The 57,671-nt window shown below is 68.6% G+C and carries 54 protein-coding genes, 1 tRNA gene and 2 pseudogenes (1 of these 57 running past the window's edge); 20 read left to right on the top strand and 37 right to left on the bottom strand.

Annotation, left to right across the window (positions count from 1 at the left end; translation table 11 throughout):
- From pfkB to IE97_RS0134990, 3 genes are all read right to left on the bottom strand, one after another.
- Positions 1-89, bottom strand: the beginning of a protein-coding gene (pfkB, locus tag IE97_RS0135000) for a 1-phosphofructokinase (protein ID WP_030250226.1). Its footprint begins 859 nt before the window's first position; only the first 89 of its 948 coding nucleotides appear in the window; its start codon is at positions 87-89; its stop codon lies off the left edge, out of view.
- Positions 86-847: a DeoR/GlpR family DNA-binding transcription regulator gene (locus IE97_RS0134995; RefSeq protein WP_030250221.1), complete on the bottom strand. Its 762-nt coding sequence runs from the start codon at positions 845-847 to the stop codon at positions 86-88. Before IE97_RS0134995 ends, pfkB begins: the two co-directional genes overlap by 4 nt.
- 154 nt (positions 848-1,001) lie before the next feature.
- Positions 1,002-2,504: an MFS transporter gene (locus tag IE97_RS0134990; RefSeq protein WP_030250219.1), complete on the bottom strand. Its 1,503-nt coding sequence runs from the start codon at positions 2,502-2,504 to the stop codon at positions 1,002-1,004.
- A gap of 62 nt (positions 2,505-2,566) precedes the next feature.
- Between IE97_RS0134990 and IE97_RS0134985 the strand changes: the two genes are divergently transcribed.
- The gene (locus IE97_RS0134985; protein ID WP_030250216.1) at positions 2,567-3,538 is read left to right on the top strand and encodes a helix-turn-helix transcriptional regulator; all 972 of its coding nucleotides are present in this window, start codon (positions 2,567-2,569) and stop codon (positions 3,536-3,538) included.
- A 177-nt stretch (positions 3,539-3,715) separates the two neighbouring features.
- On the opposite strand, the gene IE97_RS0134980 is transcribed toward IE97_RS0134985, so the two are convergent.
- Together IE97_RS0134980 and IE97_RS0134975 are read right to left on the bottom strand one after the other, a co-directional pair.
- Entirely contained in the window at positions 3,716-4,399 is a 684-nt protein-coding gene (locus tag IE97_RS0134980) for a TetR/AcrR family transcriptional regulator (RefSeq protein ID WP_030250212.1), read from the bottom strand.
- 328 nt (positions 4,400-4,727) lie between these two features.
- Complete coding sequence (locus IE97_RS0134975) at positions 4,728-5,726, bottom strand: sigma-70 family RNA polymerase sigma factor (RefSeq protein ID WP_030250208.1); 999 nt, start codon at positions 5,724-5,726, stop codon at positions 4,728-4,730.
- Between the two features lie 192 nt (positions 5,727-5,918).
- Between IE97_RS0134975 and IE97_RS0134970 the strand changes: the two genes are divergently transcribed.
- Positions 5,919-6,440, top strand: a complete 522-nt coding sequence (locus IE97_RS0134970; protein ID WP_030250203.1) for a GNAT family N-acetyltransferase — start codon at positions 5,919-5,921, stop codon at positions 6,438-6,440.
- A 10-nt stretch (positions 6,441-6,450) separates the two neighbouring features.
- On the opposite strand, the gene IE97_RS0134965 is transcribed toward IE97_RS0134970, so the two are convergent.
- The gene (locus IE97_RS0134965; RefSeq protein WP_030250200.1) at positions 6,451-7,236 is read right to left on the bottom strand and encodes a dioxygenase; all 786 of its coding nucleotides are present in this window, start codon (positions 7,234-7,236) and stop codon (positions 6,451-6,453) included.
- A gap of 90 nt (positions 7,237-7,326) precedes the next feature.
- Here IE97_RS0134965 and IE97_RS0134960 point away from each other — a divergent pair, with 90 nt between their 5' ends.
- Positions 7,327-7,860, top strand: a complete 534-nt coding sequence (locus IE97_RS0134960) for a MarR family winged helix-turn-helix transcriptional regulator (RefSeq protein WP_030250195.1) — start codon at positions 7,327-7,329, stop codon at positions 7,858-7,860.
- 88 nt (positions 7,861-7,948) lie between these two features.
- Here the strand turns inward: IE97_RS0134960 and IE97_RS0134955 are convergent, their stop codons facing one another.
- A complete protein-coding gene (locus IE97_RS0134955; RefSeq protein WP_030250190.1) occupies positions 7,949-9,484 on the bottom strand; it encodes an MFS transporter in 1,536 nt (511 codons plus the stop codon).
- Positions 9,485-9,694: 210 nt separating this feature from the next.
- Complete coding sequence (locus tag IE97_RS0134950; protein WP_030250185.1) at positions 9,695-10,339, bottom strand: TetR/AcrR family transcriptional regulator; 645 nt, start codon at positions 10,337-10,339, stop codon at positions 9,695-9,697.
- 523 nt (positions 10,340-10,862) lie between these two features.
- Here IE97_RS0134950 and IE97_RS0134945 point away from each other — a divergent pair.
- From IE97_RS0134945 to IE97_RS0134935, 3 genes are all read left to right on the top strand, one after another.
- Complete coding sequence (locus IE97_RS0134945; RefSeq protein WP_234310822.1) at positions 10,863-12,089, top strand: M6 family metalloprotease domain-containing protein; 1,227 nt, start codon at positions 10,863-10,865, stop codon at positions 12,087-12,089.
- A gap of 85 nt (positions 12,090-12,174) precedes the next feature.
- Positions 12,175-13,965, top strand: a complete 1,791-nt coding sequence (locus IE97_RS0134940) for an IclR family transcriptional regulator domain-containing protein (RefSeq protein ID WP_078603502.1) — start codon at positions 12,175-12,177, stop codon at positions 13,963-13,965.
- 89 nt (positions 13,966-14,054) lie between these two features.
- Positions 14,055-14,130 (top strand) — tRNA-Arg (locus IE97_RS0134935).
- 76 nt (positions 14,131-14,206) lie between these two features.
- On the opposite strand, the gene IE97_RS0134930 is transcribed toward IE97_RS0134935, so the two are convergent.
- The 10 genes from IE97_RS0134930 to IE97_RS0134885 form a co-directional block, all read right to left on the bottom strand.
- Positions 14,207-15,358, bottom strand: a complete 1,152-nt coding sequence (locus IE97_RS0134930) for a tyrosine-type recombinase/integrase (protein ID WP_030250174.1) — start codon at positions 15,356-15,358, stop codon at positions 14,207-14,209.
- Entirely contained in the window at positions 15,358-15,540 is a 183-nt protein-coding gene (locus IE97_RS0134925) for a helix-turn-helix domain-containing protein (RefSeq protein ID WP_030250171.1), read from the bottom strand. The genes IE97_RS0134930 and IE97_RS0134925 overlap by 1 nt, the downstream gene beginning before the upstream one ends.
- Complete coding sequence (locus IE97_RS0134920) at positions 15,533-16,828, bottom strand: replication initiator (protein ID WP_030250168.1); 1,296 nt, start codon at positions 16,826-16,828, stop codon at positions 15,533-15,535. The genes IE97_RS0134925 and IE97_RS0134920 overlap by 8 nt, the downstream gene beginning before the upstream one ends.
- A 153-nt stretch (positions 16,829-16,981) precedes the next feature.
- Positions 16,982-17,227, bottom strand: coding sequence for a hypothetical protein (locus IE97_RS0134915; protein ID WP_030250166.1), 246 nt, complete (start codon positions 17,225-17,227; stop codon positions 16,982-16,984).
- A gap of 25 nt (positions 17,228-17,252) precedes the next feature.
- On the bottom strand, positions 17,253-17,447 hold the full coding sequence (locus IE97_RS0134910; protein ID WP_018471713.1) for a hypothetical protein: 195 nt from the start codon (positions 17,445-17,447) through the stop codon (positions 17,253-17,255).
- 15 nt (positions 17,448-17,462) lie between these two features.
- The gene (locus IE97_RS0134905) at positions 17,463-17,654 is read right to left on the bottom strand and encodes a mobile element transfer protein (RefSeq protein WP_004986816.1); all 192 of its coding nucleotides are present in this window, start codon (positions 17,652-17,654) and stop codon (positions 17,463-17,465) included.
- Between the two features lie 12 nt (positions 17,655-17,666).
- Complete coding sequence (locus tag IE97_RS0134900) at positions 17,667-18,326, bottom strand: DUF2637 domain-containing protein (protein WP_030250157.1); 660 nt, start codon at positions 18,324-18,326, stop codon at positions 17,667-17,669.
- A gap of 79 nt (positions 18,327-18,405) precedes the next feature.
- The gene (locus IE97_RS0134895; RefSeq protein ID WP_030250153.1) at positions 18,406-19,782 is read right to left on the bottom strand and encodes an FtsK/SpoIIIE domain-containing protein; all 1,377 of its coding nucleotides are present in this window, start codon (positions 19,780-19,782) and stop codon (positions 18,406-18,408) included.
- A complete protein-coding gene (locus IE97_RS0134890) occupies positions 19,782-20,138 on the bottom strand; it encodes a hypothetical protein (protein ID WP_030250149.1) in 357 nt (118 codons plus the stop codon). Before IE97_RS0134890 ends, IE97_RS0134895 begins: the two co-directional genes overlap by 1 nt.
- 165 nt (positions 20,139-20,303) lie before the next feature.
- Positions 20,304-21,092, bottom strand: a complete 789-nt coding sequence (locus tag IE97_RS0134885; protein WP_030250145.1) for a GntR family transcriptional regulator — start codon at positions 21,090-21,092, stop codon at positions 20,304-20,306.
- 107 nt (positions 21,093-21,199) lie between these two features.
- On the opposite strand from IE97_RS0134885, the gene IE97_RS0134880 reads away from it, so the two are divergent.
- From IE97_RS0134880 to IE97_RS0134870, 3 genes are read left to right on the top strand one after another with little or no spacing between them, the layout of a single operon-like run.
- On the top strand, positions 21,200-21,607 hold the full coding sequence (locus IE97_RS0134880) for an NUDIX hydrolase (RefSeq protein WP_030250141.1): 408 nt from the start codon (positions 21,200-21,202) through the stop codon (positions 21,605-21,607).
- Between the two features lie 46 nt (positions 21,608-21,653).
- On the top strand, positions 21,654-22,079 hold the full coding sequence (locus IE97_RS0134875) for an ATP-binding protein (RefSeq protein ID WP_030250136.1): 426 nt from the start codon (positions 21,654-21,656) through the stop codon (positions 22,077-22,079).
- On the top strand, positions 22,079-22,459 hold the full coding sequence (locus tag IE97_RS0134870) for a hypothetical protein (RefSeq protein WP_030250132.1): 381 nt from the start codon (positions 22,079-22,081) through the stop codon (positions 22,457-22,459). The genes IE97_RS0134875 and IE97_RS0134870 overlap by 1 nt, the downstream gene beginning before the upstream one ends.
- Before the next feature lie 16 nt (positions 22,460-22,475).
- Here the strand turns inward: IE97_RS0134870 and IE97_RS0134865 are convergent, their stop codons facing one another.
- From IE97_RS0134865 to IE97_RS0134840, 8 genes are all read right to left on the bottom strand, one after another.
- Positions 22,476-22,910, bottom strand: coding sequence for a hypothetical protein (locus IE97_RS0134865; protein ID WP_158708386.1), 435 nt, complete (start codon positions 22,908-22,910; stop codon positions 22,476-22,478).
- A gap of 500 nt (positions 22,911-23,410) precedes the next feature.
- Positions 23,411-24,559, bottom strand: a complete 1,149-nt coding sequence (locus IE97_RS42345) for a hypothetical protein (RefSeq protein WP_158708385.1) — start codon at positions 24,557-24,559, stop codon at positions 23,411-23,413.
- Between the two features lie 109 nt (positions 24,560-24,668).
- Entirely contained in the window at positions 24,669-25,532 is an 864-nt protein-coding gene (locus IE97_RS43885; RefSeq protein ID WP_420706165.1) for a DUF6602 domain-containing protein, read from the bottom strand.
- Positions 25,533-25,723: 191 nt separating this feature from the next.
- Positions 25,724-26,671, bottom strand: a complete 948-nt coding sequence (locus IE97_RS0134860; protein WP_051705236.1) for a restriction endonuclease — start codon at positions 26,669-26,671, stop codon at positions 25,724-25,726.
- A gap of 473 nt (positions 26,672-27,144) precedes the next feature.
- Positions 27,145-27,420: a hypothetical protein gene (locus IE97_RS0134855; protein ID WP_030250122.1), complete on the bottom strand. Its 276-nt coding sequence runs from the start codon at positions 27,418-27,420 to the stop codon at positions 27,145-27,147.
- A gap of 985 nt (positions 27,421-28,405) precedes the next feature.
- Positions 28,406-28,657, bottom strand: coding sequence for a hypothetical protein (locus tag IE97_RS0134850; protein ID WP_030250119.1), 252 nt, complete (start codon positions 28,655-28,657; stop codon positions 28,406-28,408).
- 1,432 nt (positions 28,658-30,089) lie between these two features.
- Positions 30,090-31,373: an MFS transporter gene (locus IE97_RS0134845; protein WP_037845277.1), complete on the bottom strand. Its 1,284-nt coding sequence runs from the start codon at positions 31,371-31,373 to the stop codon at positions 30,090-30,092.
- Positions 31,374-31,662: 289 nt separating this feature from the next.
- On the bottom strand, positions 31,663-32,604 hold the full coding sequence (locus IE97_RS0134840) for a LysR family transcriptional regulator (RefSeq protein WP_030250103.1): 942 nt from the start codon (positions 32,602-32,604) through the stop codon (positions 31,663-31,665).
- A 130-nt stretch (positions 32,605-32,734) separates the two neighbouring features.
- Between IE97_RS0134840 and IE97_RS0134835 the strand changes: the two genes are divergently transcribed.
- From IE97_RS0134835 to IE97_RS0134795, 9 genes are all read left to right on the top strand, one after another.
- On the top strand, positions 32,735-33,733 hold the full coding sequence (locus IE97_RS0134835) for a fumarylacetoacetate hydrolase family protein (protein WP_030250098.1): 999 nt from the start codon (positions 32,735-32,737) through the stop codon (positions 33,731-33,733).
- Positions 33,730-34,701 (top strand): cyclase family protein, encoded by a 972-nt coding sequence (locus IE97_RS0134830; protein WP_030250095.1) that lies wholly within the window; start codon positions 33,730-33,732, stop codon positions 34,699-34,701. Before IE97_RS0134835 ends, IE97_RS0134830 begins: the two co-directional genes overlap by 4 nt.
- 23 nt (positions 34,702-34,724) lie before the next feature.
- Positions 34,725-35,846, top strand: coding sequence for an FAD-dependent oxidoreductase (locus tag IE97_RS0134825; RefSeq protein WP_030250091.1), 1,122 nt, complete (start codon positions 34,725-34,727; stop codon positions 35,844-35,846).
- Complete coding sequence (locus tag IE97_RS0134820; protein ID WP_078603499.1) at positions 35,843-36,919, top strand: amidohydrolase family protein; 1,077 nt, start codon at positions 35,843-35,845, stop codon at positions 36,917-36,919. Before IE97_RS0134825 ends, IE97_RS0134820 begins: the two co-directional genes overlap by 4 nt.
- A gap of 24 nt (positions 36,920-36,943) precedes the next feature.
- Entirely contained in the window at positions 36,944-37,882 is a 939-nt protein-coding gene (locus tag IE97_RS0134815) for a VOC family protein (protein WP_030250087.1), read from the top strand.
- A gap of 105 nt (positions 37,883-37,987) precedes the next feature.
- Positions 37,988-38,965, top strand: a complete 978-nt coding sequence (locus IE97_RS0134810; RefSeq protein ID WP_030250084.1) for a fumarylacetoacetate hydrolase family protein — start codon at positions 37,988-37,990, stop codon at positions 38,963-38,965.
- The gene (locus IE97_RS0134805; RefSeq protein ID WP_037834530.1) at positions 38,962-39,744 is read left to right on the top strand and encodes an SDR family NAD(P)-dependent oxidoreductase; all 783 of its coding nucleotides are present in this window, start codon (positions 38,962-38,964) and stop codon (positions 39,742-39,744) included. Before IE97_RS0134810 ends, IE97_RS0134805 begins: the two co-directional genes overlap by 4 nt.
- A 130-nt stretch (positions 39,745-39,874) precedes the next feature.
- Complete coding sequence (locus IE97_RS0134800; RefSeq protein WP_030250075.1) at positions 39,875-40,630, top strand: CoA transferase subunit A; 756 nt, start codon at positions 39,875-39,877, stop codon at positions 40,628-40,630.
- A complete protein-coding gene (locus IE97_RS0134795; protein ID WP_324605821.1) occupies positions 40,627-41,301 on the top strand; it encodes a CoA transferase subunit B in 675 nt (224 codons plus the stop codon). Before IE97_RS0134800 ends, IE97_RS0134795 begins: the two co-directional genes overlap by 4 nt.
- A gap of 78 nt (positions 41,302-41,379) precedes the next feature.
- On the opposite strand, the gene IE97_RS42340 is transcribed toward IE97_RS0134795, so the two are convergent.
- Positions 41,380-41,529: a hypothetical protein gene (locus IE97_RS42340; protein WP_158708384.1), complete on the bottom strand. Its 150-nt coding sequence runs from the start codon at positions 41,527-41,529 to the stop codon at positions 41,380-41,382.
- 141 nt (positions 41,530-41,670) lie between these two features.
- Here IE97_RS42340 and IE97_RS43665 point away from each other — a divergent pair, with 141 nt between their 5' ends.
- Positions 41,671-42,426, top strand: a complete 756-nt coding sequence (locus IE97_RS43665) for an ASCH domain-containing protein (RefSeq protein ID WP_199809851.1) — start codon at positions 41,671-41,673, stop codon at positions 42,424-42,426.
- Between the two features lie 265 nt (positions 42,427-42,691).
- On the opposite strand, the gene IE97_RS43880 is transcribed toward IE97_RS43665, so the two are convergent.
- The 10 genes and pseudogenes from IE97_RS43880 to IE97_RS0134740 form a co-directional block, all read right to left on the bottom strand.
- Positions 42,692-43,171 (bottom strand): transposase, encoded by a 480-nt coding sequence (locus IE97_RS43880; RefSeq protein WP_158708383.1) that lies wholly within the window; start codon positions 43,169-43,171, stop codon positions 42,692-42,694.
- 237 nt (positions 43,172-43,408) lie between these two features.
- On the bottom strand, positions 43,409-44,749 hold the full coding sequence (locus tag IE97_RS0134775; protein ID WP_030250064.1) for a VCBS repeat-containing protein: 1,341 nt from the start codon (positions 44,747-44,749) through the stop codon (positions 43,409-43,411).
- Between the two features lie 170 nt (positions 44,750-44,919).
- Positions 44,920-45,038 (bottom strand): annotated as a pseudogene (locus tag IE97_RS43280) (IS5/IS1182 family transposase); the annotation flags it as partial.
- A gap of 27 nt (positions 45,039-45,065) precedes the next feature.
- Complete coding sequence (locus IE97_RS39535; RefSeq protein WP_051705235.1) at positions 45,066-48,002, bottom strand: discoidin domain-containing protein; 2,937 nt, start codon at positions 48,000-48,002, stop codon at positions 45,066-45,068.
- Between the two features lie 111 nt (positions 48,003-48,113).
- Entirely contained in the window at positions 48,114-49,589 is a 1,476-nt protein-coding gene (locus IE97_RS0134765) for a glycoside hydrolase family 32 protein (protein ID WP_037845274.1), read from the bottom strand.
- A gap of 163 nt (positions 49,590-49,752) precedes the next feature.
- Complete coding sequence (locus tag IE97_RS0134760) at positions 49,753-52,050, bottom strand: glycoside hydrolase family 3 N-terminal domain-containing protein (RefSeq protein ID WP_030250054.1); 2,298 nt, start codon at positions 52,048-52,050, stop codon at positions 49,753-49,755.
- Positions 52,051-52,115: 65 nt separating this feature from the next.
- On the bottom strand, positions 52,116-53,003 hold the full coding sequence (locus tag IE97_RS0134755) for a carbohydrate ABC transporter permease (RefSeq protein WP_037834534.1): 888 nt from the start codon (positions 53,001-53,003) through the stop codon (positions 52,116-52,118).
- A gap of 6 nt (positions 53,004-53,009) precedes the next feature.
- The gene (locus IE97_RS0134750; RefSeq protein ID WP_234331892.1) at positions 53,010-53,993 is read right to left on the bottom strand and encodes a carbohydrate ABC transporter permease; all 984 of its coding nucleotides are present in this window, start codon (positions 53,991-53,993) and stop codon (positions 53,010-53,012) included.
- A 42-nt stretch (positions 53,994-54,035) separates the two neighbouring features.
- Positions 54,036-55,334, bottom strand: a complete 1,299-nt coding sequence (locus IE97_RS0134745; RefSeq protein ID WP_030250044.1) for an extracellular solute-binding protein — start codon at positions 55,332-55,334, stop codon at positions 54,036-54,038.
- A 413-nt stretch (positions 55,335-55,747) separates the two neighbouring features.
- Positions 55,748-56,755 carry a LacI family DNA-binding transcriptional regulator gene (locus IE97_RS0134740; RefSeq protein WP_030250041.1) on the bottom strand — a complete coding sequence of 336 codons (1,008 nt, stop codon included), beginning with the start codon at positions 56,753-56,755 and terminating at the stop codon, positions 55,748-55,750.
- 553 nt (positions 56,756-57,308) lie between these two features.
- On the opposite strand from IE97_RS0134740, the pseudogene IE97_RS38930 reads away from it, so the two are divergent.
- Positions 57,309-57,671, top strand: a pseudogene (locus IE97_RS38930) (glycoside hydrolase family 32 protein); the annotation flags it as partial.

Below are 57,671 nucleotides of genomic sequence, written 5' to 3'. Positions count from 1 at the left end.
CCGGTGGCGCGGATGACCTCGCCGCGGTCGAGGGACGGCACCTCGTAGGTTCGGTCCAGGGACGGGTTGGGGGTGACGGTGAGGATCATGCGCGCACTACTTCCGTGCCGCCGCGCTCGATGGCGACGGTGTCTTCGGGGCTCAGCCCGCTGTCGGTGATCAGCAGGTCCACGTCGCTCAGGTCGCCGAAGCGGGCGAAGTGCTCCTGGCCGTGCTTGGAGGAGTCGGCGAGCAGCACCACGCGGCGGGCGGCGGCCACGGCCGCGCGCTTCACGGCGGCCTCGGCGAGATCGGGAGTGGTCAGACCATGTTCGGCGGAGAAGCCGTTGGCGGCCACGAACAGCACGTCGGCGCGGATCTCGCCGTACGCCCTGAGCGCCCAGGCATCCACGGCGGCGCGCGTACGGTGCCGTACGCGCCCCCCGATGAGGTGGAGCTGGATGCCGGGGTGGTCGGCGAGGCGGGCCGCGATGGGCAGGCTGTGCGTGACGACGGTGAGCGAGGCATCCAGGGGGAGGGCGGCGGCCATGCGGGCCACCGTCGTGCCGGCGTCGAGGATCATCGTGCCCTCGGTGGGCAGTTCCGCGAGGGCCGCCTTGGCGATGCGGTCCTTCTCGTCGGGGGCCGTGGTCTCGCGCTCGGCGAGGTCCGGCTCGAAGTCGAGACGCCCGGCCGGGATGGCGCCGCCGTGCACCCGGCGGACCAGGCCGGCGCGGTCGAGGGCCTTCAGATCCCGGCGGATCGTCTCCGCCGTCACCTGGAACTCCTCGGCCAGCGACACGACATCCACTCGGCCGCCGTCACGGGCGAGCCGGAGGATCTCCTGCTGCCGCTCCGGTGCGTACATGTCTGTTCGCCTCCGACTCATGCCCGAACGTGTGGTTTCAGCGGGAGGCTACGCCGAGATTTCGCCAAAGTAAACAGGTTCGGACCCAATCGGGCATGATCAGAAATCAAGAACGGGCCCGGCACCCTGAGGGTGCCGGGCCCGTCCCCCGCTCTCAGGCCAGCGCCGGTTCGCTCTCCCCGTCCGGCTCCTGACCCTCGACGTGCAGCGCCGGCCGCTTCGGCAGGGCGAACATCAGCAGGAAGATGACGCCCATCACCGCGGCCACCCACCCCAGCGCGTTCTCGAAGGCGTGCCCGAAGGCAGGACCGATCTGGTTCAGGCTCAGGTGATCGCCGATCGTGCCGAAGAACACCACCGAGACCAGGCCGAGCCCCAGCGCGTTGCCCATCTGCTGCACGGTGTTGATCAGACCGGAGGCGGAGCCGGCGTGCTCGCGCGGCACCTCGGAGAGGATCGCGTCGGTCAGCGGCGCGAAGATCAGCCCCATGCCGATCCCCATCACCACGAGGGGCAGCGCCATCTGCCAGGGCGTGATCCCGAGCCCGTAGTGCGCGGACTCCCAGACATAGAGCAGGACCCCGCCCGCCATGACCAGCGCGCCCGCCTGGAGCACCTTGCGCCCGAAGCGCGGGACGAGCATCTGCACCGACAGCCCGGCCGCCGCCGACACGGCGATCGAGAACGGCACCCCGGTCAGTCCGGCCTTCAGCGGGCTCCACCCCAGCCCGATCTGCATGTACAGCGTCCACACCAGGAAGAACACGCCCAGCGCGACCCCGAAGACGGTCTGTACGGCGATCCCGGCCGCGAAGCTCTTGACCCGGAACAGCGACAGCTCGACCAGCGGGGAACCATCCCGACGGGCCTTCCGCATCTCGTACGCCACCAGCACCGCGAGAACGACGAGCGACCCGGCCATCGACACGTACCCCCACAGCGGCCAGCCCAGCTCGCGCCCGCGGGTGAGCGGGTAGATCAGCATCAGCAGACCGAGCGTCACCAGCGCGACCCCCACCAGGTCCAGTTTCAGGGCCCGCGGCGCCCTGGACTCGGTGATGAAGCGGCTGCCGAGGACCAGGCCCGCGACACCCACGGGCAGGTTGATCAGGAAGATCGACCGCCAGCCCCACCCGAACAGGTCCCACTCGGTCAGCAGCGCGCCGAGCAGCGGCCCGGACACGGCTCCCAGGCCCACGACCGCGCCGAACATCCCGAACACCTTGCCGCGTTCGTGTGCCGGGAAGGTGGCGTGCACGATCGACAGCACCTGCGGCACCATCAGCGCGGCCATGCCGCCCTGCAGGATCCGCGAGGCGACCAGCATCTCGGGGTTCACCGCGAGACCGCACAGGGCGGAGGCGACGGTGAAGCCGCCGATGCCGACCAGGAAGACCCGCTTGCGGCCGTGGATGTCGCCGAGCCGTCCCCCGGTGATCAGCCCGGCGGCGAAGGCGAGGGCGTATCCGGCGGTGATCCACTGGATCTGACTGAAGGACGCGCCCGCCTCACGCTGGATCGACGGGATGGCCACGTTGACGATCGTGACGTCGACGAGGTCCATGAAGGCCGCGGTCATCACGATCGCGAGGGCGTACCAACGGCGGCGGTCGGTGCCGCCGCCGTCCGTGCTGGGGATGGTCTCGGTGGAGGTCATGGATCGAAACTAGACCCCCAATAGGTCAGATCGTGTCCTACTGGTGCGGCATCCTCGCCTGTATGACGACGGACACCCCGGCCCGGCTGCTGACGCTCCTCTCCCTCCTCCAGACGCCCCGCGAATGGCCCGGCGGCGAGCTCGCCGACCGGCTCGGGGTGTCCCGCCGCACGGTCCGACGGGACATAGACCGGCTGCGCGAACTGGGCTATCCGGTGCAGGCGACCAAGGGCGCCGACGGCGGCTACCGGCTGGTCGCGGGCAAGGCGATGCCGCCGCTCGTGCTGGACGACGAGGAGGCGGTGGCCATCGCGGTCGGGCTGCGCGCCGGGGCGGGGCACGCGGTGGAGGGCCTGGACGAGGCGTCGGTACGGGCGCTGGCCAAACTGGAGCAGGTGCTGCCCGGCCGGCTGCGCCACCGCGTGACCACGCTCCAGGCCGCGACCACTCCGCTGACCAGCGGCGACGGGCCGAGCATCGCGCCCGAGACACTGACCGTCATGGCCTCGACGGTGGCCGGGCACGAGCGGCTGCGGTTCGCCTACCGGGCAGCGGACGGCACCGAGTCGCGGCGCCTGACGGAGCCGTACCGGCTGGTGTCGACGGGCCGCCGCTGGTACCTGGTGGCCTATGACATCGACCGGGACGACTGGCGTACGTTCCGCGTCGACCGGGTGAGCGAGCCGTTCGCCACCGGGGCGCGGTTCGCGCCGCGCGAGCTGCCGACGGGGAGCGCGGCGGAGTACCTCCGGCAGTCGGTGCAACGGCACCAGGACTCCTACGACTTCGAGGTCACGTTCGCCGCGCCGGCCCGCTTCGTCGCCGCCCGGCTGCCCAAGTGGCTCGGGACGCCCGAGCCGTTGGACGACAGCAGTTGCCGGCTGAGGGGGTCCGTGGGAGACGGGATGCCGTGGGTGGCGTTCCGGCTGGCCATGCTGGAGTGCGACTTCACGGTGCGTCAGCCGGAGGAACTCGTGACGGCCGTCCGGGAGTTGGGGGCACGGTTGAGCAGGGCGGCCGAGGGCGGGACGTGAGCCGTCGTTCCACGGCCCCGACGGGATGGGCCCCCGTCGGCTCGTCCCGACAGGCAAGCTCCCGCCCGTCGGCTCACGTCCTGGCAGGCCCCCCGCCCCGTGGGCTCACGACCCGACAGGCAAGCTCCCGCCCCGTCGGCTCACGACCCGGCAGGAAGGCCCCCACCCCCCGTCATCTCACGACCCCCATGGGAAGTCCCGCAGCGCCGCGAGGTTCCGCAACGCCAGCTCCGCCGGTCCTCCCGGGCCTTCCAGGGGCCCGTCCCCCTCGGCCCAGCTCTCCAGGGCCGTCCGTACGGCGGCGCTCGCGACGGCGGCGGCGAAGCGCGGTTCAGGGGCGTCGGCAACGTCGTCGCCACCGTCCGGCACCGCGTGCCCCCCTGCCGAACGGGCACGTGTCACCCGTTCCAGCAGCACCTCGGCCATCATCCGTTCGGAGGCCTGACAGACCTCCGTCCACACCCTGCGCAGGGAAGGGTTCGCCTCGGCGAGGCGCAGGAGCGTGCGGCCCCACTCCCAGGAGGACGCCGAGACGCCGACGCCCGGGGTGAGGGTGTGGCGGACCCCCTGCTCCAGGGCCTCAAGCACGCCCACCTCGGCGGGAACCGCGCGTACCGCCTCCGCCCAGCGCTGGGCGCCGGCCGCGTAGAGCGGGGCGAGGGCCTCCTCCTTGGTGGCGAAGTACCGGTAGAACGTGCGCGGGGCGATGCCGGCGGCCTGGGCGATGTCCTCCGCGCGGGTGGCGCGCAGACCGTCCCGCACGAAGAGTCCGGCCGCCACCCGGGCGATCTCCATCCGCGTCTCGGCCTTGCGTCGTTCGGTCAGCGAGGGCTGAGGCGGGGTCGGGGTGGTGCTGCTCACGCCCGGCAGGGTATGCCCATGTGACACAATCTGCCATCTGGCGGGCCACCCCGTGGTTCAGGTACGGGGTGCCCCGCTCTCCTGCACGGCCCGTCAGCGCGGACATGAAAAAGCCGGGCCCGGCGCCCGGGGGGAGAGGCGCCGAAGCCCGGCCTTGGGAGAGTCCCGGCGCCGGGGGGATTGCGACGGGACTTGGCTCTGTGGGGCCAGGGACGTGGCCCCCGGCCCGAACTGGTGGACCCGGAAGTCTTGTTCCCTGAGCCCTGCGCGTTAAGCGGCGTTACACCGCCATGTTTGCGCGGTCTTTCGCCACCCGGCGTACGCGGTGTCACGCCGCCGCGTCGAAGCCGGTGCTGCGCGCCAGCTTCTTCAGCTCCAGCAGCGCGTGCTTCTCGATCTGCCGGATGCGCTCGCGGGTCAGGCCGTGCTCCTTTCCGACCTCGGTCAGGGTGCGCTCCCGGCCGTCCTCGATGCCGTAGCGCATCTTGATGATGGAGGCCGTGCGCTGGTCGAGGCGGCCGATCAGGTCGTCGAGCTCCTCGCTGCGCAGCAGCGTCAGCACCGACTGCTCGGGCGACACCGCCGAGGTGTCCTCCAGGAGGTCGCCGAACTGGGTCTCCCCCTCGTCGTCCACCGACATGTTCAGCGAGACCGGATCGCGGGCCCAGTCGAGCACGTCGGTGACGCGCTCCGGCGTCGAGCCGAGCTCGGCGGCGATCTCCGTGGGCTCCGGGTCCCGCCCGTGCTCACGGTTGAACTCGCGCTGCACCCGGCGGATCCGGCCCAGCTCCTCCACCAGGTGGACGGGCAGGCGGATCGTACGGGACTGGTCGGCTATGGAGCGGGTGATGGCCTGGCGGATCCACCACGTCGCGTAGGTGGAGAACTTGAAGCCCTTGCGGTAGTCGAACTTCTCGACCGCGCGCACCAGGCCGGCGTTGCCCTCCTGGATCAGGTCCAGCAGCGGCAGGCCGCTGCGGGGGTAGCGGCGGGCGACGGCGACGACGAGGCGCAGGTTGGAGCGGATGAAGATGTCCTTGGCCCGCTCCGCGTCGGCGACCAGGGCCTCGAGCTCCTCGCGGGTGGCGTCCGCCTTGGTCTCCTCGTATCCGTCGAGGACCTGCTTCGCGAACACACCCGCCTCGATGACCTGGGACAGCTCCACTTCCCTGGCTGCGTCGAGCAGTGGTGTGCGCGCGATCTCGTCGAGGTACATGCCGACCAGGTCGCGGTCGGCGATCTCGCCGCCATGGGCGCGAACACTGCTTGCCGCGGGGGCCGTCTCGCCGTTGGCGGACTGGCGACGGGCGACGGCACGGGTTGCCATGCGAGCTCCCTTGCGTGGTGAGGTCAGCGGGTGGTCCTGCGGACGCTGGACTCCGTCTCCGGGACTCTTCGGACTCTCCTCGGGTGCCCTGCATCCGATGGAAACAACGACTGGAATCAGGACAGAATTCCCAACCGACCCGTCAATTTTTCTGATCATGCAGTACCCTGTCCGGCCACACAGGGAGGCGGGATGTCGACGGAGCGTACAGAGGTGCAGGTCAGGCCGGGAGTCGAGAGCGACCTCACGGACCTCACAGCCCTCTACAACCACTACGTACGTGAGACGGCGATCACATTCGATACCGAAATCTTCACTCCGGAGGCACGCCGCCCCTGGCTCCTCTCCCACCCTGAAGACGGCCCGTACCGCCTGATGGTTGCCGCGGACCCGGACTCACAGGAGATTCTGGGCTACGCCACATCCAGCCCGTTCCGCCCGAAGCCCGCCTACGCGACCTCCGTGGAGACCACGGTGTACGTCGCGCCACAGGCCGGCCGCCGGGGCATCGGCACGCTCCTCTACAAGGCCCTCTTCGAGGCCCTGGCCGGCGAGGACCTGCACCGCGCCTACGCGGGTGTAGCGCTGCCGAACGAGGCGTCCGTCCGGCTGCACGAGCGCTTCGGCTTCCGGTACGTCGGCACGTACCGGGAGGTCGGCCGCAAGTTCGGCCGCTACTGGGACGTGGCCTGGTACGAGAAGCCCCTGCCGTAGGGCGGCGGGATCAGCCGAACTGCACCGACCGCTTCGCCAGCCCCATCCAGAACCCGTCGATCACGGACTTCTGCGCGTCCAGCTCACCGGTCGCGTCGGCCGCGCCCATGGTCACGAACAGCGGGGCGAAGTGCTCGGTGCGCGGGTGGGCGAGCTGTCCCGCCGGCGACTTGCGGGTGAAGTCGAGCAGGGCGTCCACGTCACGCGACTCCAGCGCCCGTCGGCCCCAGTCGTCGAACTCCGCCGACCAGGCGGGGATGCCGCCCTGCCGGAGCGCCGCCAGGTTGTGGGTGAAGAATCCGGAGCCGACGATGAGCACACCCTCGTCCCGCAGGGGCGCGAGCCTGCGGCCGATCTCCATCAGCCGGACCGGGTCGAGCGTCGGCATGGAGACCTGGAGGACCGGGATGTCGGCCTCCGGGTACATCTCGACCAGCGGGACGTACGCGCCGTGGTCGAGACCGCGGTCGGGGACGTCCTGGACGGGAACCCCGGGGGCGCGCAGCAGCTTCCGCACCGACTCGGCGAGTTCCGGTGCGCCCGGAGCGCCGTAGGTGACCCGATAGTAGTGCTCCGGGAAGCCCCAGAAGTCGTAGACGAGCGGGACGGTCTCGGTGGCGCCGATGGCGAGCGGAGCCTCCTCCCAGTGGGCGGAGATCATCAGGATCGCCCTGGGGCGCGGCAGGCCGGCCGACCATGCGGCCAGTTCACCGGGCCAGACCGGGTCGTCCGCCAGTGGCGGGGCGCCGTGACTGAGGTACAGAGCAGGCATGCGCTCCTGGGTGGCGGCGGACATGCTGCGGCTCCTTCCAAAACATGATTCCCTGACAAAACTGTACGGGCCATTTGTTTAAAGTTCAAGGAGGGGCCGCGTAGAGTGGACAGCATGAAGGCACCCGCATCCGCACCGACCCAGGGCCCAGCCGAGGAGGCCCGAGAACCGCGCTGGCTCACCGACGAGGAGCAGCGCGTCTGGCGCTCATTCATGGAGGGCGTCACCCTCCTCGACGACCACCTCGACCGTCAGCTGCAGCGTGACGCGGGCATGCCGCACGTCTACTACGGCCTTCTGGTCAAACTCGCCGAGGCGCCTCGGCGGCGGCTGCGGATGACCGAGCTCGCGATGCTCGCGAAGATCACCCGCTCGCGCCTCTCGCACGCCATCGCACGCCTGGAGAAGAACGGCTGGGTGCGCCGCGAGGACTGCCCCGACGACAAGCGGGGCCAGTTCGCCGTGCTGACCGACCAGGGCTACGAGGTGCTGCGACAGACCGCGCCGGGCCACGTGGAGGCCGTACGCCAAGCGGTCTTCGACCGGCTCACCCCGGAACAGCAGAAGTCCCTCGGCGAGATCATGCGGATCATCGCCGAGGGACTCCAGCCGACCGAAGCGGGGGCGGACCTGCCCTGGCTCCGCTGAGCCGGGGCAGGTCCTGGAATCCGCGGGTACGGGGCGTCCCCTTCCTCGTACCCGCGGGTGGCCCGAAGTGGTTTTCCGGGTACGGCCGTCAGTGGGCGACGACCGGGACCTGCACCTCGTCCGCCACGTCCGTGTCCGAGCCGGAGCCGGTCACCGTGGCGCTGCCGGGCCGGCCGGCGTTGACGAAGGTCAGGGCGATACCGGCGGCCACGACGAGGATGCCGACGGCGAACCAGATGGCACTGGTGTAGCCCTGCACCATGGCCTCCAGCTGGACCAGCTGCTGCTGGGACCGGCTGGTCGCCCCGGCGATGTGGTCGGTGACGTACGCCGTGGTCGCCGAGGCGGCGATGGTGTTCAGCAGGGCCGTGCCGATCGCGCCGCCCACCTGCTGCGAGGTGTTGACCATCGCGGAGGCGACACCGGAGTCCCGCGGCTCGACGCCCTGGGTGGCCAGCGACATGGCCGGCATGAACGCCGTACCCATGCCGAGGCCGAGCAGCAGCATCGCCGGCAGCAGCAGGGCCGCGTACGAGGAGCCGATCTCCAGCTGGGTCAGCAGCAGCATGCCGAGCGCGGCGACCAGGAAGCCGGGGCCCATCAGCAGGCGCGGGGCGACCCGGGTCATCAGGCGGGTGCCGATCTGGGTGGAGCCCGTGATCATGCCCGCGATCATCGGCAGGAAGGCGAACCCGGTCTTGACCGGCGAGTAGCCCTTCACGATCTGCAGGTAGTAGGTCAGGAAGAGGAACAGGCCGAACATCGCGATGATCGCGAGACCGAGGGAGAGGTAGACACCGCCACGGTTGCGCTCGGTGACCACGCGCAGCGGCAGCAGCGGGGCCTTGACCCTGGACTCGACGGCCACGAAGGCCGCGAGCAGCACCGCCGAGGCGACGAACATGCCGACGGTCACGGAGTCGCCCCAGCCGTCGGACTCGGCGCGGGTGAAGCCGTAGACAAGGGCGACCAGGCCGAGCGTGGACAGGATCACGCCGGGGATGTCGAGCGGGGAGCGGTTGCGGCCGCCCTCCGGCTCACGGATGACGAAGTACGCACCGGCCGCGGCGACGACGGCGAACGGGATGTTCACGAAGAACGTCCAGCGCCAGTCCAGGTACTCGGTCAGGAAGCCGCCCAGGATCAGACCGACGGCTCCCCCGCCACCGGCGATCGCGCCGTAGATGCCGAACGCCTTGGCGCGCTCCTTGGCGTCGGTGAACATCACGGCCAGCAGCGAGAGCGCGGCCGGAGCGAGCAGGGCGCCGAAGACGCCCTGGAGGGCGCGGGCACCGAACATCATGGCCTCGTTGGTGGCCGCACCACCGAGCGCGGAGGCCGCGGCAAAGCCGCCGAGCCCGACCACGAAGGCCTTCTTACGGCCCCACAGGTCGGCTATCCGGCCGCCGAACAGGAGCAGACCGCCGAACGCGAGCGCGTAGGCGGTGACGACCCACTGCCGGTTGCCGTCGGAGATGCCCAGGTCCTGCTGGGCGGAGGGCAGGGCGATGTTCACGATGGTGGCGTCCAGGACGACCATCAGCTGGGCGAGCGCGATGAAGACGAGCGCTTTCCAGCGGTTGGCGTCCGGGACGCCGGGGGCCTTTGAGGCTGTTTCAGACATGGAGGTACCCACTTCGGGACTTCGTGACGGAATTCGGGACGTCGTGACGGAAAAAGGGTGTCGAAAGGTCACGGCTCGCCACGTGGACGGCCGCGGGGCCTGTCACCTGCGCTACTGACGCGTGGGACAGGTGGAACTACTAGTCGGTCAGATGGAACTACTAGTCGGTCAGGCGGAACCACCAGTCGGTCAGGCGGAACTACCAGTCGGTCAGGGCCGGCGCAGATCCTCCAGAGTCACGGCCGTGCCCGGCAGGACGGAGCGAGCGGGAGCCCGCAGTCCGTCCAGGAACAGCTGAAGATGGCGGTGGACGAAGCGGTCGGCATGGAAGCAGTCCGTACCGGCCGGGGGCCGGCTGAGCTGGGCCACGGCGATCATGACGTCCCCGACGTCCACGTCGGCCCGGAGCTGCCCGGCCGCCCTGGCGCGGTCCATGACCTCCGCGACCTGCCGCTCGACCCGTTCGCGCGCGGCTTCCAGGTCCGGGTGGTGCTTGTCGAACGTGCTGGAGACCATCGGGCACAGCGCGCTGATCCGCTCGTCGGCGGCGGCGTGCACGAAGCGCTCCAGCGCCTCGAACGCGTCACCCGTCTCGGCGAGCGCGAGCTCGGCCGCCTGGGCCGTACGGTCCATGACGGAGCAGACGACCTCCCTGACCAGTGCGTCGCGGTCCGGGAAGTTGCGGTACACCGTGGCATTGCCGACGCCTGCCCGGCGGGCGATCTCGTCGAGCGGCACCTCGGGGCCGTGTTCGACGAACATCTCCCGGGCGGCGGTGACGATCCGCTCCCGGTTACGCAGGGCGTCGGCGCGGGGCCGGGGCGCCTTGCGCTCGACGGGGGTGGCGGTCTGCACGGCGTACTCCTGATGTGAGGTGCGAGGTGCGAGGTGTGTGCGGTGTTCGATGATGCGATCCGGGGAGAGGCTCCCCGTTTCGCTCGGACACATGGCTAAACGGGGACCGAGTCCCCGGTATTTCCCGCACTCGAACCTTTTCCTTGTGACCTGCCTCACAAGCCTGGACGGGCGCTACTGACGGGAAACCCTCGATCGGGCTCATCCAGCGGGCGCCGCCACCCCCCTCGACGCAGGGTGATCGCAAGGTGCAGCCGGAACCGGAGGCTGCCGTGGCGCGGGAGGTCCCTTGCAGGTCCCCTTCATGCAGCCGCGGCCTCGGCGCCCCCGGTCGGCCCGCACGGGACCACCCGGCCGGGGCGCCCGGCCCGGCGGCCGTGACCGCCGTACGGAACCGGCCGCCCGAGACCACCGCCCGGAACCGGCCGCCCGAGACCACCGTCCGGAACCGGCGGCCCGAGACCACCGCACGGAACCGCCGGGCCGCCGAATACCCAGGCGCCGCCTGGCCGCCGTGTCCTGCGTGACCGCCCTGACCTTCGCGGTCAGCACGTCCGTCGGCACGGGCCGCCTCCCCCCGGGCGCCACGACCTCAGGAGCGGGCCCCATATCCCTGACTCACACCTCCCCGCACGGCCCCTGCATGATCCAGGCCGCCCGCGAGATCCAGATGTCCGAGGGCATCCCCACCTCCGACATCTACACCCGCTCCACCGGCACCGTCCGCGCCCTCACCCTGATGATCGACTTCTCCGACGCACCCGGCGAGGGCAAGGCCCTGGACCGCTTCCGGGAGTTCTTCCCACAGACCCGGCAGTGGTTCCGCACCAGCTCCTACGGCCGCCTCGACTACCGGGCCGAGACCCCGATCCCGGCGTGGCTGCGCATGCCGAAGTCCTTCCGGGAGTACGGCATAGAGCGCGGCGCCCCTTTCGACCCCGGCTACCGCACGCTGGTCCAGGACATCGTGGCGGCGGCCGACTCCGAGGTGGACTTCCGCGCGTACGACATCCTGAACGTCCTGGTCACCCCGAACGCGGGCCCCTCCGCCCTCGACACGGTCCTGTCCGTCACCTTCGCCGGCAACCCCGAGGCCCCGAGCGCCGACGGCATCCCCGTGGCGAACGCCTCCTTCGTCTACTCCCGCCAGGACGACGGCTCCGGCTCCTACGACCGCACCGGCTACCGCGTCCTCCCCCACGAGAACGGCCACGTCTTCGGCCTGCCCGACCTCTACACCGCGGACGGCGGGGGCGCTGTCGGCCACTGGGACATCATGAGCGAGGACTGGGGCGCCAACAACGACTTCCTCGGCTGGCACAAGTGGAAGCTGGGCTGGCTGGACGCCGAGCAGGTGCACTGCGTCTCGGCCCCCGGCACCGCGGAGTACACCCTCTCCCCCCTGGCCCACGCAGGCGGCTCCAAGCTGGTCATCATCCCCCTGGACAGCCGGACAGGCTACGTCGCCGAGCTACGCACCCGCGCCGGCAACGACGAGACGGTGTGCCGCCCGGGCGTCCTGATCTACAAGGTCGACGCGGATGTCGACACGGGTATGGGCCCGGTCAGGGTCCACGACGCCCGCCGAGACAGCGGCGGCTGCACGCGCTCCCCCAACGTCCACGCGGAGCTCTCCGACGCGCCGTTCCGGCCCGGGGAGACGTTCAGGGACACCCGGAGGGGGATTGTGATCAAGGTGGTGGAGGCGGATCCCGCGGGAAACCACCGGGTGCGGGTGAGGCGGGGGTAGCCGGTGAGACGGCCGCTCAGCCCACATGCCGGAGGCCGATTCGGGATTACGGTAGGCCTGCCGCGACCGCCGTACCGGAGAGCAAATGCCCGCCAAGCCCACGAACGACCCCGTCGAGACGGGAGCCCCCACCGAGGCGGCTCCCCCGCAGGGAGTCCCTGCGCCGGGAGCCGCACCTGGGGTTTCTGCCGGAGCTGCGCCTGGAGCCGCACCTGGGGTTTCTGCGCCGGAGATCTCTGCGTCGACAGCCCCCGCTGAGGCGGTCACCCCACTGATCCGCGGCATCGCGGTACTCCGCCAGCTGACGGACGCGGGCGGCACACTGAGCCTGAGCGCCCTGGAACGAGCCACCGGCCTGGCCCGCTCCACCGTCGACCGCATCACCGCCACCCTCGCCCGCATGGGCTACGTCCGCGTCGACGGCCGGGACGTACGGCTCGCCCCCCGCCTGATGGACCTGGGCAACGCCTACCTCTCCGCCCTGCGCCTCCCCTCCCTCCTCTCCGCCCGCGCGGACGCCCTCGCCGACGAACTGGACGAGTCGGTCTCCCTGGCGGTCGCCGACCGCGACGGCATCCGCTTCATCCACCAGGCGACCCGCCGCCGCGCGATGTCCCTGAGCTTCCGCATCGGCGACCTGCTCCCCGCCGAACGCACCGCACCGGGCCCACTGTTCGCGACGGAGTGGACGGACACGGACTGGCAACGCTGGCGGGCCCGCAGGGCGGCGGACCCGACGGACCTGTCCTTCACAGCCGTACCCCCACGCCGATACGGCCCGGACGAGAGCGAGAACGAGGCCTTCATACGCCGCGTGGAGGACGCGGCGGCGAACGACTGGGCCCTGGACGACCAGCTGATCGAGCCGGGCCTGGTAGCCGTGTCCGTCCCCGTCCGGCTCCCTCGAGCAGGCGACGGACAGGACGAAAACACCAGGGACCGGGTCGCGTGCGTGGCGAGCGTGGTCAGCCACACCAGCCGCCACACGGCCCACAGCCTGCGGACCGCACTCCTGCCGAAACTCCGGTCGGCGGTGACGGACATGGAACGCGAGCTGCGCACCGCCCCGCCCCCCGAGCCCGGCACACCCCCCGCGGACCTGGCCCTCTGGACGGGAGCGTCGAAGCAAGAACTGGGACGCGACTTCATCGAGTCCCTGGCCCGCGGCCTGACGGTCCTCACAGCGTTCGGCGAGGGCAGGCCGGAGCTGACACTCACCGAGGTGGCCCGCGCGACGGGCCTGGCCAGGGCAACGGCCCGCCGGGCCCTGATCACCTACGAGCACCTGGGCCTGGTAACCCCCGCTGGCCGCACCTTCACCCTCACCCCCCGGGTCCTCTCGCTCGGCTTCCCGCCCCTCTCCCGCACCACCCTCCCTCAGATCGCCCAGCCCCACCTTGCCGACCTGACGTCCCGCGTCCACGAGTCGACGTCACTGGCGGTCCTGTCGGACTCGGGCGAGGAGATCCAGTACACGGCGAGCGTGGCGACGGGCCGGGTGATGAGCGTGAACATCGCGGTGGGCACGCGCCTGCCGGCCTACGCGACGGCACTGGGCCGGGTCCTCCTGGCGAACACGACCGCCCACACGATCACGGACCGGAAGACCCTCACCCGCACCACCCTCACCTCGGTCCACTCCCAGGGCTACGCCTTGGTCGACGAAGAACTGGAAGAGGGACTCCGCTCCCTGGCGGTCCCGATCCGCGACCGCTCCGGCAAGGTCGTAGCCGCCCTCAACACAGCCATGCACGCGAGCCGCCACACCCTGCGGGAGTGCGAGACCGACCTCCTCCCCGAACTGCGGCTGACGGCCACCCGAATCGAGTCGGACCTCCACACCGCCAGCCGCTTCACCCACGTCCCCCTGACGTGACCCCACACCCACCCGAGCCGTATCCGGTACGCTGACGCCTGTGGTCATCCCCGACCACAGGCACGCCGCCACGCGCGTCCGCTGCCACTGCCTTCGTAGCTCAGGGGATAGAGCACCGCTCTCCTAAAGCGGGTGTCGCAGGTTCGAATCCTGCCGGGGGCACCAGCTCAGAAGGGCCCCACTTCCGAAATTTCGGAGGTGGGGCCCTTCTGACATCCACATCTGACATCAACGCGGGCGGTCACGCGCGGATGGGGCGTCTCCTGAGCAGGCGATCCATGTGGCTCATGGCTTCGCGCTGCGTGTCCTGGACGACGTGGGTGTAGACGTCCATGGTGATGCTGATCTGAGAGTGCCCGAGGATCTCCATCACAACGCGGGGCGCGACTCCGGCAGCCGTGAGGAGCGTGGCCGTCCCGTGGCGAGCGTCGTGCAGCCGGATCACGCGGAGGCCGGCGGACTGGGCGACGCGGGTGAAGGAGCGGTAGACGTTCCGCGGCTCGACCGGGCGCCCGGTGCGGGTGGTGAAGACGTAGTCCGACTCCTGCCACCCCTCCCCCGCCTTGGCACGTGCAGCCGCCTGCCGCATCCGGTGCCAGCGCAGAGGCGCGATGCAGAGCGCGGGCAGCGGGACGGCACGGCGACGGCGGCTCTTGGGGTCGTCGTCGTACAGGACGCCCCGGCGCCGCTGCGTCTGCTGACGCACGTGGAGGACACGGCCGTCGAGGTCGACATCCGACCAGCGAAGGCCGACGATCTCTCCCCGGCGAAGGCCCATGGTGATGGCGAGCACGAAGGCCGCGTAGAGCGGGTCACGCCGGGACGCCGCGAGGAAGTCAAGCGTCTCGTCCAGCGTCCACGGCTTCAGCTCCCGTGAGTCGGTGCGCGGAGGCTCCACGAGCTTGGCGACGTTGCGCGTGATCAGTTCCTCGCGGCAGGCCGAGGACAGCGCCGACCGCAGAACACGGTGCGACTCCTTGGCAGTTGCTGCCGTGGTCTCCTTCTCCAGGCGGACGAGGAACCGGCGCACGTCGGCGACGCCGAGGGATTCCAACCGCTTGGCACCGAGCAGCGGCACCAGATAGAGCCGGACGTGCGCCTCGTACTTGTCGAACGTGCCGAGCTTCCGCCGGGGCTTGATGACGTTGTCCAGCCAGTACGGCAGCCACTCCGAGAGCTTGGCCGACTTGGTGGGCACGGGCACGCCCTGGTCGACCTTGTCCAGCAGCTCGCGGCGCTTGGCGTCGCACTCCGCCCAGGTCTTGCCGTAGGCGAACTTGCGGGCACGGGTGCCGTCCGGCTGGAGGACGTAGACCGCGCACTGAAAGCGGCCGTCCTTGCGCTTGGTGATGGTGCCCGCCCCGTTGGGGTTCCGCTTGCGTTGCTGGGCCATCAGGCCGCCGCCTCCAGTTCGTTGGTGATGTACTCGCGGACGGCCCGTGCCGGAATGCGGCGGCACCGGCCGATGGTGATCGAGGGCAGGCGACGAGACCGAATCAGGTCGTAGACCGTGGACCGGCCGAGCTTCAACCGCGCCATCACGTCGGGCACTGTCAGCAGCTCGTCGTCATGCACGGGTGGGTTCTCCTTCCGTTCCGGGGGCGGGTGCGAGGGTTTCGGCGAGCCAGGCTTCGGCGTCGGTGAGGCCGGTTCCGGCGTAGACCCAGTGGGCGAGGACGAGGGTTGTGTCCTGGTCGGTCTCGGCCGCTGCGGCGGCTTGTGCGCGGCGCCATTCGGCGCGGGCGTCGCGGAGGGCGCCGAGGGTGGTGGAGTAGCGGCGGGACTTGGTGGAGAAGTGGCCGCGAAATCCGAGCATGTGGGCCCATGCCCGCAGGCGGAGGTGTTCGAGGTCCTTGTAGGCGCCGAGGGTCCATGCGGTGCGGATGAGGCGGCGGGCGTGGTCGCTGATGTCGAGCTGGGCGAGTTCGGCGAGGAACTTCAGCGGCCGGTCCAGAGCTCCGGTGGCCGTCTCGGCACCCTTGGTGGCGTACTTCGCGATGTACGCGGCGACGGCCCGTTCGGTCAGCTCTTGGCCGCCGTCGAAGTCGGCGGAGCGGATGGTGCGGACGTCGAGTTGGCGGCCGAAGGTGAAGGTGTGGGCGCGGCCGTCGATGACCGGTCCGTCCACGCGAGCGGCGGTGGCGGCTGCCCGAATGGCGTCGGTCAACAACTCGGCGGTGGCCCAGGCAGGGGGCGGGGTGTCGCCGCCCTCAGGTCCGTCGATGCGAATCACGGCGTGGAAGTGAACGGCCCCGCGCTTCTGGTACTCGGCGACCTTGGCGAAGGACACCCGGGCGTGCTCGCGGAAGGCCCGCTGCGCCAGGCCAGCGCGCTTGGCGACCTCCCGGCGCAGATAGGTCGAGAAGCGCCGCCACAGCGGACCGGCATGCGCGTTCCAGAGCACGGCTGCTTCGTAGTCGTAGGTGTCCGGGTCGAGGGGGGTGCCGAGGGCGGGGTCGTCTTGGTCGTGGACGGTGCCGCAGCGGCAGCGGCGGACCGATCCGGCCTGGCCGGTGGGGCGGTTGTGGACCGGGCCGAAGCTGGGAGCGGTGAAGGTGGCGAAGACGCGCGGGTGGGCGGCGACGCGTTCGGGGACGCCCTTGCCGCCGCGCAGGCCGCTGGTGATCAGGTGGAAGGTGTCGCGGCGGTAGACCTCGGCGCAGGCCGCGCAGCGGGTGGTGCGGCGGTTGTTGCAGCGGACCAGGAGGTGACCGGCCGGGAGGCTGGAGGAGTCGAGGTGGTGGAGGACGTTGCCGATCTCGCCGGTGCGGGTGTTCAGGTCGTACTCGATGCGGTGGCCGTCGAGGCGGATCGGGTGGGTGCAGCCGCCGAGGCCGGCGAGCTGGCGCAGAAGTGCGGGCATGGTGCCCAGGGCGGCCAGTTCGCCGAGTTCGTGGAGCGGGGGCGGAGTGGCGCGGGTGATGATGGCTTCTCCTTCTGGTTTCGGCTGGAGGGAGAGGACCCCCGGGGCGGCGGATGCTTGGCGGTATCGAGGCCGCCCCGGGGGTCTGGTGTGTCAGCGGCGGTGCTGGTCGCGGAGCATCGAGCGCAGGACCACGGCGGCGACGGCCACGGAGACGGCCGTGACGGCGACGGCGGCCAGGAGCGCGGTCAGCACGACGCCGCCGACGAGGACGGCCGCGACCGCTCCCGTGCTGACAGAGATCTGAGGAACGGGACGCCGCGCGGGCGCCTGGTCGGCCACGGTGTGGCGGTATGCGGGCGGCGGTGTCGGGCTGTCGGGGTACTTGGGCAGGAACACAGCGAAGCTCTCCTTACCTACTCGTCTAGTCATGTGAGCCGTTGACGATGTCCACGCCGGAGCGCGTACCGGACTCGATGGCGGGGGCCATGAACGTGTGCGAGAGCCAGAAGCCGAAGAGGGCGATCAGGACGACGATCCACGTGCGGACGCCGAGGAACTTGACCGCTCCCCAGGCGAAGAAGCCGAGGACGACGACGAGCGGCAGGCTGACGGTCACGGTTTCCGGGTCCTTTCAGCGGACGGGGCAGCGGTGGGTACGGGCGGCCAGCTCGGCGGCAGCGCGGCTGTCGTAGTCGGCGGAGAAGCCGCAGCGCGGGGCTGTGCAGGCGGCGGTGTGCTTCTCCCGGCCGCGACCGTCGTAGGACGTGCCGACCTGGACGGGGCCGATGCGGGTGACGGAGCGGAAACGGCGGTTGGCGCTCACGTGGGTCTCCTCTCAGAGCTGGGCGGCGATGGCGTCGGCCATGGGCGGCGGGACGCCGAGTCGGGCGCGCAGGGTCGGGGTGTCGATGGCCGTTCCGGTACGGGCGTGGTACTCGGCGGCGACTTTGCGGGCGTGCTCGACCAGGGCGACCGGGACAGCGACCGGAGTCGGGGCCGACGGTGGGTCAGGTGCCGGGTCGGCTACCGGTGGCATCGGTGGTTCTTGTGCAGGCTGAGGCACGTCCTCCTGGTCCTCGATGTCCTCGGGTTGCTGTTGGGCCACGGCGTTCCCGGTCTCATCCGGCGACGCCGGCGGCGAGTGGACCAGGAGGGTTCCGCCAAGGAAAGCGACCGCGGGCCAGCCCGCGACGAGGATGCGGAGCCAGGCCGGTACGTGGTCCAGGTCGAGCAGTCCGGCTGTGGCCACGTTCGCACCGAGGGACGCTGCGAGTGCGATCAGGAACCAGCACCACCCGGCCGCTTTCGCCTCCCCGGAGCGCAGTCGGCGCCAGGCTGCAACGAGCAGCAGGTCGACGCTGATCGGGTAGGCCCACGCTTTCCACCCGTCCTGTCCGGCCGCCGAGGCGACGTCATGGAGGTGGGCGAAGGACAGCGCGGCGGCGATGACCGCCTGAACGAGCACCGCATCGACGCGGGCCAGGTTGGCGCGCATGCTGCGGCTCCTTCCGGTTCGGGCATGGGAGGGGTAGGGACGTGGCGTGAGGCGGTCACGCCGACCGAGGTTGCGCGGGTCAGTCGGTCACCGGTCGGGGCCGCACCGCCGGGCCCGGTGTCTCGACGGGCCGTACGGGCACGTCGGGCCGGAAAGGCTTGAGCGCGGGCAGGTCGGGAACCAGGTGGGCCGACTCGCGGCAGGTCTCGGCCGCGTCGCCCAGCGACAAGTACGGCGTGCGGATGCGGGACCAGCCGCCCGAGGTGTCACCGGCCACGGCGAGGCCGGGCCGTTCGGGGGCGATGGCGCAGGCGGCCGTGACCGCTTCGGGTGCGATGTCGCCGAGCGCCATCTTCGCGGAGGCCTCGTCGTTCACCCGGTGGCAGACGCGACCCGTCAACTGCGCTCGCAGCATGGTGGCGCCCTTGCCGAGTTCGGCGCCGAAGCGCTGCCCGCAGACCTCCAGGTAGATGCCAGCCGCGCGACCGAGTTGGGCGAGCCGGATGAGCTGGGTGACCATCTCGTCCCGGCGTTCCTCGTCCTTCCTGGTGGCGACGAGGAAGAGTTCAGCGACCTCGTCCACGAACAGAACGAGGGGAACGGGGCGTTCGGAGTCGGGCAGTCCCCAGACGTCCGAAGTGATTTCCTCGGCCGGAGTGTCCGGGGCGATGCCCTGCCGGGCCTTGATCAGGTCGTATCGGTCCTCCATTTCCTTCACAAGCACGGGCAGCAGCTCGGCGGCCTGCTCCGGGTCGGTAGCCAGCGCGGACAGCCGAGGAGCGAACGGTGCCAGCTCCACACCACGCTTGCAGTCGATGCCGACCAAGGCGACCGGCTGAGAGGCGAGTCCGGCGATCAGGTGCCGCAGATACATGGACTTGCCCGACAGCGTCGCGCCGAGGGTGAGTTGGTGGGGCACGGTCCGGTAGTCGCGCACGAAGGGCGTGGCGTCCTCCCGCAGGGCAACCGGAACGCTCAGCAATCCACTGTCGATCTTGCGGGGCATCCGCACCCGGTGCAGGACATCGAAGCCGACAAGACGCAGTTCGACCACACCCGGCTTGACCGTCGAGACGTACACCGCATGAACGCCCCAGGCGTGCCGCAGCCGTTCCGCCGAGGCGGCGACGTCGGCTGGTTCCTGCCCCGGAGCGAGCCGGAGCCGCAGCCGCAGCCCGGTCGAGGTGGGCCGGATGATGCCCCGACGCGGCGGTACGGGCCGGACTTCACGGCGCGTGGTGGCTTTGACCGCCAGCATCCGCAGCCGGGACGGAGCCACGGTCAGGCCGCAGGCCTCCATGACCGAGCCGTAGGAGCTGAGGAGCCGGGCCGTGGATATCGGCAGGCCGACCGTGGACCAGTACACCCCGGGGTGCTTGGCCCGGGCGTAGGCGGCCCCGCCGCCGAGTGCGGCGACAGGACCACCCACTTCCAGGAGTGTCGTCAGGTCGGTCATCAGGCAGCGGCCCCGGTGGTGGCCGGGAACACGGCCGGTGTCACGGCGGCGGCGCGGTAAGCGATGCCGTGCCGCTGCTGCCCGTTGAAGACGCTCTCCCACGGTCGGGCCACCAGCCCCGGCAGCGAGACCGAAGCCCCGAGCGTGAGCCCCTCGGACACTCCACTCTCCGGAACGGTGACCTTGATCAGCGACGACTCGCCGTCTTCCAGGTAGACGACGCCGATCGTCATCAGGGCCTCTCCGCTGGTGGCGTCCTTGGCGATCTCGCCCGTCTGCCGGTCGCGGACCTTGGGCTCGGGCGCCTCGGTCAGCAGGATCGTCGCGGCGGAGGTCTCTACACGGATGGTGCGCAAGACTTCTTCCCATCTACTCGTCTATACAAGATGCGGCGTTCGAACCCGATCTCCGGGAACGGCAACCACCTTGCCACACAACTTGCCCACTCGTCTATACGAGTAAGCCTGTTGGGGTGTACGAGTTCGGAGAAGCCTCCCCGCGCACCACCACCGGTCAGGCGCTCACGTCGCCGGGAGCTGATACGACAGGACGTACGCGTCGGCCGCCATGACTGTGTCGCAGACCTCTACGGCCCGCCCTTCCTGGTCGAACGCCGTGCGGATCAGGTGAATGACCGGCACGCCGGAAGCCAGCCGCAACGTGCGCACCTCGTCGGGCGAGGGCATCCGGGCGCGGATCTCTTCCTCAAAGTGGTCGAGGCGGTGTCCCAGCTCCTCGAGGCGTGCGTAGATTCCACCGGGCCCGGGGTTCGGCTCGGCGATCGGCGTGCCCCGTGCGATGTCGAGCGGCAGATACGAGGTGGCGAACTCCACCGGCCGCCCGTCCAGCAGATACCGGCGACGCCGGGCGAGCACTCGCCGCACGGACCCGAGCCGGGTGGAGACCTCCTGGCTGGCCTTCTCCTCCTTAACCTCCAGGCTGTCCACCTGCGGGTGACTGCCGGCGGCGTCGGCCTCCACGATGAACGCGGACTTCCCCTGCTCGCGGTGGCGCCGGGCGAACCGGTCGGAGGCGAGCCGCCGTACAGGCGGTCGTGGTCGCACGAAGACGCCCTTGCCGTGCTCGGCGTGCACCAGGCCCTCGCCCTGGAGGACGGAGAAGGAGTTTCGAACCGTCATACGGGAAACCCCGTAATGCTCGACTAGTTCGGCCTCGGAGGGCAGCTTTTCGCCCTCCTTGAATCGCCCACGGTCGATGGCCTCGCGCAGCTGGTCGGCGATCTGCCGGAAGACCGCACGATCGCTCGTGGGGTCGAGGTCGCCGAGGAGGCCGGAGGAAAGAGGGGGCACGTGTACTCCTTTAGGTATCTAGACGAGTGGGCGAGCTTTGTTGCTACGGTGGAGAGCCTAGCCATCCGAGAGGGCAGAGGAACGTGAGCACCGACCGTCCGCACTCCGTGAGCGTCGCCGGAGTCATCGTCGACGACCAGGGCCGGGCCCTCTTGATCAAGCGCCGCGACAATGGCCACTGGGAACCCCCGGGCGGAGTCCTCGAACGCGAGGAAACCATCCCCGAAGCTCTCCAGCGTGAGGTTCTCGAAGAGACCGGCATCAAGATCGCGCTTCCCGCGACCCTGACCGGGATCTACAAGAACATGAAGGGCTTGATCGTCTCCATGGTCTTCCGCTGTGAGGCCGCCGACGGCACGCCCACCACCGGGGACGAGACCCGCGCACTGCGCTGGGCCACCCGCGAAGAGGTCATCGAACTCGCCGACGAGGCATACGCGATCCGCGTCCTGGACGCACTCGACGCGGTATCCCCGCCGGCCATCCGCGCCCACGACGGCGTGAAACTCGTCTAGCCCGAACCCGCTGCACATGGCGGCCTACCAGCACGAAGGAACTTGTATGCACGAGTATACGAGCACTGTCCGGGTCTGGGGACTCACTTGCCCAGGTTTTCCGGAAGAGGTGAGCCGGGCCCGCCGCTGGACGCGGGACATCCTGCGCGGATCGCCCCTGGCCGACGACGCCGAGCTGATCGTGAGCGAACTGAGCGCGAACGCGATCCTCCACACCGCGAGCGGCGGACTCGGCAGCTTCCACCTGGCCCTCGCGGTCTCCCCCAAGGTGGTCGCCCTGTCAGTCACCGACGAGGGAGGAACGGGCACCGCCCCGAAGGTCGAGCAGCCAAGCGAGGACGCGGTACACGGCCGCGGCTTGGGCATGGTCAGCGTCATCGCACACCGGGTCGTCGTCCACGGCAGCCACAGCGGCTACACCGTCACCGCCGAGCTGTTCACCGACACCCGGCCCGGAGGACACTCACGCTGATGGACAAGCCCCAGCGGGGCTTCTGGTGCGAGTGCTGGACGCAGGACGTCAACGACGAGAAGGGGTGGCCGGCACTCCGGGCATCGTTCGACGCCTACTCGGCACCGCAGGCGGACAGATGGGTAGCGGTCGCCCTGCGAACCATCTCACCGGCACTCGACCCGGACGCTTCCGACGAGGCCTGGGCCTGGCTCTACGACGGCCGCATCGACACGCGACGAGCCCTCTTACGCATGGAACCCTGCACAGTCTCTCTGACCCACGCCAGCACCCGCATCACGTGGACGATTCGACCAGTGCTGTTCCTGCCGCTAGCTCACCGGCATGGGGTCGAACTCCCGCTCTGTGCGTACGGCTTCAAGCCTCGCGCTGGATGCTGATGTGCTTCCACCGAGGTCAAGACGGCACCCGCCCGGCAGTGAAGCCTTCGCCGTCCTGGAACTCGATCACGACCGCGCTATCGACCAGGTAGATCCAGCACTCATACCCACAATCCAGGATCGCGTCGGCCTGTGCCTCCACCAGGCCGATCTCCAAGGCGAGCGAGGGCACCGCAAGATTGCCCCAGAACACGACTGCCAACTCATCCGGGCGAGCCAACCTGCTCAGGAGCTCCCGGAGCCCCTCGCCGTCGAAGGCCGGCGAACGCTGGAGGACCTCAACACCACTCCAGTCCAGCCGCGACGACCCCACAGACCCGAAACGACTCAAGCTCACAGCGGCGAACGACCGATCCTCCTCATACGAGAGCACCACCGCTGCACCTCCAATGGCCGCCAGAAGCACCGCGATCACTTCGGGGTGTGTCCCGTAGCCAGCCTCTGCGTTCAAAGTCCTCTCCTGCGTCAACCGCCTACTCACATGCCCCAACACACGCCGCAACGACGCGCACAGAAAAGCCGAACACGGCCACTGTCAACCATCAGCTGGGACCGAAGTGTCAAGCATCTACCGGGACCGGACACGCCCCCCACCACAGACTGAGTTACAACTTTCTCTACTGGTTCAAGGCGGCTCGCTCCGCTCACCGCGCGCGGCCCGGCCCCCGGCCGGGCCTGCGCTCCTGTCTCCGCCCCGCTCCAACCCGGCCGGCGCCCGTGCCGCGCGCACAGCAATCAGCCACCTGACGCTAGAGAAAGGGCACGTCGTGGCTGGGGCGGTCGGCTCCACGGCTTTACGGAGCCACTTTGGCGCGAGCCTCGAAGATCATGGCCCCAACGTCGTGCTTTAACGGGCAGGTCCACAGACTGCCCGACGCGCCGGAAGCTTACGGGGCCATGATCACTCGCGCCAAAGCAGCGCCACCCCAAAGCCGCTCCGCCGCCCTTCGTTCACTCAGCGTCGGAGTCACCCAACTTACCGAGAAGAGCATGCGGGGAGGCTCCCATGATCTGGCTCAACATACTTGTAAGAACGGTCGAAATGTTGATCAGGTCACTGATCAGCGGGCCGATTTCACCATCCTCGTGCAAAATCCTATTAACCGTTTCAGAAGCCGCCTGCGAGCCCCCGCCCACAAAAAATGAGGAAAGCACGGCGGAAGCCCTCTTCCCACTTGTCGGCATCCGAGGAGACGGAGAAGACTCTTGCACTCGGAGAGAATCGAGAGGGTCTGCATTTCCAGAAGCGGACATGACTTTCTCCAGCGCGAAAGCGCTCGGCATCGCTCGAATGGAAAAATCGATAGGCTGATCGCCTCCCCCTTCTCCGGAAATTCGAAAAACAGCGGGGTTATCATCGCCTATATCGCCGGACCGCAAGGTATCCAGCAGTAGAGGAGAAACAACAACGCAACGCCGGATTATAATTCGCAGCATCTGCTCCTCAATGGAGGCATAGCCCTCCATTGCATCGTCGAGCAGAGGAATTAGAGGAATCTGCTCCGGCCAGTTCTCCAGAAGTGCCTTCGCATGGGAACTCCAATTGAACCGAGCCATGAGAAGGCGAGATCTTTCGAGAGCTACCACCACATTCCTGTCAGGTCGAGTCCCTGAGACGTGCATGCGACCGGGCGGAATTCCACAGTGTTGCGTGTAATCTCGCAAGTTATACAGAAATCGGTAGCCCTCGTGACCGTCGAACGCAGACGACGTCGCGGTCTTATACTCAGACATTTCCTCGCTCGCCTTACCGAACTCCCGAAGAATAAAATCTCGCTCATTCTCAAGGTATAGGCGAGTAGCCGCCAGCCAGTTCGTGAGTTCGGCCATCAGGGCTCCCTTCACTACTTCACGATCCGCTTGCCGAAACTCGCCAGCATACCTCTCAACGTTTGCGAAAGTGTCCACCATCGCTCGCAGGTTCGAGTAGTTCCTAAGGATCAGCGAAAACGCTCCTCTTTCAATCAATGCCTCGTACACGCTGATAGCATCGACATGTCGGTCGAACTCATCCTCAGACATCTCGTGGACAATCCGAACGTCCATGCCGGGCTGGCCAGACTCCTGCTTCCACACACCAAAAGCGTAAGTAATGTTCATGTAGTAATGAGATCAGGAAAGAGGCGGCATAGCAATGCCTGAGAGGCAAGCTTCCACTTCAGCCTGATGGTACAGGCGCGCGCCATGCCTATCTCTAACTCCCTGAGGTTTAGTAAACGGGACGCCAATTGGGGTCGGCAGCCTTTACGATTCCCCGTGACAATGCTAGTTGCACATCGTCACTAAAAACCTCTTCAAGGCTCCAGAAACGCGGCATACCGCCACCCCCCGCAGCGTCTCCGAGTGCTTTGAAACCGTCAGCAAGCGGACGAAGAGTTGGGTCGGTGAGTGATAGTCGTTCATATAGAGAGGCGATGAAAACAGCAACCGTCGGGGACTGGGAGTCCAATTGCATAACGGACGTCATCACAGCTCCCGGGGAAAAATTGCAGCCCTTTTCCGCGTCAAGATGCTGAACCAATTTTTGCGGGAGAAAGGGTACTCGAGAGACGCTCCAGACCCCCAGGTTTGCAACACAGAGGAGGTCTAGACTTTCCCGAGGGTGCTGGGCGTAAAGGTTATCCATCTCTCTGCAGATAGATTGCACTCCAAATTGAGGCCCGGGAGAAGTCGCCTTCCAGCTGTGCGAGTGAGACAGAAGCCCTACAGGTAATGGAGACGAGATCTCTTCGCGAGGGCTGCCAAGCCTTGCCTTGACCCCTCTGCTAATTCTGGCCGCACGCTCGAATCCGTCGCGAATGCCATCCTTATTGAGAGTTAACTTTACGCTGAAAGCAGCTGCCACTCCACTTGCCAGGACTTCTTCCCGTGATCTTAGCGCCCTCGGATATGTAGGACGGAAAACAATGAGGTCCGTTTCGAATACATCGTCGCCTTCCTCTGGAATGATGTATCTCCTCGTCGCCACCTCATAACTAGGCGGAAGCCAGTCGCTAAGTATTCTGGCCCAGGTCCCTTCACCGCCGTGTCCGGCTCGCTGGGGGTCGGAACGAGCTTCAGCGTGGAGTCTCATGTACTCCTGCTGTATGTCCTGTTCGACAGCTCGGAGCCAGCGGTGGTGCACAGCACTCTTCTCGGACGTGCTTCCCTGTGGAACATGCCCATCTGTCATTTTCATCCGCCTATCCATCGCTCATACATGATCGGCGCGAGCCCCAACCAACCGCAGCCCTGAACTGCCAATACTGACGCCGGCGACCGGACTCAGTCCGACTCAGAGAGGATCTTTGAGACGGATAGAAAGCAGTGCCCTGTCTCGCTCGCGTGCCGCTTCTTGCGGCGCATCAGGTCGTCCAGGCGTATGCGTTGGTCAAGCACAGCCATGAAGTCGCCTCCATCCATCGTCATAAATGGCGTGCTGAGGCTGTAGACCGTCAGGGCGTCCGAGGTGAAGTTGCTCATGCTGATGTAGAGGCCGAGGGTGTTCTTGGCCTTGCGCTCGATGTTGCTCTTGAAGACGTCCAGCTCACGACGGCCGACGGCCTCTTTCCACCACTTTGCCTCGAGGACGTAGTGGTCAGTGTCGAAAAGGAACGCTCCGTCGATCTGCTCATGGTCCAGGCTGTATGCCGCCCGCGGCTCCAGGTCATATAGGGCGAACAGCTCGTTGATGAAGCCCTCGAAATCCCTCCCCCGTTGCTGCGGACTGGTAGCCGAGTGCATCGCGATGAACTGTTGCTTCAACTCCTCATGCGCCTGGGCAAACGCACGGCCGTCCTGAGCCTGCTTGGCGCTCTCCGCGATAGCGACCGCGTGCGCCTCATGCTCCGCGATGACCTCCCGCTGCTTTGCAGTCCAACGCCTCAACTCCGCAACCGCCGCCGTCGCTTTGGCTACCTTCTCTTCGCCTTCCTGCTGGGAAGTCAGGTTAGGGAAGGTCTCCATGTCGGCGATATCGAGCATGAGTGCGACCGTCAGGTCGAGGTACCGGGCTTCATTAGCTTGCAGCAAGTTGACCAACTGGCCGGACACCTCCCGCTTTGTGGACGACTGGAAGCTCAGCTGTGCCAGGAGTTCGCTGTGGTTCTTCAACATTGCTCGGACGTACAGCTCAAAAGGATCTTTGTTCCAGTAGATCGTGGTCAGCGCCTCGACGAGCGCTGTGTACGCGGCCGGGCGGATGGCCTTACTGCGGTTGGTTGGCTGCGGCACCGTCCCCCTCCTTCTTACGCACGATGACCGACCTGTCACGGTACCGTGCGGTCAGTCGATGACCAGCCCATATGGCAGGAGTTGCTCCCAGAGGCATCGATGACCGACCGTCCATCCGCACCGTCGCCACGATGTTTAGGCCGACTTTGAGCCGCAGAAGTGCTCGGCCTCTGGACCACAAGCGCACCAGAACGAGCGGGGAACAGCGGGGAGTGGCGGTGAGAACGATCGAGCCCGACGAAGGGCACGCCAGCTGTATGTGCAGGTCAGCGTCTTAGGGAGCGCAGAGCGCCGCAGCTTCCCAAGCCGGGGGCTCAGGCACTATCAGCACGTGCTGGCCACCGCGGCTTGCTCTGCTTCCAGCTGTATTGATGAAGCTGGCCGACCGAGGTCAGCTCGGCCTGCTTGTCGGCGATCAACTCCGCCACAGTCGGGTGTGCCTCGATGCGATCAGTCCTGCCCGGTGTGGTAGCTCAGGCAATTGGCGTCCCCTGCTGGTTCGGCGGCGCCTGCGCTGTTCCGTGGCCGGTACCTGCCGGTATGGGATGCCGGTCGTCCTTGAAGTCGAACAGCGCGATGAGGGTGACGCCGAGGGTCATCAGGACCGCCCAGGCGCCGGCACCAGTCAGGACGCTTTGAAGCACGCCGCCCCCGAGCCAACGGACTACGTGGCCGCAGACAACGGCGACAAGGTTCACGACCAAAAAGAGCACAAAGACGGCGAGGGCCTTCTTCCGGTTGGGGCTCACCCCGGTTCTTTCCTTCCCCTAGGGGAGGCAACCGGTTGAGCGCGCAAAGCCTCGACCGGCCACCTCTAGTGTGGCCTCCTCATGAGCGGCACCCGTGCGGGTGCAGCCTCCAGAGGAGTCGGTCGAGTCGCCTCGCGCCAGTCCATGCGCTTACAACTCGTCAAGCGTTCCAGCGTGTCAGTTGTCGTTGGTCTTCCTAGACCACTTTCACCCACAGAGCTGCGGGATGGACTGTTGCCCGTGCTCTATGCCTAGGCTCCCGGAACGGGGCTTCGGGGGTAGCAGGATACGCACAGGCCGCCGGTGATCACAACAGCGAGCCTCCCGACCAACTGAGTAGGCGTCTAAGCGCAGTTAAGGTGCCGACTGAGCACCATATGGAAACGCGCGCGACTCACCTTCGGCCCTCCGCATGGACTCGACCGGCCGCCTGTAGTCAGGCGCTGACCGTCGAGACTTGCTCTGGTCGACGACTTCGACAACGTAACTGAGGCCGGTGAGGATCAAGCGAGGCACACACGTGGACAGGCGGCTGAGCACCCGCCGTCGTGGCTGACTGTCGTCGGCTGAGGTTCGTGCCACTGCCGTGCCAGATGCAGGGGTCAGCCGCGGTCAACGGGGGTGCCTCGCGGTCGAGTTCCCGGTGGCCCGACCAGGTATCGAAGCTCCAGGTCAGCGCCCCCACTCCCCCGCCTCTCTCCTAATGCGGTGCTCACGCACGAGCGCCCTCCCGGGCCGTCCTCGGGCCGTGGGAGGGCGCTCGTTGGTGAGCAACATCAACAGCTACCGACAGCTCAGCAGCAGGTCAGGACGCTGATCGATAACGCGGCCGCCGGTCACGACCGCCGATGATCAGTTGCGGCTGGACTGACGAAGGTGGCGGCCCCCTCCGCTCTCTCCGCCTCCGTCACTCCGACGCTCCCACTTCATCCTGACTGGTGATCTTCATGAATGCTCACGGCTGCTCGAGGGGTCCCCGTCCCGGCTACGCCGCTTCGTCCTGGTCGCGCCTATAGCTTGGCTCTCCGCCCACCACCGGACGGGCGGGACGTTCTGCTTCCCTGTCTTCTGCAAGAAGATCATCGCCCTCGATGTCTGACTTGAGAGCGGACATCATCTCGCGCACCGCACCAATCAGTTCGGGAAGCTGCTTGATGAGCTGAACGAGCAACGTTACGACCAGGCTCAGCAGACCGAAGACCGCAAGGACGGTCAAGGTGAGGGAGTTCCAGTCCACTTGCTTCAGTGCCTTCCAGTTCTAAGAGGGCCGAACTGGAAGCGGGCAGCCTCAGTTCGACCACTGACTTCGTGGTTCGTGAACTGAGAGACTGCCGACGCGCGCAATCATCCTCGGGCGGTGCCAGCGCCTGAAGTGGGCCCTTCCTCCGTCTCCGCATCGGGGCGGCTTGTCCCGCTCCCGCGTCTTGCCGGGTGATCTATGCGGGGGCACACATCCCTGCGTCATCGAGACCGCGCCACACTCACACCACACCCCCCGAGGCCCAAGCCCCCGGGTAACACGCCGCCCGCGTCGGGCAGCGTTGGCGGGTCCGACGATACACAACTCGTTGCAAGATCGCGCACATTGGAGGGGGAACCGATGCCAGGCACCGTACCCAGCCACGAAACCGGACAGCCATACACGACGGTCTGGCAAGCCTTCCTCGAAGCGCTGCCGCATAAAAGCGCCCAACGAGTCGTACCGCAAGTCGTCTACGAGTTTGCCCGGCGGACCCCTGTGGAGTCGGATCGACTCCCGTTCCGACATCCACCCCTGACATCAACGACGGTGGACAACAGCAGCCCTCAGTGGCCGACGACGCCCCGCCATTCTGCGATTGCCAGCGCTGTGACGTCCCGGTGATCGAACTCCTAAAGCGGGTGTCGCAGGTTCGAATCCTGCCGGGGGCACAACGCGTTACCACTCTGACCTGGGGTTTATCCCCAGGGAGGACTACCATCCGGCCTCGGACTCCTCGCCCGGGGCCGTTTGCGTGAGCGGTGCGTGCTATGGCACCCCACGCCCGTTCCACATCCACCCGGTGGTGCGCACCACCGCACAGAAACGGCTACGGAAACGACTACGGACGCGCATGGGTCACCCAGTGGGCGTCCGGGGACCGCGCGGAGTGACGCACAGGAGCCGTGCGAAGACACCACCCGGGGCGGCGACGCCCTCGGCGTGATCATGCACACCGACAGGGGCAGCGCATACTGCTCCCGGAAGTTCAAGTGAGCCTGCCGCAAGCTGGGCATCGTGCAGTCGAGGGGCAGAGTCGGATTGCCAGGCTCCCCTGCGGGACCTCCGGCAGCCCCTTCGGCCGCGTCGGCACCCGCATCACCCCCACGTCCGTACGACAGCGCAACAGCCGCACGGACGATCATTCCGCGCCCATCGTCACCCCGCACGACCCCGCACGGAATTGGGCAGCTGAGTCAGCGCCGAATCCGAAGAGGGTTCGCGGCGGTCCGGGAGCCGTGCACGTGTTGGAGTCAGTGCAGGAAGGCCTGGTGCGTCATGCCCGGCTTGCGGCGGATGGCGGCGATCAGGGTCGGCGTCGGCATCCTTCGTTTCTCCGGTGGAACGCGTGGCGATCGGCATCGCGGGGAAATCCGCGATGCCGATCTCGACGGGTGTGTGGTTCTCGTGGTGGATCGGCGCCGCGTGGTCAGCCCGCCGTCTGCTGCATCGGTTCCGGGATGGCCGTCCGGTGGCGCCGGGCGGCGAGGCCGAGTGCGGCGGTGGCGACGGCCCCGGCGAGGGCGAGTACGCCCAGGGCGTTCGCCAGGGTGCCGACGGCGGAGGCGAGCGCGAGGACCACGAGCGGGCAGATGAACTGGCCGAGGAAAAAGAAGCCCGTCCACAGGCCGGTGCCGCGGCCGCGGTCGGCGTAGTGGAGCTTGGACATGGCGAGGGTGAGCAGGCTCGGCAGCATGATGCCGCTGCCGAGGCAGTTGATCACCGCGCCGGCGGTCAGTACGACGGGGTTGGGGGCGAGCCAGATCACCGCGAAGCCGAGGGCGGACAGGCCGAAGGCGGTGGGCAGCCAGGCTTGCGGGCTGCGGCCGGCCTTGGCGAAGACGACGGCGCCGATCACGACCGCGGCACTGGAGCTGGCTGTGGCCAGTCCGATCACGCCGGGGTTGCTCACGCCCATGTCGTTCAGGAGGAATGCCATCTCCACCTGGACGGTGTAGAAGAGGATGGCGCCGAGGAGGGTCAGCGCGCAGGTGCCGGCCAGCGGGCGCCAGGGGAAGGGCCTCTTGGCCATCGGTTCCGAGGCGGTGGGGGAGGGCTCGTCCGCGTGGTCGGCGGGTCGGGGCCGGGGCAGGAAGGCGGCCATGGCGGGGGCGAGCAGCAGGCTCACCGCGTAGGCCCAGAACGGTGCGCGCCAGCCGGCCGATCCGGCCGCGCCGCCCAGCACGAAGAAGGCCGTCGCGGAGATCGAGGCGCACATCGTCTGCATCGCGAGGTAGCGGTCGCGTTGCCGGCCGGAGTAGTAGTCGCCGATCAGCGTGGTGCTGCAGGTCATGATGGCGGCTTCGGCGACACCGACGAGGGCGCGGCTGGCGACGATGGCGCCGAGGGAGTCCAGCCACAGGGGGGCGGTGCCGAGGATCGCGTACAGCACGGTCGAGACGACGAGCAGGCGTTTGCGGCCGAGCCGGTCGGCGATGACGCCGGCGAAGGGGGCCAGCAGCGCCAGGGAGAGGGCGGGGATGGTCAGGGCCATGGGGACGAGCGCGTCGACGCCCGGCACGTCGGCGAAGTGGGACTGCATCTGCGGCAGGACGGGGGCGATGAGTACGGCGCCCAGGATGGGCAGGCAGCTCCCAGCCATCAGCAGCATGAGGCGAAGTCGGTGGCCGGGGCCGGACACCGCCTGCTCGGGCGGGGTGTCCTTGACGGCTGTGGGCGTCGGGGACGGGAGCGGGGGCACGGGTGCAGGCATGCGGGAACTCCACGTGGCGGGTCGGGAGGGGGACGGGATGGTGCGGCCGTCGTGGTCGGGCCGCCCGGTATCCGTGGCAGGTTCGGAGCGGGGAGCCGATGACTGCCGGGCGTCGCGGCGGGCCGGCTCGCCGGGCGCCTGCCGGGTCCCGGCAGCGGGGAAGGTGTGGCTACGGCGCCGGGTGGAGATGACTATGGGCCAACGGACAGGTCCTGCCTAGCCCTCATCCGATCGATATCGAAGATGTGGATCATCCGGACCTTGGATGCCAGGCACTTGCACGGACCCGCTATCTCGATGCGACCGTGGCGATACGGCCGGGCTCGGAAGCGGCCAGCTCCGCTCCCACGCGGGCCGCGGTCTCGCGCAGCCAGATGTGGGCCGCGTCGTGGGTGTGCACCGGGTGCCACCACAGTGCCTCCTGGAGAGGCACCGCCCCGTAGGGAGGTTCCATGAGGCGTACGGCGGCCACGCCGCGCAGCAGCTCGGCCAGGCGCTGCTGTACCAGAGCGATCCGGCGGGTGCCGGCGACCAGGAAGGGCAGCGCCTGGAAGCTGTCGACGGAGATCTCCACGTGGGGATCGACACCGAGCATGCTCAGCTGCCGGGCGGCCGGAGCGTCGTAGGCGCGCTGGTAGATGACCCAGGGCAGCCGTGCCAGGTCCTCCATGGTCAGCTGGTCGCCGACCTCGTCGTTCGTCTCGGCCACCAGGAAGGCCCAGCGGTCGGTGAACAGGTCGACGGCGGGGAAACCGCCGATGATGCCGCGCGGCATGAGCAGCCCGTCGGCCGTGCTGAGCAGCGGTGCGGTGTCCTCCGTGACGTCGATGGGCGTCCGCTGGAACCGCAGCCGTACCCCCGGGGCCTCGGCGTGCACGGTCCGGGCGAGCTCCGCGCCGAACACGGCGAGGGCGTAGTCGGAGGTGAGCAGGGTGAACTCGTGCTCCTCGCTGCCCGGGGCGAAGTCGGCCCTGCTGCTGAAGACCCGTTCCAGCAGGTCGCAGGCGGTCGAGGTGCGGTCCAGCAGAGCGCGGCCGAGGGCGGTCAGTTCGTACTGTTTGCCGACGCGCGCGAGCAGGTCGTCGTCGAAGTGGCGGCGCAGGCGGGCCAGGGCCGCGCTCATCGCCGGCTGGCTGAGCCCGACGCGCTGCCCGGCGCGGGTGACGTTGCGCTCCTCCAGCAGGGCCCGCAGGGACAGGACGAGATTGAGATCGAGGCCGGAGAGGGACACGACGCCTCCAGAGCGAGGCCGCTTGCGGCGGACACATTTGCACTGTGGATGATCAACATCTAAAGAATCTATTTCCCAGATTACGGGGTGGGAGTCAGATTGGTCGCACCGCAATCTGGAGGACATTCCCGTGAAACCCGCAGCCGCTTCCGCGTCCTTTTCCGGTCCCTTCGCCCTTGGCGTCGTCTCTGACTCTGACCAGGCGACTTTCCCCGGTCTTGTGATCCCCGGGGGGCGCGTGCTGGATCTTCGCACGGCCCTCGGAGAGCCGGCCCTGACGACCCGGGGGATTTTCGAGCACTGGGACGAGATGCTCCCTCGCCTGCACGAACTCGCGGCCGACGAGACGGCCGACTGGCGGCCGTTGGAGCACCTGCGGGCGCACGCGCCGGTCGAGCCCCGCCAGGTCTTCCAGTCCGGCGCCAACTACCGGCAGCACGTGATCGATCTGGAGGTCGCCCATCGCGCCCCCGACGACCCCCGCACGGTCGAGGAGGCGCGCGCGGAGATCGCCGCGGTCATGGACCGGCGGGCGGCCGAGGATCTGCCGTACGCGTTCATCGGCCTGCCGAGCGCGATCACCGGCCCCTTCGACGACGTCGTACTCCCGGACTGGGCGCAGCAGCCGGACTGGGAGCTGGAGTTGGCGGCCGTCATGGCGAGGCCCGCCTACCGGGTGACGGTCGAGGAGGCCCTGGAGTACGTGGCCGGCTACACCATCGCCAACGACCTCACCGACCGCGCCACCGTCTTCCGCCGGGACATGAAGGCCATCGGCACCGACTGGCTGCGCTGCAAGAACGCTCCCGGTTTCACCCCGCTCGGCCCGTGGATCGTGCCCGCCGAGTCGATCGCCGACCCGGGTGACCTGCGCCTCACGCTGAAGCTCAACGGCGAGACCATGCAGGACGAGTCCACCAAGGACATGCTCTTCGGCATCGCCCGGCTGGTGTCGTACATCTCCCAGACCTCCCGGCTCCTGCCCGGCGACCTTGTGCTCACCGGCAGCCCGGCCGGCAACGGCATGCACTGGGGACGGCTGCTGCGCGACGGTGACGTCATGGAGGGCTCCATCACGGGTCTGGGCGCGCAGCGCACCCGCTGCGTCGCCGAGGGGACCGCGTCATGACGGCCCCGCTCGACCCCACGGACGCCGAGGGCGCGATCAACGAGGCCGCCAAGCGGTATTCCAACTGGGGGCGTTGGGGCGAGGACGACGTGCTCGGCACGCTGAACTTCCTCGACGAGGCCAAGCGCCGCGAGGGCGCGGCACTGGTCCGCCGGGGCGTGAGCTTCTCGCTGTCGCAGCGGTTCGACATGAACGGGCCGCAGAAGGGCTGGCGCCGCCGCACCAACCCCGTCCACACCATGCTGGACACGGGAACGGACGCGGCGCTGGGCAACCAGGGCTTTCCGCACGGCATCGGCGGCGCCGACGACGTGATCACGATGCCCCTGCAGTGCTCCACCCAGTGGGACGGGCTCGGGCACATCTTCGACCACGGCAAGGCGTGGAACGGACGCGACGCCGCGAAGACCGTCACCTCGGACGGCGATCTGGTCACCGGCATCGAGCACATGGCCCCGTACGTCGCCGGGCGCGGAGTCCTCCTCGACGTCGGCCGGATGATCGGCGACGAACGCGGGGAACTGCCGGACGGTTTCGCGATCACCGAGGAACACCTGACCGCGACCGCCGAAGCGCACGGCGTGGCCGTCGGCCGCGGGGACATCGTCGTCGTCCGGACCGGGCGGCTGACGCGCGCCCGCCGCGAGGGCTGGGGTGACTACGCGGGCGGAGACTCGCCCGGCCTGTCCTTCACCACCGCCGGCTGGCTGCACACGAGCGAGATCGCCGCGATCGCCACCGACACGTGGGGCTTCGAGGTACGGCCGAACGAGTTCGACGGCGCCTTCCAGCCGCTGCACCAGGTCGTCATCCCCAACATGGGCCTGCTGATCGGCGAGATGTGGGACACCGACGCCCTCGCGGACGACTGCGCCTCCGACGGCGTGTACGAGTTCTGGCTCACCGCCGCACCCCTGCCCATCACCGGAGCCGTCGGCTCCCCCGTCAATCCGGTCGCCGTCAAGTGACCTGCTCAACAAAGGAGTTGGCGATGGAAGGCAAGAGAGTCCTGGTCATCGGAGGGGGCACCTCCGGCAACGTCATGACCGTGCTGCTGCGGCGGGCCGGCATCGACGTCGACCTCGTCGAGGTCAGACCGGACTGGAACGTACGCGGCTCCGGCATCACCCTTCAGGGCAACGCCCTGCGCGTGCTGCGCGAGATCGGCGTCTGGGACGAGGTCCGCGAGCACGGCTTCGGCTTCGACGCCCTGGGGCTGACGACGCCCGACGGCACCGTGCTCCACGTCGGTGACGTCCTCCGTACCGGCGGAGACGACCTCCCCGCCACCCTCGGCATGCAGCGCCCGGTGCTCCAGCGCATCCTCGTCGACGCCGTCCGGGCATCCGGCGCGAACGTCCGGCTCGGCACCACCGCCGAGATCCTCACCGAGGACGACACATCAGTGACCGTCCGGTTCAGTGACGGCACCGAGGGCAGCTACGACCTCGTCGTGGCCGCCGACGGCCTGCACTCCGCGACCCGCGCCGCCATCGGCATCGACGTCGAACCCGAGCCGACCGGCATGGCCATCTGGCGTGTCCCGGCGCCCCGCCCGGCCGGAGTGGAGTGCAGCGTCCTCTCTCACGGAGGACCCTGCTACATCGCCGGCTACACGCCCACCAGCGAGGACACGATCTACGCCTATCTGGTGGAGGCCGGCCGCGACCGCGCCACGATCCCGCCCGAGTCCTACGCGCGGGAGATGCGCCGCCTCGCCGAGGGCTACGGCGGTGCCTGGGACGAGATCCGTGACTCGATCACCGACCCGGCGCAGGTGAACTACACCTGGTTCGACCGGATGCTGGTCGAGGAGTCCTGGCACCGGGGCCGGGTCGTCCTCGTCGGCGACGCCGCGCACTGCTGCCCGCCCACCATGGCCCAGGGCGCGGCCATGGCCCTGGAGGACGCCTGGGTGCTGTCCCAGCTGCTGACCAGCGGATCCGCGTGGGACGAGGAACTGCTCACGCGCTACTACGAGCGGCGGATCGGCCGGGTCCGGATGGTCGTCGAAGCGTCCGTGCAGATCGGGCAGTGGCAGCTCGACGGCGTGCCCGGTGATGTGCCCGGGCTGCTGGAGGCCACCATGCCGGTGCTCAAGGAGCTACCGTGAGGGCCCACCCGCCTCCGGCTACCGCTGGGAGCCGCCCCCAGCCCGACCCCCGCCCCTCGTCGAGCACGGAGGCGCACCCCGTTCGGACGGTGGACGTGCACGCGCACCTCCTCCTGCCCGAGGTCGAGGCCCTGGTGGCCGACCTGCCGGGCCTGGCGGAGGCCAAGGCCCTCGATGCCCGCCGCAACGGGCCCGCGGCCCAGGCCGTCAGCGGCCCCATGGTCGCCGAGCGCATTCCGAGGCTGACGGACGTTGCCGTACGACTGGCTGCGATGGACGCGCAGGGCGTGGACGTCCAGCTGGTCAGCCCGTCCCCCTCGCACTACCACTACTGGGCGGACGAGGAGACGGCCGAGAGGCTCTACCGGCTCGCGGACGAGGCGACGGCCGCGCACTGCGCACAGGCGCCCGACCGGCTGCGAGGGCTCGGTCTCGCCCCCCTCCAACATCCGGAGCAGGCCGTGCGGGCCCTCGAACACGCCCAGGACCAGGGACTTCTGGGTGTCGAGATCTCCAGTCACGCACCGGGCCGCGAGCTGTCCGACGCTGCGTACGAACCCTTCTGGACCCGGGCCGAGGAGACGGGCGCGATCCTCTTCCTGCACCCCTTCGGCTGCACGCTCGACGAGCGCCTCGACCAGTGGTACCTGTCCAACACCGTCGGCCAGCCCACCGAGAACGCCGTCGCGCTCTCGCACCTGATCTTCTCCGGGGTGCTGGACCGGCACCCGGAGCTGAAGGTCATCGCCGCGCACGGGGGCGGGTATCTGCCCACCCACATCGGCCGCTCCGACCACGCCTGGTCGGCCCGCTCCGACGCGGGCGCCGGCTGCGCCCACCTGCCCAGCAGCTACCTCAAGCGCTTGTACTTCGACTCGCTGGTCCACGACCCGCAGGTACTGCGGGCGTTGGTCGGCGCGGTCGGCCCGGACCGTGTGCTGCTCGGCTCCGATTTCCCCTTCGACATGGGCACCGAGGACCCCGTCGGCGCACTGCGCGCCGCACGCCTGCCCGACGACGACTTCCATGCCGTGCGCGGTGGCAACGCGACAACGCTGCTGCGCCTGACCTGACCCCCCACGGGAGGAAAACCCACCATGGACGCACGCCTGCTCACCCATCTGCGGCACGTCGACCTCGCCGTGCCCGACTACGACAAGCAGCTCGACTTCTACGCCGGCGTCTGGGGCCTGACCCCGGTCGCCGAGGACTCCGGCATCTCCTTCCTCGCCGCCGAGGGCAGCCCCGAGCAGTACGTGGTGCGGCTGCGCAAGGCCGAAGAGAAGCGCCTCGACCTCGTCTCGTACGGCGCCGGCTCCACCGAGGACGTGGACACCCTCGCCGAGCAACTCCTCGCGGGCGGCGTGCAGTTGATCTCCCAGCCGGGCAAGAACGACACACCCGGCGGCGGCTACGGCTTCCGCTTCTTCGACGTCGACGGCCGCACCATCGAGGTCTCCGCCGATGTCGAGGCACGGCAGCACCGCCGTATCGAGGAGAAGGAGGCGATCCCGGTCCGCCTGTCGCACGTGGTACTCAACTCCCCGGATCTGAACAAGACCCGTGAGTGGTACGAGACCCACCTCGGCTTCCGGCTCTCCGACACCCTCGGCACGCCGCACATGGGCGAGGTCATGCACTTCATGCGGATCTCCAACCAGCACCACTCCATGGCTATCGCCAAGGGCCCGCACACCTCACTGCACCACGTCTCCTTCGAGATGCGCGGCCTGGACGAGTACATGCGCGGCTCCGGCCGCGTGATCCGCGCCGGCTTCAAGAAGGTCTGGGGGCCGGGCCGGCACATGGCGGGCGACAACACGTTCACGTACTTCCTGGACCCGCACGGCAACACCGTCGAGTACACGACGGAACTGGAGCTGCTGGACGAGGACACCTGGCACCCCCACGTCTACGACTTCTCCCAGCCCGAGGTCACCGACCAGTGGGGCACCGCCAATCCCATGAACGAACTGGTCGCCAAGGAGTCCTTCAACGACGTCGACCGCGGCTGCTTCGTCGCCCCGCCGGTCTGACCCCCTCGAACCCCGGGGACGCGGTGGCCCTGTCACCGCCCTGACGCCCTTGCCGCGTCCCCGGGCCCCACCGCTGCCGAAGACCGCCGGAGCCTGGAGCCGTACATGCGTTTCGCCACCTATGAACATCGACACCAGCGACGGGTCGCCGTCGTGGAGGAGGACGGCACCCTCCACCCGGTTCCCGGGGCGCGCTCGCTCACGGAGCTGATCAGCCGCGGCGACGGACTCGACGCGCTCCTGCGCGCCGGCGCCGCCACGCTCGACGTCCCGCCGGGCCCTCACGTGTCCGAGGTGCGGCTGCTGCCACCGCTTCAGCCGCCCACCGTGCGGGACTTCGTCACCTTCGAGGAACACGTCGAAGGCGTACGGCGATCCGTCGACGGGGCCGGCGTCGGCGAGGTGCCCGAAGCCTGGTACGACGCCCCGACGTTCTACTTCACCAACCCGTACGCCGTCATCGGCGCCCACGACGACGTCCCGGTGCCGCCGGGCAGCAAAGTCCTCGACTTCGAGCTGGAGGTCGCCGCCGTCATCGGCCGGGAGGGGCGGGACCTGACGCCGGAGCAGGCACGGGACCACATCATCGGCTACACCGTCTTCAACGACTGGTCGGCCCGCGACCTGCAGTCCCGCGAGATGCAGGTCCGCCTCGGCCCGTGCAAGGGCAAGGACACGGCCGCCACCCTCGGCCCGTACCTGGTCACCGCCGACGAGCTGGAGCCGTACCGCGACACCGACGGCTTTCTGCGCCTGGCGCTGACCGCCTCGGTGAACGGCGAGGTCGTCGGCAAGGACCTGTTGTCCAACATGAGCTGGACCTTCGAGGAGATGGTCGCCTACGCCTCGCGGGGCACCGTCGTCCGCCCCGGCGATGTGCTCGGCTCCGGCACCTGCGGCAACGGCGGCTGCCTCGCCGAGCTGTGGGGCGTCCGGGGCGAGCAGTCCCCGCCCCCGCTGAAGCCGGGAGACACCGTCACCCTCACCGTGGAAGGCATCGGCACCGTCTCCAACACCGTGGTCGCGGGCAGGAATCCGGAGCCGCTGCCGACCGCCCGGCGCCGCAGCCGGGAGCGGCCGTGAACGATCTGCACCCCAAGAGGCTCCTCGGCAAGGTCGTCGTCGTCACCGGCGCCGCGCGCGGCCAGGGCGCCGCCGAGGCCGAGGCCCTGACCCGCGAGGGCGCCCGCGTCATCGCCACCGACGTGACCGAGGCCCCCGGCTGCCGCCACCTCGACGTCACCGACGAGGAGCACTGGGCGGAGCTGGCCGCCGAGCTGAGGGAGTCGTACGGCCAGGTGCACGGCCTGGTCAACAACGCGGGCATCACATGGCGCGCCCGCCTCGACGAAGTGACCCCCGACGACTTCGCCCGAGTCCACGCCGTCAACGTCACCGGCCCGCTCCTTGCCATCCAGCACCTGACGCCGCTGATGCCGCCCGGCTCGTCCATCGTCAACGTCGGTTCCACCGCCGCGCTCAGCGGCCACTACCCGGTCGCCTACACGACCAGCAAATGGGCACTGCGCGGCCTGTCGAAGACCGCGGCCACGGAGCTCGGCCCGCGCGGCATCCGCGTCAACACGATCCACCCCGGCTTCATCGAGACCGAGATGACCGCCTCCGCCGCCCCTGCCTTCCGCGAGGCGAACATCCGCGAGACCCCTCTCGGCCGCACCGGCACGGTGCACGAGGTCGCCCCGCTCGTGGTCTTCCTCCTGTCCGACGAGTCCTCCTTCATCACCGGCGCCGAGATCCCGGTCGACGGCGGACTCACCACGCATGGGGGCGTCAAGTCCATCTCGGACGCTCTGGGTTCAGCCGCTGTGGATTCGGCTGCCTCGAATCCGGAGGGGCATTGAAGCGGCTGAAAGGGAAGGTGGCCCTGAACCGTCTTCCTCGCCTCCGACGAGGCGGCCACATCACCGGCGCCAACCTCGTCGTCGACGGCGGCCGGTCGTCCGTACTCCCCAGCTGAGAGGGACCACTCCCGTGAACAAGGTGAGCTCGAACGCCGACGAGGCGGTCGCCGACATCGCCGACGGCGCGTCTCTGGCCGTCGGCGGCTTCGGCCTCAGCGGCATCCCCGAAGTGGTGATCCGGGCCCTGCACGAACAGGGCGCCACCGGCCTGCAGGTCGTGTCGAACAACTGCGGCGTGGACGGCCGCGGGCTGGGCGTGCTGCTCGCCGCCGGCCGGATCGCCCGCGTGACGGGCAGTTACGTGGGCGAGAACAAGGAGTTCGCCCGCCAGTACCTGTCGGGCGAGCTGGAGGTGGAGCTGGTGCCGCAGGGCACACTGGCCGAACGGCTGCGCGCCGGCGGCGCGGGCATCCCCGCGTTCTACACCCCGGCCGGTGTGGGTACCCAGGTCGCGAACGGCGGTCTGCCGTGGAGGTACGCGGCGGACGGCTCGGTCGCCGTGGCCTCCCCACCCAAGGAGACCCGCGACTTCCACGGCCGACCGCACATCCTGGAGCACGCCATCACCACCGACTTCGCCCTCGTCCGGGCCTGGCGGGGGGACCGGCACGGCAACCTGGTCTTCCGCCGCGCCGCGGCCAACTTCAACCCGCTCGCGGCGATGGCCGGCCGGATCACGATCGCCGAGGTCGAAGAGCTCGTGGAACCGGGCGAGCTGAGCCCCGACACCGTCCACCTCCCCGGCGTCTTCGTCCAGCGGATCGTGGAGCTCACCCCCGCTCAGGCCGCTGACAAACAGATCGAGAAGAGGACAGTACGAGCATGAGCACGACGATGGACACGCCCCGCGGCTGGACCCGCGACCAGATGGCCGCCCGCGCCGCCGCTGAACTCACCGACGGCTCCTACGTCAACCTCGGCATCGGCCTGCCCACACTCGTCCCCGGCCACCTCCCGCCCGGCGTGCATGTGGTGCTGCACTCCGAGAACGGCATCCTCGGCACCGGCCGTTATCCGACCGCCGACGAGGTCGACCCGGATCTCATCAACGCGGGCAAGGAGACCGTCACCGTCCGGCCGGGGGCCTCCTTCTTCGACTCGGCCCTGTCCTTCGGCATGATCCGCGGCGGTCACATAGACACCGCGGTGCTGGGCGCCATGCAGGTGTCGGAACGCGGTGACCTGGCCAACTGGATGATCCCCGGAAAGATGGTCAAGGGCATGGGCGGGGCGATGGACCTGGTCCACGGCGCCCGCCGGGTCATCGTCCTGATGGAGCACACCGCCAAGGACGGCAGCCCGAAGATCCTGACCGAGTGCACCCTGCCGCTCACCGGCGAACGGTGCGTCCACCGCGTCATCACCGACCTCGGCGTCCTCGACATCACGCCCGACGGCCTCACCATCGTCGAGACCGCACCCGGCATCACCCTCGACGAGATCACCGCGAAGACGGCCGCGCCCCTGCGGACCGACGCCGTCACCGCTGCCTGCTGAACGCGGTCGTCCAAACCGGTAGGTCCTCCAGCCCGGGTGCCCCCTCTCCGGGCAGTCGGGTGAGTGCGAGGCGCAGGATCACCTGGGCGGCAGGAGAGGTGAGTTGGTCGGCTCCCGCGTGATCCGGCCGCGGATGTCCTCCGGCACGATCGTGCCGGCGATCTGGGTCACCAGCGACTCGGCGGTGTAGCAGCCCTCCAGCCGGCCGGGCTCTCCTCGCAGGTCCACTGACTGCCCGACTCGCCATCAGCTTACGGGGCCGTGATCACTCGCCCCGAAGCAGCTCCAGCCCAAAGCCGCTCCGCCGACCTCACGCGCAATTCACCCCTGGGTCCGTCGCCTCCAAGTGCCAGCCGTAGGGTGCTGGGCGTGGACAGCACCCTGCAATTTCCGACAGAAGAGGACATGGAGCTGGTCGAGTTCGCCCAGCGCATTGTGGAGGCCAACGGCGACGGGGAGGTGCACACGGTTGGCGCCGCTGTCCGAGATGCGCGAGGACGGATATTCGGTGGCATCAACCTCTACCACTTCACTGGCGGACCCTGTGCAGAGCTCGTGGCACTGGGGCATGCCCGTGCGGCAGGGGCGCGTGAGCTGGCAACCATTGTTGCCGTCGGCGACAGGGGCCGCGGTGTGCTCGCGCCTTGTGGCCGTGATCGACAAGTCCTTCTCGACCACCATCCAGACATCCGCGTCCTGGTGCCCACGGCCGAAGGGGTTCGCAGCATCGCCATAGCGGGCCTCCTACCGCACAGCTATGTATGGGCCGATCAGGCCGCTTCCTCTGAACCGGGCTGCCATTCGACAGCGAGGCAGTCCATGTATTTCCATCGGGACTATCTCGACGCCGTCCGCACCGGACTGAAGACGACGACCGTTCGCTTCCGTGATCCGGTATCCACGGGGCCGGTCAACATGGTCTTCGAGCTGGATGAGGAGGTGGTGCTACAGGGTGTCGTAACGCAGATCATCTCAAAAAAGGTCGACGAGCTGACCGAGCAGGACGCCATCGCTGACGGATTCCGCGATCTCGAAGAACTACACGACAGGCTGCGGTACCACTACCCCGACATCGTTCCCGCCGATGATATTGCCATCGTCCAGTTCCGCTTGGCTGACGCATGAATCCCTTGCCCGGCTGCAGGGGTGAGTGTCTAACTGCGTGACAACGCCTACGTACAGCGGCGGACAACCGCGCATGCCTACGGACCATCGCACCAGGCGAGAGGTGCACAGGCCGCACGTCGAGGGCCCGCCCCAGTTGCTTCGGGACGAAGAAGAGGAGCGTCGAGCGGCTACGCCAGGTGCGCGATTGCCAGGGCGGCGAGCTGCAAGGTGGCGACAGAGCTTGGCGGCGGAGTGCAGCCGGACAGTGGCCTGGGCGTTGGTCTCAGAGGATGATGGACAGCGGACGGCAGCGCCGCTCAACGGCGATGTGGACCTTGCTGGTCAGTCCGCCCCGGGAGCGGCCCAGTTCGGCGGCCCGCAGCCGGGCCCTGCGGCGTCGGCGCACGGCCCGGCGCTGGTCCCTCTCGGGATCCTCCATGTCCGCGGACCCCTCGCCTACGGGGTCGTTTTGCCCCCTTTGCTGCAGCCCCTTTTCCTCCGCCACGGCCTTCTCCAGATCCTCAAGGAGTTCCGGGTCGACCACCATGCCCGCCGCATGGTGACGCGCGCGGACAACCGTCGAGTCCACACTGGCCAGGTTGAGATCGACATCGTCGCGGGTCGCTGCCTCGGCGATCGTCGCGTCCATGAGGGTCTGGAAGACCGCGTCACGCGCCCACATCCGGAATCGGTCGTAGATCGTCGACCAGGAGCCGTAGCTGTCCGGCACATCCCGCCAGGGCTGCCGGTACGGAACCGCCACATCACCGCGTTGAAATAGCTACGCAGGTCAGGGATCGGTCCGAACGCCCCCAGCGGCAGGTGCGGCTCGATCAACTCCCACTCGGCGTCGGTCAGGTCACCACGAGTCACGCGACCGCTCTACCGCAGCCGGCACCCTCCTGGCGCGGGAATGTGCGGGGAACTGCGCGAGCGGCCACGACGCGGGCGCACTCGTACGAACAAGGCGAACCCCAGGCAGCTGAGCGGGAGGCCGGGCCTACTGGAGCATGCCCCAGATGAGTTCGCTGTCGGCGTCGGTCACACCGGTCGTGGTGACGCCGGACGACGTGCCGGGGAAGCGCAGCGAGCCGTTGATGGCGCCGACGTAGAGGTCGGCCTTGCCGTCGCGGTTGGTGTCGCGGAGGCGGACCGGCTCGCCGAAGCAGTCGTTCCATGCGACGTCGCCGGGGACGCCGGCGGTGTTGCGGGCGAGCCACTGGGAGTTGGTGCCGGTGATCCCGCTCGCGCTGCCGCGCAGGACGTGGACGCCGCCCTCGGTCGTCTCCTGGCTGATCTTCTCTCCGAAGACGCCGATCGCGAGGTCCTTGTAGCCGTCGCCGTTGATGTCGGCGGCCGAGACGGAGGAGCCGAACAGGTCGCCGGACTCTGGGGTGCCGGCGACGTTGGTGGTGGCCTGCGTGATACGGACGGCGGTAGCGGGGCCGGTGGAGGAGCCGTACCAGATGGACACCCGGCCCTGGTTGTTGTTGTACATCTGGCTGCCCGCCGCGAGGTCCCCGTAGCCGTCCTTGTTGAAGTCGGCGATCACCGCCTCGCTGGGGTCGCCGTAGTCCGTGACGAGGCGCAGGGTCTTGCCCGCGCTGAGCGGGGAGCCGCCCTTGATGAACCACGCGTCCGTGCCGAAGGTGTCGTCGGTGATTCCGATGACCACCAGATCGGTCTTGGAGTCCCCGTTCATGTTGCCCGAGACCAGGGACGTGGGCGCGAAACTCGTCGTCTTGTCGTGGCTGGTGACCGAGCCTGCCACACCGGTGCGCGTGATGCTGCGGTAGACGTAGACCTTGCTCCCGCTGATCGCGGCCAGGTCCTTCTTGCCGTCCCCGTTGAAGTCCCCGGCGGCGAGGTCGCGGCCGAAGCGGGCGTTCGACACCTTGGCGCCGGCGTTGGGGATCGCGGTGCCACCCGAGAGGCCGGTTGCGCTTCCCCACAGGATGACGACGCCGCCCTCGTCCGTGCGTCCGTCGACGTCCTCGCGCGACACCGACACGGCGAGGTCCCCGTATCCGTCGGCGTTGAAGTCTGCGGGCACCCGGACGTCGCCGAACTGGTCCTCCGTCTCGTCGGCGCCGGGGACACCGGGGCTGTCCTGGGTGATCAACTGGGTCTGGGTGCCGGGTCCGGAGGCGGTACCGAAGGTGATCCGGACGCCGCCGCCCTTGCTGTACTGCTCGTAGGTGTAGCCGGCGTAGTCGCGGTAGCCGTCGCCGTTGAAGTCGTCCGCGTACCTGGCCGCCGCTGCGCTGGCGGGAGGTGCCGTGAGGACGGGGGCGAGGGACGCCACGAGGAGTGCCGCGCAGGCTGCGGGGCGAATGCGCATGAAGTGTCTCCTGATGATTCTGTGCGCCGCTCCTGTGCCGATTGATTTCTCAGGGACCACAGAGACAGGAGCGGTTGATGATCAGGAGACAGTCGGACGGGGGAAAAGGTTGCAGGCGGATAGCTACGCGGGTCAGGGATCGGTCCGAACGCCCCCAGCGGCAGGGGCGGCTCGTTGGCCCGGACGTGGGCGGAGTCGAGGACGGCGCGGGAGAGGTCGAGGAGGTCGGCGTCTCGAGCCGGTGCAGGATCTCTTCGTGCAGCCGGCCCCAGACTCCGGCCCGTGACCAGTGGATCATGGGCGCCGAAAGATCACGTCAGTTGTAGACATTGAATTCTGCGACTGACCACCAACTACGCGCAACATCGCCGGTATTGACGACCTTGATGTAGCGGGCTGTCTGTGTCGGGAAGGAAATCAGATGGACTCGCTGGCCGTCCGCAACGGAAGAAACCTTGGTCCAGTCGGTTCCATCCGTGGATACGTACACGTCTGCGCTCCGCGCATAGTCGCTGACACTGCTGCCGACATCCAGCACGATCTTGCTGAAGGTCTGTGTCTGTCCCATGTCCACTTGGATCCAGAGGCCGTCGTACTGTCCTGTTCCGGAGCTGTAGCGAGTGTCGGAATTGCCGTCGAGCATGTTTCCGGGCGCATCCGACTGACTTGCGTCCGAAGCCTTTGCGGTCCAACCCGTCCGCGGCAGAGCGGCACCTGGATCTATGACGTCGAACGAGGATTCACCTGCGTCCACTCCGCTGGTTCCCTTCACGGAAACCGTGACCTTCCCCGCCGGAAGCCCTCTCGGGACGTAGGCGCTGATGCTCGTGTCCGACCAGGTGTCAATTTCGGCGTAGCTTGATCCGAAGTACACCGTGCCCAGTCCCTGCGCGTCACCGAAACCGGAGCCGCGGATCGTGAACTTGGAGCGCGGCATGCCCTGGTCCGGCGTGAGACTGCTGAAGTTCGGCGTTGGGATGCTCGACAGGTTGGTGGTTGTGAACATGGCCGAGGTGCCGCTTGGCAGCGTATAGGCGTACGAGCCGTCGGTGGAGATTTTAAAGCTCTTGCTGTCGGCGGTTCCGTTGAATATCACGGTGACCTGCGACCCTTCCTTGCTGGTCCAGGTCTTCAACTGGAGTCCGTTCGATACCGCTGTCGGAGCTGTGATCGAACCGGTGCCACGCGAAGACCCGTACACCTGGATGTCGCCGATGGCCCACCAGAAACCGGATGCCGCGGTACTGACGATGCGGATGTACCGTGCCGTCCGGGTCGGCAGCGTGACGGCGATCTTTCCGATGCCCCCGCTGCCGCTTGCGATCGCGCTGCCCCAATCGGCACCGTCGTTCGACACGTATATCTGGTACTTGGTGACGTAGTCGAAGGAATTGTCGACGCCGGTGTCGAGGACGAGCTTGTTGAAGCTCGTGGGGCTACCCAGGTCGATCTGGAACCAGTCGCCGCTCGTGGTCCCGTGCCCGAGACTCCAGCGTGTGTCGATGTCGCCGTCGATCGCGTTCGCGGCCAACCCCCAGTCCGGCTGCGAGGAAGCCGTGGCGGTCCATGCGCTGCGACTCAGCGGCCTTCCTGTCGTCTGCATGGAGGCTCCGACCGGGAGGGAGTAAGTGACCAGCTTCTCTCCGGTACGGATGGAATGGTGATGGGGCAGGAGTGCCGGATCGTATGTGACAGTGACCGGACCGGACGTCGACTTGAACGTGAAGTCGTGTGTCGGGTCCGAGATCTTGGCGGCTGCAGGGCCGTGGATGCTCTGGGCAGGCCCCGTGTACGTGAAGGTGACGGCGTCGCCGGCGTTCAGGGAGTAGTCGAACGAGTGCGTCCCGTCCGCGACGCTGAAGGTTTTCGCCGCGCTTCCCGAGTTGTACGCGATCAGGACCTTCGATCCGTCCGGGTTCTGGAACGCGACGTTCTCAACGCTTCCTTCCCCGAAGGTGTTCGAGTAGATCCGGCGTGCTCCAGGCTTGACGAACTTGCTGGCGTGGGCGAGAGCGTAGTAGTCCACGTTGTAGGACACGCGACCGTCGGTCGGATCGATCGTGAGCAACCCCCGCAGCATGGGTATGCCGGCGGTGTCGCTGTTGAGCGGGCCCCTGTCGGGGTCGAGTGCGATGTTCCACAGCATCACGCCGTTCGCCCAATTACGGGTGCCGTTGATGATCCACGTACCGAGTGCTTCGCTGAACGCTGTCCGGTCGCTGTCCTGCCAAACGCCCCCGGTGGCTTCCGTGATGTAGGTTTCTTTGGTCGGATAGTCGTTGTGGACCAGGGTCTGGTGGGTCGGGGTGCCGCTGTAGATGTGCCATCCGGTTCCCGCGGTGTACTTGGAGGCAGCGGGGTCGCTGAAAATCGTCTCCGGATACGAGGGCACATCCCAGTTGTGGTCCCAGGCCAGGATCTTCGTGGAAATCCCGTTGGCCTCGAACGCCTTGCCGATCTCCTGGATCAACTCGGATTCCTGGTAGGCGGACAGGAACATGCCGGGCCAGGTGGGAGTGCCCATGGGCTCGTTCTGCGGCGAGATGTAGGAGATGGGCACGCCGGCTTCGTCGTAGGCCTGGATGAACTTCACGAAGTAGTTGGCCAGCGCAGAGGTGTACTCGGGCTTGAGGGTGCCTCCGATCATGGAGCCGGAGGTCTTCATCCAGCCTGGTGGGCTCCACGGATTGGCCACGATCTTGATGGTCGGATTGAGGGAGAGGGCCTGCCGCAGTGCCGGAATGATGTACGGCACATCATGCTGGATGGAGAAGTTGGACAGCTTCGGGTCCGTTTGTCCCGCCGGCATGTCGTTGTAGGAGTAGTTCCCGGACGCGTTGATATCCGTGGCACCCATCGGAGAGCGGAGCAGGCTGAGGCCGATGCCCTTCGAGGGATCAAACAGCTTCCCCATCAGCTCGGTCCGTCGGGCCGTGGGCAGCTTGTCGATGAGCCAGGCGGAGGAGTCGGTCATCGCCGCCCCGAAGCCCTGGACCTTCTGGTACTTGACGCGGTCGTCGATCTTGATGGTGAGGGGGTTGGCCGTTGTCTCCGCCTTGAACAGCACATCGTCCTGGCCGGCAACCCACTTGTCGGCCGACATGTCCGTCAGCCACACACGCACGGAATTGCCGCGTGCGGTCTGCTGCGGTTGCGGGGCGGCGACGGCGTTTCCGGAAATCTGCGTCCAGGCGGCGGCGACACCAACGGCGGTGGCCAGGAACTGGCGTCGTCCGAGACCGTACGAGCTCATGGAAGAACCTCCTTGGGGCCTGCTTTGTTCAGTGCTTGTGAAGGCGAGAGGGACAAGGCGAGTGGGACACCACCGCGCCGAGGTGAGGGGGCCGAGGGGTTGGAGACGGCTCTACGGCGATGTCGGAGCAGGCTCCGCGGTGCCGGTGCTCGGCTCCCCGACACCGAGCGGATGCAGCTCCCACGCGTCGATCGCGTAGCCGAGGTGCGCACCCGGTGCGGTGTGGGCCTGCAGTCGCCACGGGCTCTGCCCTGTGGGGTAGAAGCGCAGCGTGAGTACCTGGCCGGTGGTGGTCAGGAAGATTTCGGCGATGGAGTGGTCGACGACCACGCGCAGGTCGAGTGGCCGGTCGGCGGGGCAGGGCATCCGGTAGGAGCCGCCGCGGGCCCGGGCGTCCAGTGAGGCGTGGTTGCGGTCGACGACGAGTGCGCCCGCGGCGGCATCGAGGCGGATGTCGAGGTACTCGGAGCCGTCCGGCGTGGTGATCAGCCGCAGAGCGGCGTCTCCGGTCGGCTCCAGACGGGCCGTCAGGTCGAAGGCGTGGCCGGCGTTGCCGAGGTCCACCGGCTGCGGGCCGTGCGTCGCGCCCGCGGTGTGGATGGTGTGCCTGCCGCGCAGGGCGAGCAGTTCGGTGGCGGGCTGCTGGCGCAGGGTGCCGTCGTCGTGGACATGGATCTCGCGGGGCAGGGTGAGGACGCCGGCCCATCCGTCCGCGACGGCCCAGGCTTCGTCGCGGGCTTCCCATGACCAGCCCCACAGCAGCCAGCGGTTGCCCGGCGCGCGCAGCAGGGCGGGCGCGTAGCAGTCGGGGCCGTGGTCGGCGGGTACCGGTGCGCCGGCCTTGAAGTGGCCGTCGTGCTCCTCGCCGATCAGGGCTGCGACGCTCTGCGGTCCGGTGGCTTCGTTCCACGCGCTGAGGATGAGGGCGCCGGGCCGTCCGGACGCCGCCGGGAGGTATTGGGGACATTCCCAGCCCTCGCCGGTGAGCAGGCCGGTGCCGCTGATCGGCTCCTTCTCGCGGGCTGTGAAGGGGCCCCGGTAGGTCCAGGTCTCCAGGTCGGGCGAGTCGTAGCGGAGGGCGGCGGCGCGACCGTCCGCGAGGGCGGCGCCGACCAGCATCCGCCAGCCGTCGCCGTGCTGCCAGACGTACGGGTCGCGGTACATGGTGCAGCCCTCGGGCGGCTCGGGGATGAGCAGTTCTCCACGCGGGGTGAAGGTGCGGCCGCCGTCCAGGGAGACGGCGGAGGTGACCGGCTGGTGCTGGGACGAGCGGTCCTCGCGGTGCGCGGAGTAGAAGGCGACCAGCCGTTCGCCGTCGGACACGGCGCTGCCGGAGAAGCAGCCGTCGGCGTCCGGGCCGCCCGGGGTCGGGGACAGGGCGATCGGCAGCGGCTCCCAGGTCAGCAGGTCGGGGCTGCGGAAATGGCCCCAGTTCAGGTTCGCGTGGGTCGCTCCGTACGGGTTGTACTGGTAGCACACGTGGTAGTGGCCGTCGTGGAAGGCCAGCCCGTTGGGGTCGTTGATCCAGTTGCGGGGCGGGCGCAGGTGCGCCACGGGGCGGTGCGGATCGCGGGGGTGGGTGGACACACGCGTGCCTTTCGGTGTTTCGGAGGGGGCCCGCCCCGCCGGCCCTCGGTTCGGCGGGGCGGCCGGGCCGGCGGGGCGGGGTCTTCAAGCCGCGTACGGCCTTCAGGCCCGGGGATACGGCCATCAGGACCGGGGATACGGCCTCCAGTCCGGGATACGACCTTCAGGCCCGGATGCGGAACTGCGCGCTCAGTTGCTGCTCCCGTCGTGAGCTGGGCCCGACGCGGAGTGCGAACTCACCCGGTTCGACCACGCGGCGGTTGTCGGCCGTGACGAGTGAGCACCGCGCGGCAGGGATGCCGATGGTGGCGTCCAGGCTTTCGCCGGGCGGGATTTCGACCTGGGTGAACGCCTTCAGCTCCTGCTCGGCCCAGGTGACGCTGGTGGTCAGGTCGCTGATGTACGCCTGGACCGTTTCCAGGGCAGGGCGGCTGCCGCTGTTGGTGAGTCGTACCGTGGCGTGGACGGTGCCGTCGGCGGGGACGTCCGGGTCGTGCACGACGAGGTCGGAGTAGGTGACGGTGGTGTAGGTGAGGCCCTCGCCGAACGCGAACAGGGGGTCCTGGGTGAGATCCGCGTAGCGGTTGCCGTGCTGGCCTCGCACCTGGTTGTAGAAGACCGGCTGCTGCCCGACGTGGCGTGCGAAGGAGACCGGGAGCCGGCCGCTGGGTTCGGTGAGTCCGAGGAGGAGTTCGGCGACGGCGCGGCCGCCGCGCATGCCCGGGTTGAACGCCTCGATGAGTGCCGCCGCGTTCAGTGCCGAGTCCGGGAGGGTGCTCGGCTTGGACTGGGCGAGTACGACGATCATCGGTGTGCCGGTGGCGGCGACCGCGTCCAGCAGTGCGATCTGGCCGCCTTGGAGGTCGAGCGTGGCCGTGGAGCGCACCTCGCCGGTGAGGGCGATGGTGTCCCCCACGACCACGACGGCGTAGTCGGCGGCCTCCGCGGCGGCGATGGCCTCCTGGAGTTGGGCCCGGTCGACCGGGGCGGGGGTGAAAACGGCCGGCTGTGGCTGGCCGTCCGGCCCGGTGGTCCAGCCCGTGTCCTGGTCGGGGCTTTCGATGTCGGCTCCGCGGGTGTACGTGATGGTCCAGTCGGCGGGTGCGACGGCGCGAAGGCCGTCGAGCACTGTCTCCACCGACTCCCGTGGATGTCCTTCGGGCATCCAGGGAACCTGGCCGGTGGCGCCGGCCCAGTCGCCGAGCATGGCTTCCGTGCTGTCGGCGTTGGGGCCGATGACCGCGATCGTCCGTGGGGTGCCCCGGCTCGCGGCGCGGCCGGTTCCGTCGGGGGTCAGCCCGCCTTCGAGGGGCAGGATCCCGTCGTTGCGCAGCAGCACCAGGGAGCGTCGGGCGGTCTCGAGGTTGAGGTCGGCGTGTTCACGGCAGCCGATCACCTGCGCCTGCCGCTCGGGGTCGGGGGTGCGAGGGTCCTCGAAGAGCCCTAGCTCGAACTTCAGCCGCAGAACCCGCCGCACGGCGTCGTCGATCTGTTTCTCCTCGACCAGGCCGCGGGCGACCGCCTCCTGCGCGCCCTCGAAGAACGCGGGGGTGGCCATGATGAGGTCGTTCCCGGAGTTGACGGCGACCGCCGCCGCCTCGGCGTAGTCGGCGCAGGTCCGCTGGTCGTAGACCATCCGGCCGACGTTGTCCCAGTCGGTCACCAGCGTCCCGGTGAAGCCCCACTCGCCCTTGAGCACATCGTTGATCAGCCACTCGTTCGCGGTGATGGGCACCCCGTCCATCGACTGGTAGCCCAGCATGACGGCGCGGCAGCCGGCCCTCACAGCCTCCTCGAACGGGGGCAGGAACCATGAGCGCAGCTTGCGCGGGCTGAGATCCGCTTCGCTCGCGTCGCGCCCGCCCAGGGTTTCGGAGTAGCCCGCGAAGTGCTTGGCGTAGGCCAGTACGGCCGTCGGGTCACCGAGGCCCTCACCCTGGTAGCCGCGGACCATCGCCGCCCCGAGTTCACCGATCAGGAACGGGTCCTCGCCGAACGTCTCGTTGATCCGGCCCCAGCGCAGGTCCCGGGTGATGCAGAGCACCGGGGAGAACGTCCCGTGGATTCCGGTCGCCGCGATCTCGGTGGCGGCCGCACGGGCCACCCGGTGGAGCAGGGCGGGGTCCCAGGTGCAGGCCATGGCCAGCTGGGTGGGGAAGATGGTCGCGCCCGGCCAGAACGAGTGGCCGTGGATGCCGTCGTCGGCGGTCAGCAGCGGGATGCCGAGCCGTGTCCGCCGGGCCAGTTCCATGGCCTGAGGCATCAGGTCGGGAGAGACGTGCAGGACCGATCCGGCCAGTTTGGCCGACACGATGTCCGCCAGGTCCCCGTGTTGTGCGTCGAGCATCAGCAACTGCCCGGCCTTCTCCGGCAGGGTCATCCGGGACAGCAGGTCCTCGGTTCTCGCTTCCACGGTCGCTTCCGGGTCCAGGTACACGGCAGGGCGGACCGGCTGTCCCACTTTGTTCTCCAGGTGATGGGTCGTACGGGGGCAGGGAGTCGATGGCCGGCGGCGGGCGCCGGGCGTCATTTCAGGCCGGTGGTGGCGATGCCGGCCACGAACTGGCGCTGGAAGAGGAGGAAGACGATCATCACCGGCAGCAGGACGACCACTGCGCCGGCGAGCAGGATGCCGAAGCGGGTGAAGGACTGTCCGCTGCTGGCCAGGGCGAGACCGACGGGAAGGGTGTACTGGCTCTCGTTCTGCGCCACGACCAGGGGCCACAGGAAGTTGTTCCAGGAGCCGAGGAAGGTGATGATCCCGAGGGTGGCGAGGGCGGGCTTGGTCAGCGGCAGGATGATCTTCGCGAAGATGGCCAGTTCGCGGCAGCCGTCGACGCGGGCGGCGTCGATCAGCTCGTCGGGCAGGGTGGAGATGAACTGCCGCATCAGGAACACCCCGAAGGGACCGGCCAGGAACGGCAGGATCAGCCCGAGCAGGGAGCCGGTCAGGTGCATGTTGGACACCAGTACGTACAGCGGCACGAAGGTGACCAGGCCCGGGATCATGAGCGTCGCCATGACCAGCAGGAACACGGCGCGCTGTCCGCGGAACTCCAGCTTGGCCAGGGCGTATCCGAGCATCGAGCAGAAGATGAGGTTGCCCGCGGTGACGGCGAGGGCCACGATCACGGAGTTGGCGAACATGCTCGTGAAGTCGAGCGTGCTGAAGAGTTCACCGTAGTTGGCGGTCGTGGGCGCCGTGGGGATCAGGACGGGCGGTACTCGGCGGATGTCGGCCTCGGGTTTGAAGGAACCGGAGAGCATCCAGAGGAACGGCGCGATCATGAGCAGAAGGGCGCCGACGAGCGGTATGTACAGCCAGGGTTGGCCCCAGGTCCGGCGGACGCGGCGGCGCCTCAGGGTGCGGTCCGTGCCCGGGTGTGCCGTCGGCAGGGTGGGGAGGGTGCTCATGGGGCATCAGTCCTTGTCTCGCAGCACGCGGAACTGCAGTACGGTCAGCGCGACGATGAGGACGAAGATGACGTAGCCGGCGGCCGAGGCCATCTCGTAGTTGCCGTTGCCGAACTGCTTGTAGGCGTACAACGTGGCCGACAGCGTGGAGTCCAGAGGTCCTCCGTCGGTCATCACGAACGGCTCGTCGAAGAACTGCAGATAGCCGATGCCCGTGGTCACGGCTGTCAGCAGCAGGGCCGGACGCAGGAGCGGGAAGGTGACCCGCCAGAAGCGCTGCCAGGGCCCGGCGCCGTCGAGTTCGGCCGCCTCGATCAGGGACTGCGGGACGGACTGCAGACCCGCCAGCATGATGATCATGACGGTGCCGAGGTTGCGCCACACCGCCATCACGATCATGACGGGAAGAGCGAAGCGGGTGTCCGACAGCCAGGCCGGGCCGTCGATCCCGAACCAGCCCAGGACGAGATTCACGAGTCCCGCGCGCGGTTCGAGGAGCGTCTTCCACACCACGGCGACGGCCACGATGCTGGTGATCACCGGCAGGTAGAAGCCGACCCGGAAGACGGCCCGGAAGCGCCGGATGCCGCGGTCGAGGGCGACCGCCGCGGCGAGCCCGGCGGCCAGGGTCAGGGGCAGGGCCACCAGGACGAACACGGCCGTGTTGCGCAGGGCCGTGAAGAACTGCGGGTCCGCGAAGAGCCGTACGTAGTTGTCGAAGCCGACGAACGACACGTTCAGCGGTGTGCGCAGGTCCGCGCTCTTGGTGTCGGTCAGTCCCATCAGCAGCGACCACACCACCGGCATCAGCATGAAGGCCGCGAACAGCGCGAGGAACGGGGCGGCGAGGATCCAGGCGGCCCGGGCCTGCCGACCGCGCGCCGTGTCCCGGAGGACGAAGCGCCGGCGCCCCTGGGCCACGCTCTGTTCCGGCCGTGCGGTGCCCTGCTCGTGGGTGTCGCCCCGCTCGGGGAGCGTTTTCGTGGACATGGGGGTCATCCGTCCGTACGAGGGGTCCTCAGGCGGCGGCGCTCAGCGGCCGGTGCCGATGCTGGTGGCCTTGGACTGCAGCGTCTTCTGCACCTCGGCGGCGGTGGCCTTGCCGAGGGTCAGCTTCTCCAGTTCGGAGTCGATGGTGTCGGCGATCTGCTGCCAGGTCGTGAGGGCGGGCGGCGCCTTGCCGACCTCCAGCTGCTCGGCGAACGCCTTCATGTTCTCGTCCTCGGTCAGCTTCCCCTCCGTCCACGCCTGGGGCGAAGGAGGCAGAACACCGGTGGCCTTGGCGTAGGTCGCGAGGTTGGCGGGCTCGGTCAGGAACTGGGCGAACTTCCAAGCCGCGTCGGGGTTCTTGGCTTCCTTGAACACCGCCAGGTCGGTGCCGCCGGCGAACCCGGCGGGCTGCTTGGTGTACGGCACCGGCATGGTCTTCCACTTGCCGTCCAGCTCGGGCGCGTCCTTGTGGAGGCTGCCGCCGGCCCACGCACCCTCCTGGTAGACGGCGATCAGCCCGTCGCGGAAGCCCTGCACGTTGTCCGACCTGTCGGTCGGCGCCAGGCCCTCCTTCGGGACGCTCGCGTAGTCCTCCAGCGCCTTGGCGACCTCGGGCGAGTCGAAGGTGAACTTCCCGGTCTCGGCGTCGTAGATGTCACCGCCCTGCTGCCAGACCAACGGCACCCAGAAAATCCAGGAGTTGAAGCCCATCACCAGCCCGCTGGCATGGCGCAGCTCGGGGTTCTCCTTGCCGGCGGTGGCCTGAATGGCCTTGAGGTCCTTCAGGTATCCGGCCCGGTCGCCGGCCAGGGCGCCCTTGATACCGGCCTTCTTGGTGATGTCGGTCCGGTAGAAGACCGCTTGGGTGTCGGCGATGAACGGGACACCGTAGGAGGTGCCCTTGTACTTGGTGGTGTCCCACTGGCCGGGGTAGAAGTCCGACGACTTGATCGACTTCGGGGTGGCCTGGAAGCCGTTCAGGGCGGCCATCTCGGCCATCCAGGTGGTGCCCACCATGGACATGTCCGGTGTGTTGCCGCCGGCTATCGCGGTGGTCAGCTTGTCGTGGGCGCCGTCCCACGGGACCGCGGTGATCTTGACGTCGGCGTCCGGGTTCTCCTGCTCGAACTTCTTGGCCAGCTCCTTCAGGTCCTCGTCGGGGTCGCCCATGGACCACATGACCACGGTCCCCTTGGCCTTGCCGGCGCCGATCTCGGCGGGCGCGTCGTTGCCGGGGCCGGAGTCGTCGCTGCGGCCGCAGCCGGTGGCCACCAGGGCAGCCGTGACGGTGACGCACAGGGTCTGGACGGTTCTGACAGCGTGACGGGCGGATATACGCATGGTGCGGCTCCTTGCCGTTGAGCGATACGGAGGCCGGGGGGCGGCGAAGGGTGGGAGCGGGCGGACGCCCGGATGGGTCAGCACATGAGTGGAGACCGTGTGCGGTGGCAGCGGCGTCGATGGTCAGCCGCGGGTCGTGGCTGGAGCATCCGTCGCGGAGTGGGTGGCGGCCGGGCGGGTGGCCAGGCCCACCCTTCGGTGTCCCGGATCGGGAACGCGCGGGTGGAAAGGCGCAGGTGGAAAGGCACAGGTGGGCGGTGCCGCGTAAAGGCGGGCGAAGCCGACCGGAGTGGTGCGGAAGGCGAGGCCGAAGTGGTGCGCCGGGGTTTCAGGGAGCCCGGGCGGTGCGTCGCCGGCGACACACCGCCCGGCCGCGAGGCGCCCTCAGTTGCGCGCCTCGCGATGACGTGACGTCAGTTCGAGCTCGGCTCTAACGTCGAGCCACGGACGACGAGGCTGGTGGGAACGATCCGCGAGGGGGCGGCCTGCGGCGATCTCCGCACGTGGTCGAGCAGCAGACGGGCCGCTGCCTCGCCCATTTCCCGCATCGGCTGGCGGATCGTGGTCAGTGCCGGATAGGTGTACGACGCCAGCTCGATGTCATCGAAGCCCACCACGGCGACATCCCGCGGAATCCGAAGGCCGGCCTCGTGCAGGGCCGCCAGCACACCGGCTGCCATGGGGTCGTTGTGGCCGAAGACCGCGTCGAACTCCACGCCGTCCGCGAGAGCACCCGCGACCGCGCTCCGAGCGCTGTCGAACAAGAAGTCACCGCCGATGACGCGGCGCGGGTCGAGCTCGATCCCGGCGTGCGCACAGACGTCGACGAAGCCGCCCAGCCGTTCCCGAGTACAGCCGTACTCCTCGGGCCCGGTCACCACCAGAGGGCGCCGGCGGCCGATGTCCAGCAGGTGGCGTGCCGCCTGCTCACCGCCCTCCCGATTGGTGGTGGCCACGTACGGGAATCCCGGCCGCTGGAAGCGGTCGTCGATCAGCACCACCGGCAGCCCGGCTTCGTGCAGTTCCGTGATGGCTCCCAGGGCCCCCTCGGGCTCTATCACCAGCAGCCCGTCGAACGACTTGGCGGCGACCTGCAGGCCCAGCCTGCGCAGTGACTCCTCACCGCGGTTCACGGTCAGCACGCGCAGTCCGAAGCCCTCGGTCTCCAGCGTTTCGACGACCGCCTGCACGATGCCGGCCCAGGCCCAGGCCATGTCGGGGACCAGCATGCCGATCATCTGTGTCGTGCCGCGTGCGAGCCCCACTGCCCCGGCGCTCGGTACATAGCCGAGCTCCGAGATCGCCTCGCGGACCTTCAAGACGGTGTTCTCGTTGATCTCGCCCTTGCTGTTCAGCACCCGCGAAACCGTGGTCTTGCTGACCCCGGCCCGCGCGGCCACGTCGGCGATAGTGACTCCCATGTCACCTCCCCTCCCTTCCCGCAGAGGCGGGAGACGTCCTCCCGCACCGAAGGTGCCGATCGTACAGAGCACTTTGGTACCGGTACCGGAATCGGTCCCGGAACCGGTTTCGGTACCGGTTCCGGAAGTGAAGCACCGCGAGGCCCGACCGGTCAACAGGCCGGAAACAACTCGTTAACCGGCCGCCCTGGACCTCGACGGTGTCGCGGAAGCCTGCCGGTTCACCACCGACCCCTGCCCGGGCACCTGCGCTGACCTGCCCGTATGCCCAGGTGAACCCGTCACGGCAGAGGCACTCGGCACAGTCCGCGACCACCGGACCCGCCTGACGGAACGCGGGCTCACACCGGAGCAATCGCGTCCTGACCGTTGACGCACTGCCGGGAGGGGGCTTCATAATCGGGCTCTCGATGTCATCGCTGACACAAGTCAACGTTGACACCTCGGTCGGCGGCGTGGACGACGACGCCGGCCCGAGACGTCATTTTTTCGGTCCGTCCGCACCGGGGCCGCAGTCAGCGCTGCGCGGACGACCGCGGGACTAGGAGACACCATGAGCTCTGCACGCGTATCCCGGCATGCCCGCATACGGATGGTGGCGGCGGTGGCGACCGTCTGCGCCCTGTCCGCAGTCCCGCTCGCCCCGCAGCCGGCGGGCGCTGCCGACGCCCCGGCGTACACCGAGACCTACAGACCCCAGTTCCACTTCACTGCGCAGAAGAACTGGATGAACGATCCCAACGGTCTCGTGTACTACCAGGGCGAGTACCACCTCTTCTACCAGTACAACCCGAACGGCAACTCCTGGGGCGACATGTCCTGGGGGCACGCGGTGAGCCGGGACCTCGTGCACTGGGAGGAGTTGCCGCTCGCGCTGTCGCACGATGACGAGGAGATGGTGTTCTCCGGCAGCGCG

Source organism: Streptomyces sp. NRRL S-455 (genome assembly GCF_000717875.1).
Taxonomy (GTDB): Bacteria; Actinomycetota; Actinomycetes; order Streptomycetales; family Streptomycetaceae; genus Streptomyces.
This window is presented reverse-complemented; position numbering and strand designations above follow the sequence as displayed.

Excerpts from the sequence above, each read along its gene's own strand:
- IE97_RS0134995 (WP_030250221.1), bottom strand. The coding sequence starts at position 847 with ATGTACGCACCGGAGCGGCAGCAGGAGATCCTCCGGCTCGCCCGTGAC.
- IE97_RS0134990 (WP_030250219.1), bottom strand. The coding sequence starts at position 2,504 with ATGACCTCCACCGAGACCATCCCCAGCACGGACGGCGGCGGCACCGAC.
- IE97_RS0134985 (WP_030250216.1), top strand. The coding sequence starts at position 2,567 with ATGACGACGGACACCCCGGCCCGGCTGCTGACGCTCCTCTCCCTCCTC.
- IE97_RS0134975 (WP_030250208.1), bottom strand. The coding sequence starts at position 5,726 with ATGGCAACCCGTGCCGTCGCCCGTCGCCAGTCCGCCAACGGCGAGACG.
- IE97_RS0134970 (WP_030250203.1), top strand. The coding sequence starts at position 5,919 with ATGTCGACGGAGCGTACAGAGGTGCAGGTCAGGCCGGGAGTCGAGAGC.
- IE97_RS0134965 (WP_030250200.1), bottom strand. The coding sequence starts at position 7,236 with ATGTCCGCCGCCACCCAGGAGCGCATGCCTGCTCTGTACCTCAGTCAC.
- IE97_RS0134960 (WP_030250195.1), top strand. The coding sequence starts at position 7,327 with ATGAAGGCACCCGCATCCGCACCGACCCAGGGCCCAGCCGAGGAGGCC.
- IE97_RS0134955 (WP_030250190.1), bottom strand. The coding sequence starts at position 9,484 with ATGTCTGAAACAGCCTCAAAGGCCCCCGGCGTCCCGGACGCCAACCGC.
- IE97_RS0134940 (WP_078603502.1), top strand. The coding sequence starts at position 12,175 with ATGCCCGCCAAGCCCACGAACGACCCCGTCGAGACGGGAGCCCCCACC.
- IE97_RS0134930 (WP_030250174.1), bottom strand. The coding sequence starts at position 15,358 with ATGGCCCAGCAACGCAAGCGGAACCCCAACGGGGCGGGCACCATCACC.
- IE97_RS0134920 (WP_030250168.1), bottom strand. The coding sequence starts at position 16,828 with ATGCCCGCACTTCTGCGCCAGCTCGCCGGCCTCGGCGGCTGCACCCAC.
- IE97_RS0134900 (WP_030250157.1), bottom strand. The coding sequence starts at position 18,326 with ATGCGCGCCAACCTGGCCCGCGTCGATGCGGTGCTCGTTCAGGCGGTC.
- IE97_RS0134895 (WP_030250153.1), bottom strand. The coding sequence starts at position 19,782 with ATGACCGACCTGACGACACTCCTGGAAGTGGGTGGTCCTGTCGCCGCA.
- IE97_RS0134875 (WP_030250136.1), top strand. The coding sequence starts at position 21,654 with ATGCACGAGTATACGAGCACTGTCCGGGTCTGGGGACTCACTTGCCCA.
- IE97_RS0134870 (WP_030250132.1), top strand. The coding sequence starts at position 22,079 with ATGGACAAGCCCCAGCGGGGCTTCTGGTGCGAGTGCTGGACGCAGGAC.
- IE97_RS42345 (WP_158708385.1), bottom strand. The coding sequence starts at position 24,559 with ATGAACATTACTTACGCTTTTGGTGTGTGGAAGCAGGAGTCTGGCCAG.
- IE97_RS43885 (WP_420706165.1), bottom strand. The coding sequence starts at position 25,532 with ATGAGACTCCACGCTGAAGCTCGTTCCGACCCCCAGCGAGCCGGACAC.
- IE97_RS0134845 (WP_037845277.1), bottom strand. The coding sequence starts at position 31,373 with ATGCCTGCACCCGTGCCCCCGCTCCCGTCCCCGACGCCCACAGCCGTC.
- IE97_RS0134830 (WP_030250095.1), top strand. The coding sequence starts at position 33,730 with ATGACGGCCCCGCTCGACCCCACGGACGCCGAGGGCGCGATCAACGAG.
- IE97_RS0134825 (WP_030250091.1), top strand. The coding sequence starts at position 34,725 with ATGGAAGGCAAGAGAGTCCTGGTCATCGGAGGGGGCACCTCCGGCAAC.
- IE97_RS0134815 (WP_030250087.1), top strand. The coding sequence starts at position 36,944 with ATGGACGCACGCCTGCTCACCCATCTGCGGCACGTCGACCTCGCCGTG.
- IE97_RS0134810 (WP_030250084.1), top strand. The coding sequence starts at position 37,988 with ATGCGTTTCGCCACCTATGAACATCGACACCAGCGACGGGTCGCCGTC.
- IE97_RS0134795 (WP_324605821.1), top strand. The coding sequence starts at position 40,627 with ATGAGCACGACGATGGACACGCCCCGCGGCTGGACCCGCGACCAGATG.
- IE97_RS0134775 (WP_030250064.1), bottom strand. The coding sequence starts at position 44,749 with ATGCGCATTCGCCCCGCAGCCTGCGCGGCACTCCTCGTGGCGTCCCTC.
- IE97_RS39535 (WP_051705235.1), bottom strand. The coding sequence starts at position 48,002 with ATGAGCTCGTACGGTCTCGGACGACGCCAGTTCCTGGCCACCGCCGTT.
- IE97_RS0134755 (WP_037834534.1), bottom strand. The coding sequence starts at position 53,003 with ATGAGCACCCTCCCCACCCTGCCGACGGCACACCCGGGCACGGACCGC.
- IE97_RS0134750 (WP_234331892.1), bottom strand. The coding sequence starts at position 53,993 with ATGTCCACGAAAACGCTCCCCGAGCGGGGCGACACCCACGAGCAGGGC.
- IE97_RS0134745 (WP_030250044.1), bottom strand. The coding sequence starts at position 55,334 with ATGCGTATATCCGCCCGTCACGCTGTCAGAACCGTCCAGACCCTGTGC.
- IE97_RS0134740 (WP_030250041.1), bottom strand. The coding sequence starts at position 56,755 with ATGGGAGTCACTATCGCCGACGTGGCCGCGCGGGCCGGGGTCAGCAAG.